This is a genomic window from Micromonospora sp. SCSIO 07396 (genome assembly GCF_053667945.1).
Genome location: NZ_CM132210.1, coordinates 6,669,989 through 6,727,387, shown reverse-complemented (window position 1 = coordinate 6,727,387; position 57,399 = coordinate 6,669,989). Strand labels below are relative to the sequence as shown.

The following is a 57,399-nucleotide window of genomic DNA, read 5'->3' as shown; positions in this document are numbered from 1 at the left end:
GGGCGACTCCCGCCAGGCTCGGGATGCGGAGCAGGTCGGTGTAGAAGTCGGCCCGCAGTCCCAGGACGACGACGGGGCCGGGCCGTATGGTCGGTTTCGTTGCTGTGGGTGGCTCGGTGGGCCGCTGCGTCGCGGTGACGAGAGCCGCGACGAAGGCGTCCGCTTCCGTGGGGTCGACCTCCGGTGCGAACACCTCCTCGAACTGGTCGACGACGATCACCGGCGCGGTCGCGGTGTTCTGGTCGGAGAGTTGTTCCTGCCATGCCCGCAACGGACGGGACCCGGGCGTCAGGACGGCGGTGTCGATCAGTGGGCTGTTGTCGTTGTGCTCGCGGATCGCCGCGAGCAGCCCGGCTCGGAGCAGGGACGATTTCCCGATCCCGGATGCTCCGGTGACCAGCAGGATGCCGCCGCCGGCCTGCCGTAGGGTGCGCACCCGCTCGACGAGCCGGGTGGTCAGCTGCTCCCGGCCGAAGAACCAGCCGGCGTGCTCGGTGTCGAACCGGTTCAAGCCGCGGTACGGCTCTTGGGTGGCGCGGGACGTCCGGGCCCGGCGGACCCGCCGTAGCGCGGCCAACCATCGTGCGACGTCGTCGTCGGTGGCCGCGCAGGCACGGAGCACTTGCTCGAAGAGGGCGTGGGAGGACGGCTGGGGCAGGCCGCGTCCGGCGAACCAGTCGCTGATCGTCCCGTGCCGTCGCGACTGCCGGGGGATGGCGGCCACGACATCGCGTACCGAGAGGCCGGCCCGCTCCCGCAGGTGGGTCAGCTCCCGGGCGAAGTCCTGGCGGGTGCGGATCTGATCAGCGACGGGCGGGGACGGTTCGGACACCGAGACCTCCCTGCTCAGACACGTCGCCGGTCGGCCACAGGTTCCGGCGGTCGGCACCAGACCTGAGCTGAGCAGGGTGTACGGCCTCGTACGGAATCCCACCCGGGGCTTCTCCGCCCTGGTCCGGCGGGCCAATTCTGGTGTCTGACCAACGGTTGTCCGGCTGAGAAGACGGGATCCGGACACGCGAATTCCCGACTGGGAAGGAAGTCCCCGAGATGAGAACACGCATCGTCCGAGGCGCTGTGGCGGCGGCCCTGAGTACCGCCGCCGTGGCCACCACCATCACCCTGTCCGCCGCTCCGGCCGTCGCCTACCCCGGCAACTGCGGCTCGGCCCTGCGGTCCGACGGGGTGGTGTCCGCCTGGTGCGCGACCGGCACCGGCAGTGTCAGCGCGGTGGCCGGCTGCGAGTGGTTCGGCTGGTGGACCACCGCTCAGGGCCCCTGGGTCAACGTCGCCACCGGGTCGTCCCACGTCAGTTGCCCTTGGCCGTACTCCCCCCGATGGACCGGGTTCTACCTGCGGGATTGACCACGGGAGTGACCCACCGACCGAGCGCCAAGCATCCACAACCAGAGATTCGGCAAGGGAGAGAACCATGCGGGCACTGAGCATCGCGGCGATCCTGGCACTCACCGTCGGGCTGGTATTGGTCACCGCCGGACCCACCCAGGCCGCGCCGCCCGGCGGCGGCTACGACTACACCGACCCGGCACAGACCGGCTGTTCCGCCACCGGGATCACGATCTGGTCCAAGGAGCTGCGCCACCCGGCCACCGGAACGGTCAACGGTGTCATGGAGCTGCGCTACTCCACCGCGTGCGAGACCAACTGGGTACGGGTGAACAACTACATCCCGGGCGCAGCCGCCACCAAGATCATCACGCGGCCACGGGTGCACGCACCGGCGGGCGGATCGTTGGAGTACGCCACGGACAGCACCACCGACGTCTACTACGGCTGGAGCTACGGACTGCAGTTCTACGCCCCCTCCTGGGTCTGCGTGGACGTCGGGGCCGTCCTCACCCTCAACAACGCCGTGATCGGATCCAACGGACAGGCGCTCGACCGGGTCTGCTGAACAACCCGTCAGGAAGACCGGACGTGGGGGCGGGGCGGCAGCCGCCCCCACGTCCTTATGTCCGCGCCACTCGACATCAGGGCCGAACCGGTGATGCTTGGTCGATCAGGCATCCGGGTGGACGGTCATGCACGCTGGCACCCTGCACCGGTTGGGGCACAGCAGCAGCCGTAACGCGGCGGCTGCCTGTTGCGGGACGACGCCGTTGCCGAGGACCCGCAGCGCGGCGGTGCGCGGCAGTGCGAGCGCCGGGTCGGTGACCCAGTGCTGGTCGAGTCCCATGAGCCATTCCACGAACGGCGGCGCCAGGACCGGTTTGCCGTGCCGCCCGGGTTGGGTCGGCTCCGGCACGGGCCGGCCGAGCAGCAGCTCCCACCGGGCTACCGCCTCGGCGTAGACGCCCCACCGGACGGCGTCCGGCTGGCCCAACCCGCCGATGGTGGTGCGCAGGTCCGCACCGCCGTCGCCGTGTCGCCCGGGTCCCCGCGCGTCGGAGGCGCGCGGGGTGGGCAGGGTCCGGGCCGGAAAGCGCACCGCCGCCGACGGCAGAGTGAGGTCCCCGTGCGAGCCGCGTTGTCCTGGGCAGCCCTTGGTGCCGTCGGTTGCCTTCGGGGTGGGTAGCAGCACCTGTGACAGGGGTGGTCGCCATCCGGCGCCGGCGCGCCGGCCTGGGGTGCCGGTGTCGCTGGCGCGCGGGGTGGGCAGCAACTGTCCGGCGATGCCGGAGAGTCCGGGTCGACGGGTCGCCCCGGCTGAGGGGGACTTGTTCGACCCGTATATCGCTGCGGTGGGGGTGGGCAGCAGGTGGTGGCGGGTTCCGGTGGGCTCGATCAGGTCGGGTAGTCCGTGCTGGTGGCCGGGGCCCTTGCCGTCACGGGCGCAGGGTGTCGGCAACGTCCGCACCGCCTCCCCGGCAATGGGTGGGGGTGGCGAGCAGGAACAGCCTGTCGCGTTGGTGGGCGGCGCCGATGTCGGATGCGCGTAGGCATAGCCAGCTCGTGTCGTACCCGATCGCGGCCAGGTCGGCGTGGACGACGTCGAGTCCTCTGCGTAGGAGGGCGGCGACGTTCTCCACGAAGAGCAGGTGCGGTCGTAGGACGCGAACGGCTGTGGCGATGTGGTTCCAGACGCTGGAGTGCGCGCCGGTGATGCCGGCGCGTTTGCCGGCGTTGCTGATGTCCTGGCAGGGGAAGCCGGCGGTGAGGATGTCGACGGGTTCGATGTGGGTCCAGTCGACGGCGGCGATGTCGCCGAGGTTGGGGATGCCGGGCCAGTGGTGGGCGAGGAGGGTGGCGGCGTGACGGTCGGTTTCGGCGTACCAGGCGAGTTGGCCGCCGAGCACCAGCTCGACGGCCAGGTCGAGGCCTCCGTAGCCGGTGCAGACCGACCCGACTCGTGGGGCGGCGGTGTGTGCACGGTTCACGCCACCTCCCCATGCCCGGCGGCGGGTGCCGTGTCGTGCGGGCAGGTCCACGGCCCGCAGGCGGGGGCGTCGGCCGGTCGTGGGCGTGGGCGCAGGACGACCTCGTCGAGCGGCACCCGGGCCCTGTGGAGGAAGAACTGCCCGCGTAGTGGGTGCCCGTCGGCGTTGGCCTTGGCGGAGCCGTTGCGGATCGCGTGGTCGAAGGCGACGGCGTCGGCCCACTCCGTCGGGCTGTTCGCTCGTAGGTCGGCCCAGAAGCCGTCGTCGTGGAACGGGCAGCCCACGCAGGACGACTTCGGGGTGTCGCCGAGTCCGTGGTCGGCCAGGTATCGGAGACAGTCGGTTCGCCGCCAGCCCAGGTCGAGCAAGGGAAAGATGTTGCGGGTGTAGGCGACGTCGGAGTCGCGGGCGCGGCCGATCTCGTCCAGGCTGATCCCGATCGCCATCTGCGCCCGCAGCCCGGCCGGGACCCGTGTCGGGTGCGGGTAGCCGAGGCGGCGCCGTACCTCCGCCTTGATGGGTTTGATCTTGTATTCGGACGTGCACTGCCGGCGGGCCATGCCCCGTTCACCGTTCGGGCCGAGCGTGAACAGGGGCATAGACGCGAAGCGGTGCTTCGGGTCGAGGGCGTCGGCCCGGATGTCTCCGGCGCCGACGCGCACCACGTCGATGCCGGCGGTCTGAGCGATGCCGGTCAGACGGTCCAGATGTCGGTAGACGGTCGCCGGTTCCCAGCCGGTGTCGGCGAAGATCGCCGCGTCGAACCTGGGGATCGTGCCCTGGGCGGCGAGCAGCAGCAGCGTGGTGCTCTGCACGCCCGCGCCCAGCGACAGGTAGCGGTGGGCCGGTGCGCTCACGCGACCACCCCCGTGTCGTCCCGCGATGGTTGCTTGGTGAAGATCAGGACGTCCTCGTGGGCGATGAGGTGCATGGGTGTGCCGGCGGCCCTGGCCTTGCGGACCTGTTGGAGTTGGAAGAACGACGGTCGGGCGACGAGGTGGTCGTCGCGGACGGCGGCGAGGAGCGCGACGCACCGTTCGGTCGGGACGAGGCCGGCACGCCGGCCGGCGGCGATGACCAGGCTGGGCAGGTCGATCAGCTCGCCCTGTTTGCGCCAGGGGCGGGCGGTGACCACGACGGCGCCGCCGGGGCGTAGCAGGGTGGCGCAGCCGGCCAGGATCTGGGCGAATCCGTCGGCGAGGCCGGTCAGGTCGCGGTAGGCGAGGTTGCCCTTGTCCTCGCCGTACCGGTCGTCGTGCTTGACGATCCCGCCCTCGCCGGGGCGGACGAGGCCGTGGACGGTGGGCCCGTACGGGGGTGAGGTGACCACGAGGGCCACCTGCCCGGTGAGGGCTGTCGGGACGAGGGACATGAGGCGGGTCGCGTCGCCGCGGATGACCGACGCGCGTCCGGTGGCACCGTGGTCGTGGGCGTGGCGGATGTTGGCGTCGGCGATGTTCGACCATTGCGGCTCGTACTCGATGCCGAAGGCGTCGCGGCCGGCGTGGACGGCCTCGACCAGGGTGGTGCCGATGCCGCACATCGGGTCCAGGACCAGGTCCCCGGGCCGGGTGTAGGCGGTGATGGCGTGGGCGGCGATCGCCGGGAGCATCCGGGCGGGATGCTTCACCGACTCGGGCATGTACCGGCCGCGTCGCTGGACGGGTCCGGTGGACTGCGCGGTGGCCCACACGGACAGGCCGTCGGGGTCCGCGCGGTGGCGGCCTTCGTACTCGTGGTGCCGCCCCTGGTAGTCCCCGTCGGCGGGGGTGGGGGTGTTCGGCTGTGCGGTGGCGGGGGTGGGTTCAGGCACGGCGGTCACCCCCGCCGCGGGTGCCGCGTCGCCGCGGTGCGGCATCGGGGGTGGGCTTTGTGCGTGGGGTGAAGACCAGCAGGTCGGCGTGCACCCGCAGGTGCGCGACCTTCCACTGCTCGGCGGTGGTGTGGGCGAGGGTGAGCAGTTCCTCGTCGGTGACGACGTGGTAGAGGAACTGGTCGCCGTCGGTGTCGGCCTCGACGGCGACGATGTGCTGCAGGTAGCCGAGTCCGACCCGGGAGGCGGCGGCCACGAGGGGACCGAAGTCCTCGGGCGTGGGCTGCGTGCCGGCGGGCACGCCGACGATGAGGACGAGGCAGCCGCCGGGGCGCAGCAGCCGCGCGCAGGCGGCGAGGAGCCAGGCGAGCCGGACCCGGGCGGTCGTGTCCGTGTCGTGCAGCGGCCAGGACGCGACCACCAGGCTGGTGTTCGTGTCCAGGGGTCCGTCGCCGGCTGGCCGGACGACAGGGGTGTCGGTGCCGGGGAGGTCGGGGTCGGTGAGGTCGTCGCCGAACCACTCGACCAGCTCGGGTGCGTCGTCTCCGCCGTCGTCCCGCGGGGTCGGGGGAAGCGGGCTGGTGTCGTCCGGCAGGGTCGTGGTGGCCGGGCCGATGATCAGGCCGGACCTGCTGTCGGTGAACCAGGCACGGTGGTGCCGCCGGTTACCTCTGGCGCAGGTCGCGGTCAGGGCGTGGTCGCGGGTGAGGTCGACGACCGCCTCCCCGGGCCGGCTGTAGGCGGCGACGAGGCGGTAGGCCAGACGGGCGGGCAGGCTGGTGTGGTGCTCGGCGTCGGTGCGGGCCGTGCGCCAGACCGTGATCGGGACCGGCGGGTCGCCGGCGATCAGGTCGATGAGTGCGGGGTCGGCCGGTGCGGTGTGGCCTGCCTGGGTGTTGTGGTGCGGCGTGTGCTCGCTCATGTGTTGTCGGCTCCGCGCCGCGCCGTGAAGCGCTGACACCCCCGAACCGGGGTTTGTGAGCCCTGACGAACACTTGCCGCGCTCACCCCCACTCACAGGCGCCGCACCGGTGGTCGCCCGCTTTCGTGCGGACGTCTCTCTCCGCCCCGCCCGTGCGGCGAGCAGAGACAGCCGCCGGTCGGCCACGAAGGACTCCGGATCCGACCCGTTCTGTCAGTTGCGGTGCGTCACTGACAGAACAGGGCGGGAGGGCCGCTTCCGGCGTGCCGGTGCGACTCGATGTGGGCGTGGATCGCGGCTTCGACCAGCACTGTGAGAGCCGGTGTGAGTGGTACCCCAGCGGCAACCCGGCACCGGCACGGTAGCCCTGTCACAGGTTGGTGTCTTCACGGTGGCGGTGCCTGCGCCGCTGTCAGAGGCGCTGCCGGCGAGCTGGCGCGGGTCTGTCGAGGGTGGCCGGTGACAGCGGCACGGGAGCGGGGTCGGACTGTCACAGGCTGTCGTGTGTGAGCGTGGCGGGTGCCGTCGACGTCGCGTCACGAGACTGCGGGTGAGCCGGGTGCCGCCGTCACCGCGAGGGTGTCCCGGGGGTTCTGTCAGCCTGTCACAGGGCAGGTCAACCGGCCTTCGCCGGAGCTTCTGTCAGCGGGTCACAGGCGATGCGGGCCGGTGGCGGTGCGGCGGTGACAGACGCCGAGAGACGGGCGCGGTCGGAGGTCTACGCAGCGCTGTCAGAGGCTTGTGAGGGTCGTGTGGCGGAATCGATGCCACCGTCCGCCGCGATGACACAGGCGGCCGGTCATCCGATCCCCCGCACTGTCACAGGAGTTTTGACATGAGCGTGTCCGACGCTACGACCTGGCCAACCTCCGCCCTCGACGCGGCGGCGACGGCCTTCACCGCGCTGACGTGCGAACCCGCACCGCTGGTGCTCGACTGCGCGGCGTTCGGCCCCGACACCGGTCTCCCGCAGCGGGTGATGCCGCTGCCGGCGCTGCGGGACTGGCTGCTGCGCCACCCCCACGCCTACACGGTCCGTGACGAGGTGTGGCGGGAGTTGATCCGCCGCGCCCGGCTCGACGGGCCGCACTGGGTCATCGCCGCGGTCGGCATGGCGCTGCCGGCGCTGCGGCAGTACGCGGCCCGGCTCTGCGAGGGCTACGACGGAGACCCGGCGGACGTGGACGCCGAGATCCTGACCGGCTTCCTGACCGCGCTGCGCGACCGGGCCGACCTGACCAGACCCGCGCCGTACGCGGGCCTGTGCCGAGCGGCGTGGCGGGCCGGACGGGACCTGCGCCTGCAACGGCAGGAGTACCTGCTGGTCGAGGATATCGAGCACGCCGCTGCGGGATCCCGGACCCCGAAGACGCCCTACGGTCACCCCGACCTGCTGGTCCGCCGTGCGGTGATCCTCGGGATTCTCGACCCCGAGGACGAGCAGGCCTACATCGACGTGCGGCTCGGGCACCGGGCGATCGAACCCATCGCCGCAGCGCTCGGCATCAGCGTTGACGCGCTGCGGATACGGCTGTCGCGCATCGACCGCCGCATCGCCGAGGCTCTCGCCGACGGGCTGCTGACCGGGGTCGCGTCGCCGCAGACCCGGGCACGCCTCCGCGTGCACGCGCAGCGGCGCGGCCAGCGGCGAGCCGGGCGGGCCGCGGGCATCCGCCGCGACATCACCACGTCGCCGGCTACGGCAGCTGCCTGACGGCGTACGAATTCACTGGTGGTGGCCCGACGCGTCGCGTCGGGCCACCACCATGTCGGTTCGTATCCCTGACGGTGCGCCGACGGGCAAGGATCGGAATCCCTCGGCAGCCCGCAGCGATGGCTGTCGAGCGGACCTCGCTGGTGGTGCGACCGGGCAGCCGGCGACAGCGGTGGTCAAGGGGCTCGTCCTGCCCTAGGCGGTGGGGGTGTCCGATGCCTACCCATGCCGGTACGGGTCGGCGGCGTTCCAGACGCTGGTGAACTGCTCGTAGAAGTAGTCGAACCACTCGCCGTCGCGTCTGCGGATCATCCGGAAGGTGGGCCGTAGTTCGTGGCGGCCACCGAAGGAGCCGAGGCGGAACTCCATCGAACCATCGACCAGACCGGGGTCATAGGCATAGAGCGTGTACGGGGGCAGGTAGTCGATCAGGCGAACCTCCAGGCCGTCGCCCTGCCCCATGCGTCGTTCGAGCAGCCCGAGGTTGATGGCCAGTCGTTCCTCCAGTCTCTGCCGGCCCCACGTGGGCCCGGCCCGGAAGGCCAGCATGGACATCGCGGCCCCGCCGGGACTGATCAGGAGGACCTTGACCCGGACGTCACGGGCCAGCGCCTGACCGAGGTAGGTATCGATGTAGGGGATGTGCATCGCCAGGGTCGTCCCCCACAGCCACACCTCGTCCTGAGCCTGCTGGATCAGATCGGAGATCTCGCTGACGTCGTCCAGTTCGGCGAAGAACCGGTAGGCGGACACGGGCTGGGTCAGGTCACGGAGAAGCCGTTGGCGGGTCTGGATCGACTTCGACTTGTGGACGCGGTCAAGCGCGTCAAGCCACGCGGAGACCTCCCGGTCGTCGTGCACCTCGCAGGCGGCGAGGAGGTTGAGCAGGAGCTGGCGGCTGGGCGGCCGGGCTCCGGAGCGCGCCTCACTGAGGGACGTCCGCGGCATCGGCCGGTTGTGCGCGATCCCCCACGACTCCAGTTCCCGCAGAGACAGGTTCCCGCAGTGCGACAGGAGGTGACGGATGCACCGCGCCAGCCCTTCCGCCGTCTGCACCGACGAGGGCTCCGGTGCCATGCTGTGGTCGGACATGTGTTCCTCCCCGATGAGATTCGATGCGGCGAGTATCGATGGCGACCGGGGCGTCCGGCACCTGACGGTGTGTCCGGTCGGACACACCCCGGACGGTCTGCCATCCGGGGGTGCACGGAGGATCGCCGGACGGCACCGTAGTCCTCCGACGCTCGATGATCTTGCTGGACGGGTGGTCGCAGGCGCCTGCTGGTGACATGCCCTCCGACATGCCTCCCTCGCCGCGTACCTGCCGACCCGACGCACACCCCGAGGCCGACAGCGACCACACCCGTAGCCTGCGGGCCAGGATCATCCCGATGGTGACCGCCGGTATCGCCTCCGGGATCGCCCGCGCAGTCACCGCATGGTTTCTCGACCACCTCAGCCTCTAGCCCGCCGTCGCCCACTGGTGAGCGTGCTGTGAGCGCGGCAAGTGTTCGCCACAGCTCACAAGACCCGGTTTGGGAGTGCGGGACTTCTCCGAGCGGCGCCGCTGCTCGCTGGTTCCGCCCGCCGCCGGGCGACAGGAGGAGCGCGATCCGCGTGCCTCGGGTGCCGCGCCACGTTGATGCGCTGACACCACATTGATGACCGCAACCCACCCCTGAGGGAGGACGAGCTCCTCCCGAGGCTCGCGGTTCGTTCCCCTCCCCTGTGCGCCCGGCGGCGGCCCCCATGGACCGCTTCGAGTCATCGCCGCGCCCCGGTCACGCCCCTCGGCACCCCCGGGAGTGCGGCGGGAGGTGAACCGCAATGTCCCGCACTCCCCTTCACACGCGTCGCAGCCGCTGTATCGGCAGGGTCGTGCTGCGCGCGGCCGTGTCGCTGGCCGCCGTCGTCCTGTCCCTGACCGTCCCGGCCGCCGCGTACGCCGATCCCGGCGGAGCCGTTCACGTGGCGGCGAACTCGTTGCCGGTGGTGATCGCTAACCTTCAGGCCTGGGTCATGGGTATCCTCGCCGCGATCGCCACCCTCTTCCTCGTCCTGGCCGGCGTGTACTGGGCCACCGCCGGTGGTGACCCGTCCCAGGTGGAGAAAGCCAAGCTCGCCCTGCGCAACGCCCTGCTCGGCTACGGCCTGGCCGTCCTCGCGCCGATCCTGCTGCAGGTCGTCCAGGGCATCGTCGGCGGCTGAGTCGTCATGGGATGGTTCCTCGATCAGGCACTCGACTGGCTCACCACGGCGGTCCTGGCCTGCCTCACCGCGATCTTCGACCTGATCACCGGCATCCTGCTTCACACCCCGAAGGTCACCGCGCTGCCGCAGGTGCAGGCCCTCACCGGCCGGTCGGTCTGGATCGTCGACACCGTCTTCGTTCTGGCGTTCGTCGCCGCTGGCGTGCTCGTCATGGTCGCCGGCGGCGGCGAACAGTCCCGGTACACGGTCAAGGACCTCCTCCCTCGGCTGGTCGTCGGCTTTACCGCCGCGCACTTCTCCCAACTTGCCTGCGCCCAGCTCATCGACGTGGCCAACGCCCTGACCGCAGCGATCAGCGAGGCAGGCCCCGACGACACGGGGGCGTTCACCGCGATCCGCACCCACCTCACGGCGGCACAGGACCACATGGTTCCGCTGTTGTTCCTGGTCTTGGTCCTGATCATCGCCGTGCTGGTCGTGACGACCGCGTTCCAGGTGATCGGCCGTTTCGTGGCGTTACTGGTGATGACGGCAGTCGCGCCGCTGGCGCTGGCCTGCCACGCCCTACCGCAGACTGACCCGTTCGCCCGGCTGTGGTGGCGCTCCTACACCGGATGCCTGGCGATCCCCGTCGCCCAGGCGTTCTTCCTCACCGCGGGCGAGCAGACCCTCCTCGACCCGGAGGCGATGCTGCCGGTGTTCGGCCTGCCCGTCGACCCCGGCGGCACCCTCAACCTCCTGGTCGTCGTGGTCCTGCTCTGGACCACCGTCAAGATCCCCACCCTGATGGCCCGCTGGGCGGGTCAGAGCGGACGCGGCACGACGAACATGCTCGGCGCGGTCGTCCGTGTCGTCGTGGTCCAGCAACTCTCCCGCGCCGTCCCGGGCCTGAACACGCTCCGGAGGACCCTCCGATGACCTCACCCGACTCCGACGGTGACCTGACCCGGGCGCGGATGCCCGCCGATGTCGACGCCCCCGACAAGGTCGCCTACGGCCTGACGTTCCATCAACTGGCGATCGTCGCCGCCGGCACCCTGCTCCTCTACGCCGCGTGGCGCACCCTGCACGCGGTCGTGCCCGCCCCGGTCCTCATCGGCGCGGGGGTGCTGCTCGGCGGGCTGGTCATCGGCCTGGCCCTCGGCCGCCGCGACGGCCTGGCCATGGACGTGTGGCTGCTGCACGCGATCCGCCACACTCGCGCCCCGCGCTCGCTGTCGAACACCAGCATCGCGGCGGACACCGGGGTGCCGGAGTGGGTCGAGACGCCCCGCAGCGGGCGGGTGCCGCTGCCGGCGCCGCTGCGGCTGCCTGCTGACGCGGTCGACGACGACGGGGAGATCACCCTCGGGGGTGCCCGGGCGGCGATCGTCGGCACCACCACGGTGAACCTCGCCCTACGCACCCCCACCGAGCAGGCGGCCCTGATCGAATGGTGGGGCAGGTGGCTCAACAGCCTGTCGACGCCCACGCAGATCGTCGTGTCCGCGCAACCGGTCGACCTGGCCTCCCACGGCCGTGCCCTCGCCGCCGCCGTGGACGCCCAACCGCACCCCCAGCTGCGGGCGGCGTGCGCCGACCACGCCGCGTTCCTCGCCGACCTCGCCACCCGGCGGGACCCGCTGCGCCGGCAGGTCCTGATCGTCCACCGCACGACCGTCGGCGACCGGACCTCGCATGCGGGCCTGCGCCGCGCCGACGACACGGCACGGACGCTGTCCGGCCTCGGCGTCAGCCCACAGGTCCTCAACGGCCCGGCGGTCACCGCCGCACTGGCATCCGCCGCCGATCCCTACCGGCCACCACGTCCAGGCGGCCTGGCTGCGCCCGACGCCGTCATCACCGCCACCACCCCCCGCACGAACAGGAAGACACCATGATCAGGAAGAGAGGAAGCACTGGCGGTGATGAGCAGCCGCAGCTGGCGGCGACGGTCGCGCCGGCCACGGTCGAGGTCACCCCACGGTGGCTGCGCGTCGGCGACGGGTACGCGGCCACCCTCGTGGTGACCGGATACCCGGCCGAGGTCGGCGGCGCGTGGCTGGAACCACTGCTGTCCTGGCCGGGCCGCCTCGACCTCGCCCTGCACATCGAGCCGCTGCCGGTGCCGATCGCCGCCGCCCGGCTGCGCACCCAACGGGCTCGCCTGGAGTCATCTCGTCGGGCGGACTCCGACCGGGGCAAGCTGGCCGACCCCTATGTCGACGCCGCCGCCGAGGACGCCGGTGACCTGGCCGAACGACTCGCCCGCGGCGCGGCGAAACTGTTCCGCGTCGGTCTGTACCTGACCGTCCACGCCCGTTCCGAGGCCGAACTGGCGCAGGCGTGCGCGCAGGTGCGGGCCGCCGCCGCGTCCACCCTCCTGGACGTGCAACCGGCGACCTGGCGGCAACTGGCCGGCTGGACCACCACTCTGCCGCTGGCCACCGACGGGCTGCGGATGCTGCGGACCATGGACACCCAGGCCCTGGCCGCCGCGTTCCCCCTGGCCAGCCCGGACCTGCCCGCACCACTGCCCGGCGACCCGCCCACCACGGGTGGTGTCCTGTACGGGGTCAACCCGGCCAGCGCCGGCATCGTCTGGTGGGACCGCTGGACGCAGGAGAACCACAACTCGATCGTCCTGGCCCGCTCCGGAGCCGGGAAGTCGTACTTCGTGAAACTGGAGATCCTCCGCAACCTCTACCACGGTGTGCAGATCGCGGTCGTGGACCCCGAGGACGAGTACCTGCGGCTGGCCGACGCGGTCGGCGGCAGCGTCGTCCGGTTGGGCCTGCCCGGCGTGAAGATCAACCCCCTCGACCTGCCCGCCGGCGACCGACGCCCCGACACCCTGACCCGCCGCGGGCTGTTCCTGCACACCCTGATCAGCGTCCTGCTCGGCCATCAACCGCCACCGGCGGAACGGGCCGCCCTGGACCGGGCCATCCTCGCCGTCTACCGGCAAGCCGGCATCACCGCCGACCCCGCCACCCACCACCGGCCGGCACCCCTGCTCCGCGACCTCGCGCAGACACTGCGCGCCGACGACGACCCGGCCGCCGCGACGTTGGCCGCCCGGCTCGCGCCGTGGGTGCAGGGCAGCTTCGCCGACCTGTTCAACGGGCCCACCACCCAAGCCCCGGCCGGGCACCTGGTCGTGTGGTCGCTGCGGCACCTACCCGATGAGCTGCGCACCGTCGGCACCCTCCTCGCGCTGGACTCGATCTGGCGCACCGTCGACGCACCACAACTTCCGTCGCGGCGGCGGCTCGTCGTGGTCGATGAGGCGTGGCTGTTGATGCGCGACGGCGAAGGCGCGAAGTTCCTGTTCCGCATGTCGAAGGCGGCACGCAAGCGCAACGCCGGGCTGACCGTGGTCACCCAGGACGCCGCCGACGTGCTCGGGACCGACCTTGGCCGGGCGGTGGTGTCCAACGCCGCCACCCAGGTGCTGCTGCGGCAGGCCCCGCAGGCCATCGACGCCGTCGGGGAAGCGTTCGGGCTCACCGGCGGCGAACGACGCCTGCTGCTGTCGGCCCGCCGCGGCCACGGCCTGTTGATCTCCGGCGTGAACAGGACAAGCTTCGAATCGATCTCCTCGACTGCGGAGCACGCGCTGTGCACCACGGACCCGGCCGAGCTCGCCGAGAGCGACGAGGAGGACGACCTGTGACACCACCCCTGGACGTTCGGGGATCTATGCTCCTGTCGCCGCCACCGGTGCCCAGCCCCACATTCGGGCCGGGCACCGGTGCCGTTCCGCCTCCTACCGGACCGGGAGCGGCCCTGGTCGACCTCGCCGTGTGGGCCACACAGCGGCCCTGGTTGGCGGCTGTCGCCGCCGGGCTGCTGATCGGCTGGGTCGCCGCCCGGAACCTGGTCGAGATCCGACGGCACCACCACCACGCCCAGGGTGCGCGGCTCGTGACGATCGCACCGCCGCCCGAGGTCGACCCGCGCAGCGCGGGCGCGTTGTGGGCCAACCTCGCCGGCGTGCTCACCCCGTCACGGCGACGGCGCCTGCTCTACGGCGCCCCGCACGTCGTCTGGCAGTACATCTGGTCGGGCCGCCAGCTGCTCATCTCGATCTGGGTACCCGGCACCGTCCCGCCCGGGGCGGTCGAGGCGGCGGTGCGGGCGGCGTGGCCCAGCTCGGCCACGACCACCGACACCAACCCGCCCCCGCCGATCCCCTTACTGGCGCACCCGGCCACCGGTGGACACCTGCTGCCGATGTTCGCGGAGTGGCTACCGTTTGCCGTCGATCACGACGCGGACCCGCTGCGTCCGCTGATGTCGGCCGGCGCGCAACTGAAACCCGGCGAGTACGCATGCGTGCAGATCCTCGCCCGCCCGGCCGCACCCGGTCGGGCGGCACGAGCCCGTCGCGCCGCCGGACGGCTACGCGCCGGCAAGGCCGCCCTACCGGCGATCAACCCGGCCGCGCCGCTGCTGTGGCTGCTCGACGCGTTCCTACCCGGCAACAGCGGTGGTGGCCGGGTCACCGCGCCCGCCGCCCGCCGGGATCCCACCGTGGAGCGGGACGTGCGGGCGATCCTGGACAAGACGGCGCATCCGCTGTGGCAGACCGGCATCCGGTACGCCGTCGCCACCACCAACCAACGGTCCGGCGCGGACCCCCGTGGTCGGCTGCGGGGTATCGCCGACACGCTCGCCTCGGCGTTCGCCATCCACACCGGCCGTAACCAGCTCACCCACCGGGCCCGGATGCCCGCCCCGGTGGCGGTCCTCGCTGCCCGCCGCCTCGGCCCCGGATTCCTCACCTCCACCCCTGAACTCGCCGCTCTCGCCGCACTGCCGCAGGATCTCGCCGTGCCCGGCCTGGACCGGGCCCGGGCGGCGTCCATGCCGGTGCCGGTCGCCGTCCCCGGCGGAGGGCGTGGTGTGAAGATGCTCGGTGACGCCGAGATCGGCGGCCACAGCGTCGGGTTGTCGGTGGCGGATGCGAGGTATCACCTGCATGTGATCGGTGCGACGGGCTCCGGGAAGACCACCCTGCTGGTCAACATGGCCCTCGACGACATCAAGGCCGGTCGCGGCACCGTCGTCATCGACCCCCACGGCGACCTCGTCCTGGACATCCTCGACCGGCTCCCCGCCAGCGTCGCCGACCGTGTCGTGCTCTTCGACCCCGACCAGGAGAATCCGCCGACGCTGAATCCCCTCGAAGGCGACGACCCGGACCTGGTGGTCGACAACCTCGTGTCGATCTTCGGGAACATCTTCGCCAAGGCGTGGGGGCCGCGGATGGACGACGTCATGCGGGTGGCGTGCCTGACCCTGCTACGCCACAACAACGTGACCCTGCAGCACATCCCGCCTCTGCTCAACAGTCCCCAGTTCCGGTCGGCGATGACGGTGGACCTGGATGACCCGGCCGGGCTGAGCGGCTTCTGGCAGTGGTACGACAGCCTCAACGACAGCCTCCGATCGCAGGTCATCGGACCCGTCCTGGCCCGGCTGCGGTCGTTTCTGCTGCGGGACTTCGTCAAACGCACCATGCGGTACCCGAAGTCGAGCTTCGACATGGGCAAGGTTCTCGACGGCGGGGTGCTGCTCGTCCGGATCCCCAAGGGTGTTCTCGGCGAGGACACCAGCCGGCTCCTCGGCTCCCTGATCCTCGCCCAGGTGTGGCAGGCCGCCACCGCCCGCGCCGCCACCTCATCCGAGCGGCGACGCGACGCGACGCTGATCATCGACGAGGCGCAGAACTTCCTCACCCTGGCCAACAGCCTGGACACGATGCTCGCCGAGGCCCGCAAGTACCGGCTGTCCCTTGTCCTCGCCCACCAGGACCTCGCGCAGTTCCCGCGGGACCTGCTCGCCGCCGCATCGGCGAACGCCCGCAACAAGGTGTACTTCACCGTGGCGCCGGAGGACGCGAAGGTGCTCGCCCGGCACACGATGCCCGAACTCGGCGAGCACGACCTCGCCCACCTCGACGCCTACACCGCCGCGGCCCGCCTCGTCGTCGACGGCCGCCAGACCCAGGCGTTCACGATGAAGACTCGCCCGCCGAAGCCGGTCGTCGGTGAGGCGACCGCGATCCGTCAGGCCGTCGCGGCGGCGGTACCCGTGCAGGACACCAGCGCCATCGACGACCTCGTCGAACGGCTCAGCCGCAAACCCGACGACCGGCGGACCCGCCCGAAGAGCGACCGCACCTGAACGTCCTCTGCCGGTCCGGTGGCGTCGACCGGGTCGCCTACCGGCTCGTCACCGGGATCGTCACCCGTGACCGCCCGCCACCCGCCGCATCGTCCTGACCTGGGCTGTCAGTGCCGCACACGCCCCCTGACAGAACCCCGATGCGGTCCCCTCCCGTGCCAGACACCCCTCCCGATCGGGAGGGAACCCTCATCCTGCCCAAGGAGCGATCCGTGTACTCCCGTGTCCCGCCCCTGTCCAGCAAACCCGACCCCCTCTCGGTGTTCGGTCGCATCGTCCCCCGCGACCACGCCCTCCTGCGTCTGCTCGCCGAGCACTACCTGCTGTCCACCGACCAGATCACCCACGCGTTCTTCGACAACCGGCGCACCGCCCAGCGGCGGCTGACGATCCTGCACCGCCTCGACGTGCTGCACCGCTTCGGCCGCAGCGGCGCCCACGGCCGCTACGGATCCCTGCTCTACACCCTCGGCCCCGTCGGCCTGCAACTGCACCCGACGAGGTACCACGACCCGAACGGCTCCGGCGGCAAGGCGCCGCGCAGTTCCCTGGAACGGGCCAAGCGCATCGCCGCCAGCGGCCAGGTCAACCACCTGCTCGGGGTCAACCAGTTCTTCATTGACCTCCTGGCCACCGCCCGCCGCGCCGACACCGTCCGGCTGTCCCGCTGGTGGTCCGAGCAGCACGCCACCACCGTCTACGCCCAGGCCGGCATCCGCCCCGACGGCCACGGCGTGTGGACCGTCGGCGACACCTCGACCGGGTTCTTCCTGGAACACGACAACGACACCGAGAACCTCGCCCGGGTCGTGGCCAAGCTGCGCGGCTACGAACGCCTCACCACCTTCGGACCCCGCTACCCCGTCCTGTTCTGGGTGCCCAGCCGCCGCCGCGAGACCAGCCTCCTGGGCGTGCTCGCCGGACTGCGCACCACCAGCCCCATCGCGACCGCCGTGCACAGTCCCGACCCGGCCGGCCGGGTGTGGACCCTCGTCTCGGACCCCACCCACCGCCGTTACCTGCACGAACTGCCCTGCGACCACGGCCCCGACACCGTCACCAACCCGCAGCGTTTCGACGACCTGTAGGACTCACACCGCAGGCCAGCGGCACCGCCCGCGCGTACCGAGGGCTTCCGGGCAGGTCGCCCACGCGCTGCGTCTGTCACCGACCACGATCGCCTGTGAGTGGTCCGAAGTCTCACAGCGTCGACGTCAACGACGGCTCACCGCAGGTCGGAACTTCTCACAGCGCAGGTCAACCCCACTCTTCGGCGGCTACGTCGCCGCAGCGGCCTGACAGAACAGGCCGCTACCTTTCACGGACCAACAGCACCCACATATTTCTCACCCGGTTCGGTCCCACCTCGGAACCACCGCCGCACCCACCGGTGCGCCACGCCCACCCGCCCCTTCCAAGGGCCGGTCGGCGCCGCGCCGCGCGGCGACCCCAGGTCGCACCGCACCACCCCGCACCACACCTCTCCCCTTGCGACCGACCCACGTACCCGGTGGGCCGGTCATCTCCGCGTGCCCTGACGCGCCCACACCCCAGGAGGACCCCATGGCCAAGGACCCGGCCCGCAAGGCCACCCCGCCGACGGCGACGGTCGGCACCATGATCGTCTGTGTTCCGGACGACCTGCCCCGCGAGGCCCTCACCGCGCACCAGCTCGACCGCACCTTCGGTGTGCGGGGCACCCTGTCGCCCCGGTTCTGGGCCACCGCCATGTTTCTGTGGCAGCGCGGCCAGATGTTCGGGCTGCGCAAGGGCCGCCCCGCCTACTGCGCGGGCGGGCCGGTACGGCTGCTCGACCTGCACGGCATGCGTCAGGCCGCCGGCATGGGAGCGGGCATCCGCCACCAACTGTTCAGCCAGATCGTGCATGGCACCAGGCCGGCCACCCCGTGGCACGTCTACCTGGCCCGCCACCTCGCCGACCCCACCAGGTACCCGTACGACACGGCAGCGGCGGACTTCCACCACCAGCCCCGGGTCAACGCGATCCGGATGCACAACGCCGCCACCTACGGTGCCGGGCGGATCGCCGTCGGGGAGCTGGAGATGTACCAGGCCGGCTCCAGGGCCTACCAGCACCACAGCGCGCTGACCGCGATCGTCGGCGACGCGCTGATCACCGCCGACGGCGAGAAGGTCGTCCCGGTCAGCGACGCCATGGCCGACCGGGTCACCTACCTCGAACAGGCCCACCGCCTGCTAAACACCATCGACCCGGACCAGCGGCTGCTCGCCGTCGCGCTCTGAACCCGGCCCCGACAGGAAGGACACCGCCATGGGTCGCGTCATGTTCCTGCTCGACGAGGTCGAGCAACTCGCCGACGCTTGCCTGCGAGCCCAGCGCCGAACCACCACCAACCCCGAGGCACTCCACCCGACGCCAGCGGCGCTGCGGGTCATGCACGACGAGTTCCACCGGGTCTACCTGACCGGCGACAACAGCTCCGTGGGTGAACACCACCGCCTGCGGCCCGTCACCTGCGGCCTCGTCGGCTGGCAGGAAACCCCGGTGCTCGCCGGGGAACTCACCGGCAGGCGCTACCGGCGGCTGCACCCCGGGTTTCTCGGTGACATGCCGCTGCACGGGCCCGACCGCGACCTGCTGCACCTCATCCAGTCCGGCATCGACGCCGGCTGGAGCATCCTCGTCGTCGACTACGTCGACGACGCTCTCATTGCCGGTGTCGGCCGTGGGCGCTTCCGCGCCCCGCGCTGACCCCCTCCGATCGGGCCGGCAGCGCCATCCCTGTACCCGAAGGATGCGCGCTGCCGTCCGGTCGGCCCGGCACCCCACCTCATGCCCCACGGGCTACCGCGACCGCAGTCAGGTTTCCGACCAGCAGCGATCCCTCGTGCGGTGTTCGCCGAGCACCTCGGCCGCGACCAGCCGGCCCGGGTGCGTTACCCCGGCCCCCAGCCCCAGTCCTCGTACCCGAGGCGGCGCCTGGCCGGTGATCCGCCGGTTGCCCCAGGCAGGGGCACCCATTGCACTACCGGCCGGCGACACGGCCCCCTTTCCCTCTTCCGCAGGCCACCAGCGGCAGCGACACCCGCGAGTGCCGATCACCGGCCGCCGTTCACCCCTCGCCGAAGCCGACAGCGATCGTGGCTCTCGACATCCCCGCACTACGCCCACTCCAACTGACTCCGGTCGGACAGGCGATCACCGGGCACGGCCGTGCGGTGGTGCCTGCTCGGTGGTGATGGGGCGTCAGGTCCCGACGGCATCGGCTATGTGCAGAGCGGCCTGGGAGGGCGTGAGGTGCGTAGTGTCGACGACCTCGGCCTCGGCATGTAGCCACGTGCGGGCCGCCTCGGCATAGGGCTCGAGATACCTGAGGCGGAACGGGGAGGGCACGGGATGTTCGCCCTCGATACGCCTGCGGAGGGTGTCTCGGTCAGCGTGGAGGACGAAGTGCCTCACGGGGATGGCGTGGTGGGCGAGGCCCTTGCTGATCTCGTGCCAGTACTGCTCGACCAGGACCGTCATGGGCATCACTAGCGTGCCGCCGGTGTAGTCGAGCACGCTGCGGGCGGTCTCGACGACGAGCTGCCGCCATGGCGGCCAGTGCTGGAAGTTGTCCGTCTCAGGTAGCCCTGGCGTGATCCCCATGAGCGTCTCACCGATTTTTTCGGCGTCGAGAACTCGTGAGTCCGGGATCAGCTGCTGCAGGAGTGCGCTGGTCGTCGTCTTGCCGGCCCCGTGGGTGCCGTTCAGCCACACGATCACGGAACCCAACGCTAGCGCGTCACCCAGGAGACGACGTTCGACCTGACGCCCGTCGGTTCCAAGGCCCGCGACTAGGTTCCCGCCCCCGTGCCCCCGGCTCAGCGTCGGATGCGTCGCGGGCGCGATCCCGCCGCCTATCGCTGGCTGCCATGCCTACCGCGTCGACGGTGTCCCGAGGTCCGGTCACCGCACTTGATCACAGGCGCCGTCGAAGCGTGTATCAGTACACGCCACACCACCACATATCACGCATCACAACCAATGAGGAGGACACGATGGACAGCGAACCGGAGCAGACCGCGACGCCCAGCGCGCTCGACAGGGTCGCCGCCGCTCTGACGGCACTCGGTCAGGACTCCGCCGCGGCGATCGCCGAGCGAGCCGGAGTGGGCTACTCCACGGCCACCAAACGCCTGCGCCTGCTGGAGGACGCCGGCCAGGCGGAGACGTTTCGCGCCGACGACGGGCGCACACTCTGGCGGCAGCCCACCAATCCGTCAAGACGCCACGACGACGGCGATCCGCCGGCCAGCGCGACTGCCACCGACCATCCCGAGCCCGACAATCCGCGCGAGCCCTCGGCACCGCAGGAGCAGTTCGCGAGCACCGTGGTCGAGGCGGGGCCGGGAGACGAGCCCACCGGCGGCCCGCCGAACGGTGTGCTGTCACCGACACCACGCGCCGAAGCGGACCAGCCGCCGTCGCGGGACGCACTGACCCGGTCTGACACCGGCGACAGCGAACACCCCTACACCCCAACCCACGACGACACACCGGCCGGCACCGGCGAGGGAACGGCCGTAAGCGCCGACGAAACGAAGTTCGGGCAGCCCATGGGCAGCGACGACTCCGGCGTGGCCAGTGGGCCAGGCGAGGCCGCGAGTCCGTCGGCCGGTGGGAAACCACGCCGACCCAAGGGCAGCCTGCGCGGAGCGATCCTCGACGTGTTGGAAGCCCACCCCGACCAGGCGATGCGGACCAGCCAACTGTGCAAGGCCATCGACGAGGCGAACGCGGGCAGCGGCGCGGCGAGGGCCAGCGCGGGCGCGGTCGTCAACGCCGTACACAAGCTCGTCGCCGCCGGTCTGGCGGTCCAGGTCGCCGAGAGACCGGCGGCCTTCCAACTCGCCACGCCAACCGACCGCTGATCCCACACCCGTGGTAGCCCGGGGTGGGCGTCGAACTTGGCGGAACCACGCCCACCCCGGTGCTCCTTCACCAACAAGGAGTGATGCCGAGTGTCTCACCTGTACCCCTACCTGACAGCGGCTGGCGGCGTGCTCGCCGGACTCGCCGCCTGCTTGTTGCCGCTGATGCGGCAGCGGCGGATCATCGCCCACCAGCGGCGGACGCTCGACGACCGTGAACAGGACCGGTCCCACTGGCGCCATCTGGCCACCCACAACGACACCAGTGACCTGCCGAACCGGCGGGCTCTGCGCACCGTCCTGGATGTCATGTTCTCGCTCGGGGAGCCGCTCGGGCTCGTCCTGATCGACCTCGACCGGTTCAAGCAGGTCAACGACACCCACGGCCACGAGGCGGGCAACGACCTGCTGTACGAGGTCGGCCAGCGTCTGGTCACCCTCGGACCGGCGGTGGTCCTGGCCGCGCATCTGTCCGGCGACGAGTTCGCCCTCATCGTCTACGGCGACGCCGCCGACGTCGAGGCCACCGCCCGGGCCGCTCACCGGAGTATCTCGGGCGACCCGTACGACATCGCGGGCCACCAGGTCGCGATCGGCGCCAGCGTCGGCTACGCCACCGCGGAGCCGCACATGCTGCCCCGCGACCTCCTACACGCCGCCGACCAGGCCATGTACCTCGCCAAACGCCTCCGCGGCATCCCGCACGCCCACGACCCGGGCCACACCCCGGCGGCGGGGGATGGCGTCCGCTACCGCGACCTGCGGTAACGCACCCACACCCGCCCGACAGGAAGCCCTTCTGCCACACGTGAGCCCCGCATGCCGGCCGGCATGCGGGGCTCACACGCGTCAAGGAGCCGATCACCGTGATGACCTTCAACGCCGTCCGCGCCCTCACCGGATGCCTGCTGGACGTCGAGGCCGACGCCGACCTCCAAGCCTGGGGCCAACCGCCCCTGCTGCTGCTCGCCCAGGACCGGCCCGCCCCCTCCGCAGCCAGCGGCACACGACGCCAGATGCGCGTCGCCCACCTCCCGCTCGACGACCACCGCCTCGGCCGCTACCGCGCCGGACTCGTGGACTTCCTGCCCGACCTCGCCGACGCGCTACGCGCCGACCGTCCGGTCAGCCGACCCACCCTGGCCGCCTGCGTCGACACCCGCCTCATCGTCGACCTGCTCACCGATCCCACTCCCGGAGTCCGGCTGCTGGCCTGGGGCATCCGCTACGAGGACGTGCGCGTCGCCTCCGACGACATCCACGAGGTCCGCCGGATCGACGCCGTCGACGTCGACCTCCGCAGCTACCAGATCACCCGGCAGCGCCACGAACCACGACCCGTCGTCCGCGTCGACGACCACGTCGGCCACGACGACGCCCCCGCCATCCGCACCGGGCTGACACGCCTCGTCCAGACCACCAGCCGACCCGTCCCGAAGCGAACGACTTGACCTTCACGCAGAGGTGAGCGTCGATCAGTGTCGCCATCGTCCGCGCCGCTCATCAGGCACGACACCGCCGACATCGGTCGGGCGATGGCCCCTGCCCGAACCTGAAGGAAGGCCGTCCGCCATGTCTGACCGGAGCCGCAACCGCCCCTCCCACCGGGCCCTGGTGCCCAGCGACGTCACCGACCGGCTGCTGTGGCGGCTGGCCGTCGACGTCCTCACCGCCCACCAACCCGGACCCGACAACCGATGCGTCAACCTGCGATGCGCCGACCAGGGCACCGGCCCATGCGTCGCCGCCAGGCAGGCACAACACGCGATGCGCGCCGCCCGCGCAGCCGCACCCCCGCCACCACCGCTGCCGCAGCCGGCCGTCACCGGCCGCCGACAGGCACCCCAACGGCGCGAGGCCAGCGGTTTCGTCGGCTGGTTCACCGCCGGACTCGCCGCCACCGCCACGCACCTGCGGTCCCGGATCCCGCAGCGGCTGCCGCGCCGTGTTCCCGGCGCGGCACTCGCCCCCTCCTACGCCGCGTGATCCCACAGCCTCACGAGCGCCCTACATCAACCAGGAGGACGTCATGAATCTGCGCACCGAATCCACTCTTCCCGGCTACGCACGCGCCGCTGTCGCGTTGAAGACCCGCATGCACGAGTACTGCACCAGCATCGCCGGCCACGAGTACCACAAGGCGTTCGTCGAAACCCGCTGGGCAACCCTGCCCCCGCCTGACAGCGCCAACGGGGCGGACCCGAACGACCAGCTCGTCCACATGCTGAACCGGGCAAACAGCGGCGTGTGGGCCCATGGTGAGGCCTACGTGATCGCCCCCGCCATGACCGCCGTCGTCGCCGCCGGAGCCGACGCCCTCGACCTCACCGGCGATCTGCTCACCGCCGACGCCGCCCCCACCGACGCCGGCGTGCTGTTCCTTCCTGAGCCCATCTACCACCGCACACTGGCAGGCCGGGTCAGCGGCATCGCCGCGATCACCTGGGCCACGATCACCTCCCCCCGTGGGCGATCCTGGCTGATCTGCGGCTGGGCACACCGTGACGACCCCGACGACCCCCACGCCACCCGCATCCGCGCCTACGCCCGGCATGACCCCACCCTGCTGTCACGACTCGGCCCGTACGTTCTCACCGACGTCAACGTGCTGCCCATCGCACAACCCGTGCCCGCCGTCGACCCGCAGGTTGTCGAGGAACCCGACCAGGACTGGGAAACCGCACCCGACGGCCGGTACGTCATCACCGACGCCACCGCCCGCACGCACGTGTGCGCCGCGATCGCCTACGCCTTCTGGCGTATCCAAGCCCAACCCATCGCCATCGCCACCCCGGCGCCGCTGGACCGGGCCGCCCGCCGCCGCGCCGCACGCGCCTCGATCGTCCACGACACCCGCGTGGTCATGCTGCGGCGCACCTCCGGCCTGACCGAACCCGCCGACGGACCCGCACGGTGGCGTTACCGGGTCCGGTTCGTCGTCCGCGGCCACTGGCGCCGCCTGACCGACCGGCACGGACAGGCCTACCGAATCTGGATCCACGCCCACATCAAGGGACCCGACGGCGCACCACTGCTGCACGGCGAGAAAGTCGCCGTGCTCGCCCGCTGAACCAGCACCGCACCCATCAGCGCGCCGGTGACCGCGCGACCCCGTATCGGGCCATCCGGTCACCGGCGCCCGCATTGCGCTGCCCCAACGCAAGGAGACAACGTGGGAGCCCTCTGTCACGCCAACACCGCCGACGTCGCCCCGCCGACGACCGCCCGCCACCTCCACCGCCCACCCCGATGGCCAGGTATCCCGCGCCGCGACGCAGGCCCGCAGAAACCTGTGACGCCCCGTCCCGTGCACTCTCCTGGCCTGTGGAGTCCCGGGCCTGCCCGGGTCGTCCGCTCGCGTCCGCGCCGGACCCGCCATCTCACCGCCGGCTGCCGGGGGCGCGGATGAGCCTTCGGTCCCTGGTGTCGCTGGCCGTGGCGCTCACCGCCGTGTTCATCGTCTGCGCCGGTGGCCTCGGTGGATTCCTCCTCGGCGGCAACGCCGCCGCCGGATGCGTCCCCGTGGCCGCGTCTGCCACCACTGTTCCGTCCACGTCGATGTCGCCATCCGTACCGCCGGGCGGGTGGCCGGCGATTGGTGACTGGGACAGCGACCAGGTCGGTAACGCCGCCGCGATCGTCACCACCGGCGCCCGCCTCGCCGTTCCCGTCCGAGGGTGGGTGATCGCGGTCGCCACCGCGATGCAGGAGAGTGCCCTGCGTGCCCTGCCCGGCGGTGACCGGGACTCGGTCGGGTTGTTCCAGCAGCGTCCCAGCCAAGGCTGGGGGACCCCGGCGCAGCTACGGGATCCCGTCTACGCGGCGGAGAGGTTCTTCGGCAAGCTGGTCACCATCAGCGGTTGGCAGGCGATGCCGCTCACCGACGCAGCGCAGGCCGTGCAGATCAGCGCCTACCCCGACGCCTACGCCAGGTGGGAGGGGCCGGCCACCGACCTCGTCGCCACGATCACCGACACCACCGGCATACCGTCTGCCAGGGTGGCCGGGTGCGCGGTGGCCGTCGGCCCGTGGACCCAGCCCGTGCTCGCCCCGGTCGGATCCGGGTTCCGCACTGCGGGCCGCCCCGGCCATCACGGCGTCGACCTGATCGCCCCACGAGGCACGGTCATCCGCGCGGCGTCCGCCGGCACGGTCCGCACCGTGCGTTGCAACGCCGTCCACGCCAGCACGGGCGCGCCGTGGGGCTGTGACCGCGACGGTGACCCCGACGTGACAAGAGGTTGCGGCTGGTACGTCGACATCGACCACGCCGCCGGCCTGCTCACCCGCTACTGCCACATGGACCAGCCGCCAATGGTGACGGTCGGGCAGCGGGTCGCCGTTGGCCAACCAATCGGCGTCGTCGGCTCCACCGGCCACAGTTCCGGCCCGCACCTGCACTACGAGGTGCACCACCACGGCGACGCCAGCGCCAACGGCGCGATCGACCCAGTGCCGTTCATGGACGCGCGGAACGCCGCGCTCGCCGCTGTGCGGTGAGACAGCACCGTTCAGGGGCGGTCGTGCAGGAACCAGGCGTCACTACGGGTGAGAGCGATCGCGAGTTGCCACTGTTGGCACTGCAGGCTGCCGCCGACAGCCATCAGCTGCCCGGCCAGTTCCCATGCCTGCGGACCGGGTGGCGGCTGGCGTTGCGCGGTGAACTGCAGCATGGTGCCCCAGGCGGCGATGAGGGCGGCACCCCACCGCTGCTCCCACTGCCGCATCGCCGCCGACCACGCCGCAACGCCGTTCCCGCAGGGCGTCCCGTGATACTGCACCCAGGCGGGAGCCAGCCACTGCGACGTCGTCGGCAGAAGCACCAACTGCACCTCGGAGAACGTGTGCCACTGCCGGGTGCCGATGAGGTGCTCGTAGCCGCGCACCACCCGGGCCACGAGATGCGGATTGGCGAGAAGGGTGTCGTAGGTCCACCGGGACAGCGCCGCCGCGGTGGTCGGCAGACCCAGCTGCTCCATCGCCGGGGCGACCATCTCGTCACCCAGGAACGCCCGCACGTAGCGCTCCACGTCCGCGTGGTGCTGTGGCTCGTCGACGCGGTACCGCGTGAACACCGGCCACGGATCCAGGGTCTGCGCCTCTCGGCGCAGCTCGGCGACCTCCGCGGCGGACGGGCCGTGGTGTAGCTCGCCCGGCAACGTGAAGACGGGCCATCGGCCGGTCACCGGCATGACCGCGTGAGCGGCCTGCCACGCCTCGAGCAGGCGCGCGGGATCAACTCCGTTCACCACGAACGTCTCGCCGATCTCCGGCCGAATCACGTGGCCCTGCAGGTAGGTCCCCCGCAGGGCCGCCGCGATGTGCTTCGCGCGCCTCATGGGTGCCGCCATGCCGCGCACGGTAGCGCCGACCACCGACAGCCTCGCCCGCACCGGGGCGGCTCTGCCTCCCCGGCGGAAGCGGTCGGCGCGGCAGAGCGCCGCGCGATGGCGAACACCACGTCTCCCCCGCAGGACCCCTATCGCGGCTACCGACACGGTGCCGCGGTCCACCCCCAGCTCGGTGATCGTCCCGCCCGGGGACCACCGCAACCCCATCCACATCCTGAGGAGGAAAAGGGCCCATGAGTACACCCACGTTGATCGGTGTCGCCGCGTTACGTGGCAGGTACACCGCCCGTCGTCTCCAGTTCGGAGAGGCTCCGGAAACCCTGGTGCCGCTGCTGCGCCGGATCTGGACCGACACGTTCGGCCGCGACACCGACGCCATGGCCGTCGCGCTGCTGGCCCACGACTGGTGGACCCTCGCCGTCAACCCCAAACGCCGGCGGTGGGACCGGCTGCCGCCCGTACCGGGACTGGGCTACCCGGCCGAGTACGGGGCGGTCCGGCAGGGATCGCTGCGCGAGGACCTCGACGGGGTCGTCGAGTGGATGTACCTGCTGCACCTCGACCAACAGCGGCTCGTGGCGTACGAGGCGACGGTCCACGGCCGCTGGCTGCGGCACAGCGCCCACCACCTCGACCCCGTCGAAGAACTGTTCGTCACCGACCTCGCCGACGGCGGCGGCCTGGGGATGACGGTGTGCATCGTGTGCGGGGCGGTCGACGAGATCGACCACGTCGAGGTGCCGTCCATGGCCGGCTACGGCTACGACACCGTCACCAGCTGCACCCGCTGCGGCTCGTCGATCGCCACCGACCCGATGTTCGGCGACCACCTCGTCCGCAAGCCCTGGCCCCCGGATGGACCCGCCACCGGGGACGTGACAGGCGGCACCCGATGAGCACTCCCACCCCGACGCCGCCGCCTTCCGGCGGCGGCCTGCCCATTCACCGATCGGAGAACACCATGTTCTACCAGCCTGGTCAGCGCGTCGCCCTGGTCCACACCAGCGACCCGCATACCCGGTTGCGGCCCGGCGAGACCGGCACCGTCCGCCGCCACGACCAGCGGCACCACACCGTCGAGGTCACCTGGGACAGCGGCTCGACGCTGTCGATGTGCCTCGATACCGGCGACCGGATCGCACCGGCCACCACCACCGGGCCGTCACCCGGTGGAGTGGTCCACGAGGCCACCGGATGGGCCACCGCGCTGCGGCGGATGCACGCCGCAGGCACCGAGGCCGGACGCACCGCCGCCGAATGGTGGGCGCAGGACACCATCGGCGCCCGGGCCAGCGGCGATACCCGCCTGGCCGCGGTTCGGATCCTGGCCGGTATCGAGGACGGCGACCCCGCCGTCCTGGCCACCCTGCCCCACTTCACCGTGGCCGGAGAGTCGGTGGACACCGTGGGGTGGGAGTTGTTCGCCGACGCCACCGGCGACGTCTCCGCCTGGTTCGGGCTACGCATCCCGCAGCGCGACGAGGCGATGACCGTCTACCGCGACGCCTACGACACGGCTGTCACCGACCGCGTGACCGAACGGTGTCGCCTCGCGGCCAGCCCCACCGGCGCTGACGTGTCCCACCTGCGTCCCGACCGGGTCCGCATCGGCGACGTCGGCGTGTTCGCAGGCGACTGGGCGCGCACCATCGGCCCAGACGGCGACGACCGGATCGCGGTCGGGTTCGTCGGCACCCTGATCGACTTCTGGAACGGGTGGGCGGTGTTCTCCTGCACCCGCCCGGTGGCCGAGGCGATCGTCGCCGACCAGCAGCGCCACCGCGACCAGCACCGCCACCACCTCCGCGAGCAGGGCGTGCCCGAGGAGGACCTGGGCCGGCGGGTCGACGAAGCGCTGGCCGACCTGTCCTTCGACGGTGACGTCATCATCGCCGACCAGCGCGCCCTGGCCGGCGACCCGGAGGCCATCGACCGCATCACCCCCGACGGCGACGGCCGGTACGTGGTGATGGGCCGCACGTGGTGCTGGGAGGTCGTCGACCCGTACGCCTGTGACCGGATCGTCGGCGACCTTCCCGACACCGACCAGGCGCAGGCCGCGCGCCGACCAAGCCCCGCCACGTCCCCCGAGGCCGAGCCGGCTCCGGGGACACCTGACACCACCACGGCAGAGAAGACCAACAGGAAGGAAACCCCAGTGACCACACGTACCCAGGAGGAGATCGTCACCCGGGTATGGGCGCTACGCGCCCACAGCCAGGACATCTTCGGCTTCCGGGAGGAGGTGCTCGTCGAGGCCCTCGACCTCGACCACGCCCGCCAGGTCCTCACCCCACGACACCCGGGCGAGTGGACCCAGCGGGTAGACCACGAGACCTACGCGCGGGACTACCTGCGATTCGCCATCGGGAAGATCCTCGACCACCGGGGCAACTCGGCGAGCCGGTCGGTGGACAAGCTCGCCGAGCTCGCCTGGCTCCTCGGCCGCGACGACATCGTGGCCGGGATGGACCACGCCGGCTACCCGATGTACGGGGCGCCCAAGGTGAAGGCGTTCGCCGACGGGTTCGGCTGGCCGTTCCTCGACGACTTTGACGGCGATACCAGGGTGGCCCTGGCCCGGATGGCCGAGGGGCAGCAGTGCGACCCCCAGGGCTGCGAACGGGGCTGCGCCGACTGACCACGACCAGGCCGACAGCGTCGCTCCCGGCCCTCACGGCGCGCGGTTAGTCAGCCGGCGCACCCATACCCCTGCAACGCTCACCCATTCGACTTGATCGATCGGGGTGGCGGGGGTTCCATCGTCGGCGTCGACACCGCCCGCGCGGCCATGACACCGACCAGTACGCATCAGCGGCGACCCGACGTGTCGCCGTGACCCTTCAGCACCACCCGGGGTGTGGTCGCCCACCTGCCCGGCCCGAATAGGGCGGAGTGGTTGGCCCCGCCCGTCTCCGCTGTGCGGAACCCGCCGCCCGCGCACCCGGAGACGGGTGCGCGGGCCCAACCCCTTGAATCGAGGCAACCCCATGACCACACCACACCCGCATGCCGGTTCACCGCAGAACGACCCGGCCCCGCCCGGCGGCGCCGGCAACTCCACCGTCGAAGCGGGCTCCGGCCGGTCCGGCTACCTCTACCGCAAGGTCGCCCTGTACCTGGCCGACAACCCTGACCAGATTCTCAAGGTCGGCGAGATCACCCAGGCGCTAGGCGCACCGTCGTCCGGGGCGGTCTTCGGGGCGCTGAAGAAGATGGCCGCCGCCGGGCACGCCACCCACCACCGCGACCCGCACCACCGCTTCCAGATCACCCCGGCCGGCATCGACGCCGCCGGCGCCCTCCCACCCGCCGCACCCCGCACCCGCTCCAACGGTGGTGGGCGGCAGTCGCGGCCCGCTCCGGTACCGCGACCGAACGGGACGCTGTACCACCCGCGTCGGCTCGGCAAGGGCTGGGACGTCGAGGAACTACGACGGCTACGCACCCAGCAGGTGCCCGTGCTGCTGTATGGGCCGCCCGGCACCGGCAAGACCGCCATGGTCGAGGCCGCGTTCCCTGACCTGCTGACCGTCGCCGGCACCGGCGACACCGTCGTCGACGACTTCCTCGGCTCCTACACCCCGATCCCCGGCGGCGGCTACGAGTTCGTCCACGGACCCCTCGTCACCGCGATGCGTCAGGGGCGGGTGCTGCTGGTCGACGACGCCACCCTCATCCCGCCCCGCGTCCTGGCCGTGCTGTACCCGGCCATGGACGGCCGCGGCGTCATCACCATCCCCGCCAACAGCAACGAGACCGTGGAAGCCGTCGACGGGTTCTACATCGTCGCCGGCCACAACCCGGGCGTACACGGCGCGGTCCTCACCGAGGCCTTGGCCTCCCGGTTCACCGTGCACCTGCACGTCACCACCGACTGGGACCTCGCCCGCCAACTCGGCGTCCCCAAACAGGTCGTGGCCGCCGCGATCGACCTCAACGCCGACCTCGCCGCCGGCAAGACGGTGTGGGCGCCGCAGCTACGCGAGCTGCTCGGCTTCGTGAAGGTCCGCGACCACCTGGGCATGACCGCCGCCCTGGCCAACCTGGCCGGCATCGCCCCCGAAGACGCCCGCGACGACGTCACCGCCGCCCTGTCCCGACACACCGGCACCCCGATCACCGCGCTCGCCCTCGGCAAGCGCTGACCCCGTTCTGGAAGGAGCCAACCCCGTGTCACATTCCAGCACCCACCTCCAGCAGGGCGCACCGCCGACGCCGGCTGGCGCCAGCGACTGGCATGCCTGGTCCGCGGCGTGGACCCAGCACGTCCCGCTGCTGACCGGTCGTACCGACCTCACCGTCCTGGTCGCCCCCGGCGCCGCCGGCGACGCGCCCGAGTGCTTCTACCCCGACCTGAACCGCATCGAGGTCGACGCCACCTACATCGCCGACAACCCCGGCATCACCGACCCGGCCAAGCCACGGCACAAGCGCCTCGTGCCCACCGGCTACGGGCTGCTCGTGCACGGCGCCGCGCACGCCGCGCACAGCCACTGGAACACCCCACCCGGCACCCCGCCGATCCTCGCCGCCGTCGCCGACATGCTGGAGGAATCCCGGGCCGAAGGACGCCAACGCGCCCGCCGCCGCGGCGACCGCCGATGGCTGCGCCACGTCGTGAAGACCCTCCTCGACCCCGACGACGCGGCCGTCGACGACGCGTGGCACGCCGGGCAACTCGCCGCCCTGCTCCTGGCCCGCGTCGACGCCCGCATCGTCACGAGCAAGGACGTCCGCCCCGTCCGGGCCGCCGTCACCGGCGTCCTCGGCCGCATACGCCTACGACAGCTACGAGACATATGGCGGGAGGCGCACACCTGCGACGACACCGACGCCGACACCATGATCACCCTGGCCCGGCGGTGGTGTCAGGTCCTCGGCATCGACCCCGACCAGCAGCACGACACCCCCGTACCGGACCCGGGCTTGTTCCCCGGCCGCCTCGCCGCGGCCCTCGTCGACTACCTCGCCGTCGCCGCCGGCGTCACCCCGGCCGCATACGTCGCGGCGATGCTGGCCCACCGGCACAGCCCACCAGCAGAGTGGGACCGGCGGGACCCGACCGAGCAGGAACACCGCGCTGCCCGCGACCTCGCCAACCGGCTACGACAGGCCCGCACCCGCCACCCTGAACCCGGCCGGCGGCCCTCGGCGATCCCACCCGGGCGGCTACGCACCCGCCACGCCATCACCGCCGACGCGCAAACCGCCGCCGGGCAACTACCCACGGCCGCCCCGTGGCAGCAACGCGCCCCACTGCCACCGGAGAAACCCCGCCTGCACCTGGCGATCCTGGTCGACCTGTCCGGATCGATGGGCCGCTACACGCAGGCGATGTCCTCCGCCGCGTGGATCTTCGCCCACGCCGCCCGCCGCGCCGACGCGACGGCCACCACCATCGGGTTCGGCGACCGCACCACGGTCCTGGTGCCCCCACGCACCTACCCCAGGCAGGTGCTGCACATGCGTACCGGCTACGCCACCGCCACCTTTCCGCAAGCGGTCAAGGTCGCTGACCAACTCCTCGACCTGCGCCACGGCCGCACCCTGCGGATGCTCGCCGTCGTCTCCGACGGCTACCTCGACGACATCCCCGCCGGCCAACAACTCGTCACCACCCTGCACCGCGCCGGCTGCGCCGTGCTGTGGCTCCACCCCGCCGACCCACCCACCGACGGCGAACCGGTCAACCCCGACGAGGTCTGGGGATACACCTTCACCCACGCCACCACGCTGACCGTCACCGACCCGGTCGAGGCCATCACAGCGATCGCCGACGCCGCCGTCACCGCCCTCACCCAGGCCTGAACCCTGCCGGCCCGGACCCGTCCGGCGACGAACCAGTCCCACCCCGCGCCGCGGCGCCGCGATGGCCGCGGCCGGGCATCCCCTCCCATCGAAGCGTGCATGCACCGCGTACCCGACCGGCCACCGCAGGCCGAGGTCCGGACGCGGTCCGACGCCGCCCATCACAAGGAGTTCCTCCCATGCGCTACGGCACCGACAACGAACACCCCTTCGACACCGACAACCGCGCCTGGCGACGCCTCGACGACGTCACCGGCGAACACTTCGACGCGATCACCTGGACCCGAGACCCGGACGGCCGGCCGGTCCTGCTCACCCTGACCGACATCCACAGCGGGGACACGGTCACCCTCGCCGTCCTCGACTCCCTGGAGATCCGCGACCCGCACACGCTGCTCACCGTCCACACCAGCGGTGAACTCGACGCGCACGGCCCCACCAGCGGCGCCACCGCCGCCGGCTCCCACGCGGCGACGCTCGCCCTCGACAGCACCACCCTCGCCGCGACCAGGCCCGTACCGCTGCATGCCCCCGCCGCCACGGCCCTGCCCGCCACCTGCTGGGTCGACCTGCCCACCGACCTCGCCGCCGCCCTACGGCCCGCCCTCGACGACGCCCGCGCGGCCGTTCTCGTGCTGCTCGACCGCACCAGTGGACGGCTCGCCGCCGTCGGCCCGTTCCCCACCCACGCCGCCGCCGACGTGTGGCAACCCGACACCGGCCCCGGGCGCACCGCAGACCGACTCATCGTGCCCCTGCGCCCGGTCACTTTGTCGGAGCCACGGCGGTGACCCCCCACCCGCAGGTACACCCGGCGCTCCCACCGGTGGTGGCCATCGACGTCGACGGGGTGCTCAACCCCGACGACCCGGCCCGCGCCGCGGCACTCGGCTACCAGCCGCACCGTTACAACGGGCCCGGACCCGACGGCCGGCGCATCACCGGCACCGTCTGGCTCCACCCCGATCACGGGCCGTGGCTGCGGGAACTGGCCGACCACGCCCAACCGGTGTGGTGCACCAGCTGGAACCATCTCGCCGCCGAGTGGATCGCGCCACGGCTGGGCCTCCCGCCCACCTGGCCTCACGTGCGCGTCCGAGCGGGAGGTGTCCGCTTCGGCCACCAGAGCAAACTCGCCGCCCTATACGCCTGGGCCGCACGGCGGCCACTCGCCGTCCTCGACGACGAGTTCGGAGGCAAGGACCCCACCGTCGCCGCCTGGCGCACCGCCGACGGCGCGCCCACCCTGCACCGCCCGGTCGACCCGCGCCACGGGCTGCGCCGCACCGACATCGACACGGTGCTGACCTGGCTGGGCCAGCTCTGAACCAGGCCCCACCGGCACCAAACCGCCCGTCCACCGCGTGGGGCCCGCGTCCACGGAGCGAGCCCCACGCCGCGACGACAAGGAGTCGACGATGGACAGCACGTCCGACCCCGCAGACGAACCAGACACCGGCCAGCCGGCCCAGCTCACCGTCGGCGACCCGAACCTAGGCAAAACCCGGCTACTCGCCCACGAGTGCGCCACCTGCATCTTCAAACCCGGCAACCCGATGCACCTCGCGCCGGGCCGATTGAGGCAGATGGTCGCCGAGGCGCGCGGCACCGCCGGCTACATCATCTGCCACTCGACCCTGCCGTACGCCGGCAGCCCGATCCCGCCTGCGGTCTGCCGCGGCTTCGCCGACCGCTACCGCACCTGGCAGCTGCAGGTCATGCAACGCCTCTGGGGATTCGTCGAAGTCGAACCCCCGCAGCCGGACTCCGCCCGCTCCCCCGAATGATCAGGAGACAAAAATGCCGAGCATCGACGACTTCCTCCGACGCCAGGAACACCTCATCGACACCACCGGCTGGGCCGTCACGCACGTGCTGCCCACCGACGACTCCGACACCACCCCGTTCACCTACACCGTCGGGCTCACCGCCCACGACCATCCGGAGCTGCTCACCGCCGGGCTGTCCCCCGAGATCGCCCACAGCCTGCTCAACGAACTCGCCCACCGGGTGCACGACAGAGCCGAACGGTTCACCCACGGCCAGCGCATCCACAACCTCATCACCAGCTACGACGCCATCATCATCGACGGCCCACCCACCGACGATCTGCTACCAGGGATGGCAATCGCCCGCTACGGCCGTGCCCGCGTCCGCCTGCAGCAGATGGTGTGGCCCGACCAGCAAGGCCTCTTCCCCTGGGAGACCGGGTACGACCTCGACCCCGAGGCACAGCCGCTGATCGCCCGCCTGTAGCTGGACAGCCACACCGGCCCCGCCGAAACCCGACCTCCTATGGGCATCCCCGGGAGGGCACAGCGGTGCGGTCACCTCACCTAAAAGGTGACCGCACCAAGGCCGGAGCGCGAGCACGTTTGCCACGACACACTGGTGGAGCGGAATGGTGTCCGCGAATCGTCGGTGTCCCGAGGGTGGGCTGAGCGGGCAACCGCCCAGCCCACCCCCGGGCTTCGAGTAGGAAGCCGGTCCTTCTTGCGTTGTACCGGCGGATGGATGTCACTCGCGCTGGCCGGCACGCCGCGCAGGACCGGGCTGTTGTCGCGTGCGCTCTCGTGCGATCCCCGGACGTCTTGGGTAGTCCGCCGGTAGGTAGCGGTAGACCGACCGCCGTGACCTACCGACCTTCTCGGCGAGCAGCTCGAGGTCCATGTCCGGTTCTCTGCGCAGCCAGTAGGCCACCGCCTCCGCGGTTCCCTGCGGAACCTCCGACTCCCGGCCCTCTTCAGCAGCATCTCTACCGCTTTCGCTGCGCCCCTGCGGGTACGCGCCCGCCGGTTCGTGCGGGGGCGGCGCGCATGACGGTAAAGCACCATCGTGGCACTCGGCAGGCGGTTGTTGCTCGTCGTCGGGGGTGGGCTCGGGTAGCCGCCCCGGTGGTGGCTCCCGGCCGCCGTCCTCCGACGTGTCCGCGGTAGTCGGGGCGGAGATGGTGGACGGGGACACGCTGGGCTCGGCAGCTCTCGTCGTGTCGGCGTGGCCGTGGCACCTGCGACGACGACGGCCGGCGGGGGTGGCGGCGGCGATGCGTGCGGGGGTGAGGTCGGTGGCGAGCAGTGCGGTCAGCCCGTGGTAGTCGGCGGCGGCGGTGAGGCGAGCGGCGATCTCGTCGAGGTCGTACACCCGTACGGCGATGTCGGCGCTGGTGGCGTCCAAGTTCGCACGGATCTTGCGGTGCAACAACCGGGCGATCGCGGAGTTGCGGTGTTCGCGGGTGATCGCGGTGCGGGCTTCCTTCAGGGATCCATAAAGGTCGAGGCCGTCGGTCTTGGCGATCGTCCGGGCTCGCAGGGTGATGGCGGGATGCCGGATCCAGTGTCCGACGATCTCGTAGGCCGGTGGTGTGGGTGGGAGGTTCCCGGTGGCGCGGAGCCGGTCGCGGCGTTGGTTGCCGGCGTGGATGAGCCAGACGAGGTATCCGAGGGCGGACATGCCGGCGTAGAAGCCGCCGAGGAGATGGTCGGGGTGGGCGGTCCAGTTGAACGTCACCGCCGCGGCCGCGATCGCCGCCGAGAGCAGCCGGGAGGCCAGCGCCCGCTCGCCGAGCCGGCGCCGTACGTCCGCGTCGGCCATCACCACCACGCCACCCAGTTCCAGGGTGGCGACGGCCGGGACGGCAACGGCCAGCGGGATGCCGAGGGCCTGGGCGGCGCCGGTCACCTGACCGACGAGGGCCACGGCCAGGACCAAGACGTAGAACGCCTGCCGGATCCGGGCGGCGCGCCTGACCGCATGAAGCACCTCGGCGTCGAGGTCATCGCGGGTCACCGGGACGGCGTGGGACCGCCGGACGTCCGCCCGGCCCTGACGGGTCTCCCCCATCGTGGCCTCTCCCGACGGAGGTGTCGCTCGCGGGCCGGGACGGCCACCGGTGGCTGGCGTCGCAGGGCCGGTCAAGGTGGTGGCGGGCTGACCGGCACGGTGCGGCGAGACGGAAGGCGATGTCATCGCTGGGGTCCGTTGCCTCGGGTCCAACGGTGGTCTGCGGGCCGGTGGGGTGGTGGGGCGGCGGCGAGGTGGTCGGCGAGGACGAGGGTGTCCGCGCTCGGTTCGGCGTCGATCTCGGCCAGACGGCGGGTGAGGCTTTGGCGTAGGGCGTGGACCTCGCCGAGGTGCCCCAGGGCGGCGTGGGCCCGCATCGCCTGCTGGTACAGCACTTCGGCGTAGGGGTCGTGTCTGATGGCGGCCTGCAGGACCGCGAGGGCCTCGTCCGGGTCTGGTGTCGTGGTGGCCAGGGTGAGGTGGGCGTCGAGCGCCTGACGGCGGATGCCTTCGCGGTGGGCTTCGATCCACTCGTAGTCGAAGCCGCCGGCGAGGGGGCCGCCGTAGGCGTCGACGGCGCGGCGCAACGCCGCGAGCCGGTCGGCGTCACTGGTGGCGTGGGTGGCATCGCGGAGCGCCGCGCGCATGCGCCACAGGTCCGGGTCGATGTACTGGCGGTTGAGGGCGTACCGGTGGGTGGGGTGGGTGAGGTAGGTGCCGGGGCCGCCGGTGCGGGTGAGGGTCTGGCGTAGGGCGGACACGTAGGTGTGCAGCCGGTGCGGGGCCTTCGCCGCGGGCGCGTCGGGGAGCAGGTCGTCGAGGATCGCATCCTGGGTCGCTTCGCCGTCGTGCACGATGAGGTAGACCAGCAGTTCGAGGGCCTTCGCCCGCAGCGGCATGCCGGTGTCTCTGCCCAGGATCTGAGCCCCGCCGAGGACCTGTACTCCCACCTGCCCGCCACGGAGATCCGGCCCGTCGGCGGCGGGCGATGGGGCCTGCGGGAGGTTGTCGTTCATCGGGGCCACAGGTGTCGCGACGGGCACCGGTGGGGCTTCGTCGCCGGTGGGCCGGTCGGCGTCCGCTTCCGACCGGCCCACCGGAAGAGTGGTTCGTGGTTCCCGGGTATCGGCATACTGGCTCCGCGCCGAGAGCTGGTGCGGACCGGGGTGGGTGTCGGTAAGCGCCGTGAGTACGTCGATGGTGTCCGCGGCGGTCAGAACTGTCAGCCGATCAAACTTCGCCAGATCTGCCTTCTGACTCGTGTCGCTGTCGGCGGCTGTGGTGGTTCCGTCGACGTCGACGGCGAGTGTGTCGCCGTGGGGCCAGGCGCCGAGCAGGATGCCCTGGATGTCGAGGTGTTGTCCCTGGGTGAGCAGCGCGGCGGCGCGGGCCCGCTCGTGCGCCTCGGTGGCGTCGGCGATGAGCAACAGCGGTGGCAGCGCCTCGGCCGACGGGTGGGCGTCCCGCAGGAGGGCGACGGTGTCGACCTCGTAGTCGAGACACATCCGGGTGCGGTGCAGGATCTGCTCCTCCACCACGGTCAGCGCGTCAGAGAGATCACCGGTGACGGTCAGATGCGGCATGTCCCCGAGGAGGTGGGTGTGGTCCTCCAGCAGGATGGCCAGGGTCGCGGCCGGGATGACCACATGGCTTGGGCGAGCTGGTGTGCCAGTGGCGAGCGCGGACACCAGGAAACCGCGTGCCGCCGCGTACGCAGCCGGTCCGGTCAGACCAAGTCCCGCCGCCGGCCACACCCCGGACGCCACCTGACCGGTAAAAGCGGGGCCGGTCGCGACCAGTCCAGGGGATCCGTGTCGATCGCTGCGAGACGCCCTGGTCGGGACAGGGCCGGTGTCGACGACGGACGGGTCGGTTGGGACCATCGGGGGAACGGTTGGTGGTGTGGTCGGGCGGGCGGCGTAGTCGAGGGCTCCGCTGCTGGGGGCAGGGGCAGACGTAGGTGTGAGGCGGGGCAGGGCGCGGCGGATGTGGGCCAGAAGGGGAGGCAGCGGTGGCCGCTGCGGATCGTGCCCGAGGGCTCTGGGTGACGGGTCGCGCGGCGGGGTGTGGCGGTGTCGTCGGTGGGCGTAGGCGAGAGTGCCGGCGGCCAGCAGGGTGGCGGCCAGCGCCGCGTCGATCCATCCCCGGTCGCCGAGGGACACTCCGGGCCGGTCACAGTCGGCGGGAGCCTCGTCGGGGCCGGTGGCGATCGGTGTTGCCTGGCTGGTGGTCGGCGCGGTCGAAGGGCTGTTCGTGTCCGGTTGGTTCGGTGCCTTGTCCTGCGTGGTGTCAGGTGCGGGCTGCGGGGGCCTGGAGGACGGGCGTGGGGCGGGAGCATTCGCTGGGGTGGGCAGGCGTAGTTTCCAGCCGGGTTGGATGAGGTTGGGGTCGGTAAGGCTGCCGGTGGTGAACCGTGCGCCACGGTTGAGTGAGTAGATGTCGCGCCACCGGTCGGCGTCATCGAGACGGCGTGCGGCGATTCCGGACAGGGTGTCGCCCCGGCGCACCGTGACGGTTCGCCGAGGCGAAGCATCAGCGTCCTGCGGCTTGGCTGAGGCATGAGCGGTCCGGGCGTCGCGATCGCTGCTGGCAGATGGTGAGGTGCTGTCCGGAAGGTCGGTGGCCGTGGCGGCGAGGACGGCGGGAGCCGTGCCACTGACACCGGCGGTCACTGCGGTGGCTCCGAGCAGGGCCGCGGTCAGCCCTTGCAGTGGTCCGGGAAGACGCAAGGGGGTGACGCGGCGCAGGCGGCGGCCTACGCGGTCAGACAGGTGGGTGAGGATGGTGGTGGCGAGTAGCGCCCAGATCGCCCATCCCACGGCGATCGCGAGGATGGCGAGGAGTTCCGGTGTCAGCGGCTGGGCGATCCACGCCCGCGCCTCGTCGCCGGTTGGCCATCGCATGTGGGAATGGCCGAGGCCGTACAGCAGGAGCGCGGGGGCGCTGATGACGGCTCCGCCGGTCAGTGCTCTGCCGACGCGCGCAGTGGTCCGGAGGCCCATGATGTCCCTTCCTGCCGCCCGGTGAGGTGTGCGGGGAACGCTAAGCGCGGCCGGGCCGGTGGGACGGTCTTCAGCGGTTAACAGAAGGTCACAGCACCTCACACGACCTTACAAACGCAGGTCAGTGGGCTGTTGGTCGTCGGTGGTCGACCGCCCGTATGGGCGGCGAGTGGGTGCCGAAGACGGACAGGGACAGTTTGTCGGGGATGTCGCGGCTTCACCGCGCCCGGCTCAGGTGGCCTGCTCTCGCGTCTTGGTGGTGCCGCGTCGGCTGGCGGGATTGACGCGGGCGCGGTTCATCGACACGCCAGGGTCGCGTCCGCGCATGGACCGCTCGATCTCCTGGGATGGTTGGGCTCGGAACCCGGGGCAGGCGAATCAGGGTTGCTTATCGCCCGGCGTTGACGAAGGCAACGAGCTCATCGAGGCCGGGGCGGTAGCCGTCGCTGGTGTCGACCTCGATCTCGGGCACGTCGAGGTGAACAGGCCGGAAGCCGTGGTGGCCGACAGCGTGGGTATCCCGGTCACTGAGATGCCCGTCGGCGTGCGCGCGCCGAGTGGCGTTCTCGTCGCGCCGTCGATCAACCCGGTCGAAGGCTGTCTGCGCGGTGACCTGGCAGTGCACCACCCGAATATCGGCGATCTCGGTCAATGGCCTCAGTCCCGGGCCCCACAGGCGATCCTGGAAGGCCGCCTCGGCGACTGTAGTGATACCTGCGGCCAACAGCAGCCGAAGCACCTCGAAGAACGTCGGCAGGGTCCGCAGGCTCAACGCGTCGCCCGGCGCGGCGACGACATCACCGGCCGCGTGGACCATGCCCTCCTTGATCTCGTCCCGGCAGATCGTCGGACAGCCGATTCGTCGGGCGAGCAGATGAGCGAGGGTCGTCTTGCCCGTCCCTGGCGGTCCGCTGATGACGACAAGGGCCGACACTGTTCCCACTACGCCTGTATAGCTCAGTGTCGGCTGTGCCGGTCGAGTGCAAAGGTCAGGTAGGGCTGCACGTGCACAACCGCGCCGAGCTGGGTCTGCGTCCGGCGACCGGCCCTCTGACCTGACGAAGATCGAAGTAGGTGACGTCGCGTCACGGTTGGGTGCCGGGCGGCGCGCCGCTCGGCGCGGGATCTAGCCGATGAGAGTGCGTATGCGAGTAACCGCCCACTTGTTCTCCAACGGCGCTGAAGCACGTCACTGCTTCTGGACACGCTGCAGATAGCGGTAGGCGGAAGGGTTTCCCGCATTGCCGCTGTAGTCGTGGCGGATCTGGTTGGTTGCCACATTCACGGCGATGCTGCCCAGCACGGTCAGCACCGACGCCGAAGGTGCCGTCTCGGGCAGACCGGCCGCGACCGCAACCGCCGTGGTGGCCACCGTTACCGCCAGCGACTGCTTGAGGAGAGTCAGTCTTCGGGCCCGCGCTGCCTCATGGAGGTCGCGAACAGCCTCCTCAATCTCATGCTTGACTCGCAGAAAAGCCTCGTCCGGGTGCCGATCTCGCAGAGTGTGAAGCAAGTCCTGCACCGCAAACATCAAGCGCGCCCGTTCGTCGGCGTACCTTTCGCGGAACGCGACGAGATCAACGATACTTACGTCGCCGGGGGGAACTGGTAGAAGTCCGCCGATGTCCACCTTCCAGCAGGCAGTGCTCCTCTGACCTGGCATCGGATCGACACCTACCCGATGGGCGGACGGCACGTCAGTATGCGGATGCAGCCCATGAGGCCCCTGCCCTCCGAAGCGAGCATTGCGGTCCGCAGCTATCTGGTTGGCGACGATGCTAACGACAAGATGCATCAGCGCAGGCGAGCCGACGAGTCGGCTAGGCGAGGCTGGATGGGGATAAACCAGCTCATGGCTGAGCAACCGCCGCACCAGGCTCTTGTGCAGCTTCTCGACGTGCAGGGTCTGGGTATCGGGTGCATTGCGCGGCGGAATCAGGTCGTCCAGCGGGATGCGCGCGAGCGCAAAGTCGAGCTCCGGCTCGATAAGCTCGAGCCGAACCGGCTCGTAGGCGGCACTCGGCTCGATGGGGCGGTACAGGTCGGTCGCGAGAAGTTCCCGCATGGCAGGACTCAGCCGCTGTTCCCACTCGGGAGCTACCACTGTGCTCAAGCTATCCCAGTACAGGACCGCCTGGCTGATGACCGGACCGGGTGCGACCGCGAACGGGTAGTAGAGCATGCCAGGCACGATTTCTCCCTTGCAGGCCGGCGTATCGAATCGGATGCGGATCCTATCTTCAGGATCGTGATCGCTTGGACCGCTTCAAGCGTGGATGCACCTGACCTTGGCCGACTGTCGCCGCCGAACGGGATCCGGCAAGCACAGCTGCGCTGGTCGGGATGGAACTCAGTCCGCTCCCCGTCCGCCGCCGGTGTCGAAGTTCGCAGCGTCTCCATACGCGGCGTTCTCCACGATGGCGGCGGAGTGGGGGTCGGAAACGCCTCGACCCTGCTTCGTGTTCCCCACTAGATGGGATGGGGTGTCACAGCGCACCGGACATCGGCCAGTTGGTCCAGTGTGTGTTTCCCGGGAGGACCGGCCGGTAGTGGGAGGGGTCGGCGGTGGCCAGCACCTCGCTGATCTGCTGGTAGGTCTCGATGTCGCTGGGGCGAACCTCGAACGGCACCTGCCTCTGCGGCGGTAGGTGGCGGGTGAGCCTCTCGTGCATCTGTCGTTGCCGATCTCGCTCGGGGCTCGATCGCCGGACCCGCAGGGTGGTGTGGTGCCAGTCGTCCAGGAACAGCACTCGAGGCAGGTCCGGCGGGACGAGTTGCCGTATCTCGGCGTTCTCGGCCAGCAGAAGATCACGGTGCTGAGGAGCGAGGAGTCTGAAGAGGTTCTCCGGGCGGATCGTCGCGGCAGCGGCCACCGGCACGGCCTGTCCCCTGATGACCAGCGGCACCTGCCGGTAGCGCACTGCCCCCGGATCGCCCTCGAACAGGTCCGCGAAGTTGTCGATGCGGTTGGCGAACCGCGTATGCCAGGCCTTGTCCGTGCCGGTGAGGCAGTTGCCGAGAGCGTGCAGGACGTCGACGACGTTGCCGGCCCGCGGGTTGTAGCCGACGATGTCCACGACCAACGCCCAGCGCTCTGCGTCACTGAACGCATGGAGCTGAGCAGCTATCAGATAGCTGTAGGGGTGTTCCGGCTCGGGAAACCGACGCTGCTCGGCAGCTCGATCGAACACATCGACGACAGCCTCCGCCTGCACCATGCTCCGGATCCTAGGCAATCGCTATCGTGCTCGATTCCACAGCGGTGACCCGGCCGTCGCGTCCAGGACCGCTCGCTCGAGCGTCGCTGCAGTTTGCCGATCCTGCGTCACAGCCCATCTGACGTGCAGGTCGGCCCAGTGCAAGGCGTCCTGCGCCCAAGCTGCCGCGCGCTTGGGCAGGCCGCCAACAAGTTGCTCAAGGTGCTCCTGCACGAATGTGACATCGGCAAGGGCCCGATCTAGGACAGCTTCCCCCAGTCCACTGACCGCGGCCTTCCCCCGGCGGTACACCGCGAGCCGTCCTCGAAGTCCTTGGCCACGACGCTCGCCGGCCATACCCACATAGACGAGAGCACCTGACGCCCCTTGCCGAGCGAGGTAAACACCTGGCAGACGCGGTGCCGAGACAGCAGCATCGTGGAAGGGCAGCCACGGCGACCACTCGGCAAGATCTGCGACTACATCGTCGGCAATCATCGGAGCAGCATGCCGCAGGGCAGACGGGGCGAGTCTTTGGAGGTACCGCACTCTCACGCCGCGATCCGCGCGAGCGCGACCACCCCAGCAGTGACGGGTTGTAGTCCGCAGGGCGGTCCGTCGGGCACGGGAGGTGCTCGACAACCCTCGTCGTTCCTTCTGGCACGTTGACTTCCGCACCGTCACCCGTACCTGCTTGTGCAGCTGGAACCGTACTCAGGAAACCACACCGCACACGGTAGGGACCAACGAGCGACAGCCATCCGCGACCGGGCGTCTCCTTCATGTGAGAGGCGGCCGCCGGAAGGACTATCTCCTGGCCACGGCGACCCGTTGCGTCAGGCTGGGGATATTCATGGGTGACGTGAGGATCTTATTCATGTTTGACTGATGTGCATGTCAGGGCAGGTGCGGCTGGCGATCGACTACGGGGCTACCAGCACCGTGGCGGTGCTGGCGTGGCCCGACGGTCGATGGGTTCCGGTGGCCGTCGACGGCAACCCGGTGATGCCCAGCGCCGCGTGGGTGGCCGAGGACTCGGGCGTGTGGACCGGGCAGCAGGCGTGGCAGGCCGCCGCGCGCCAGCCGCACCGGTTCGTCGCTGCGCCCCAGCGGTTCGCCGAGCAGACCCTCACCGTCGACGGGCAGCAGGTCGAGGCGACGACGCTGGTGGCGGCGACCCTGCGCCGGGTCGCCGAGCACGCCGGTCAGGTGGCCGGCGGGCCGGTGGAGGATGTGCGGCTGGTGGTGCCGGCCGGGTGGGGGCCACGACGACGCACATGGATGCGGCACGCGGCGCATCGCGCCGGGCTGGGGCAGCCCCATCTGGTGGAGGCCCCGGTCGCGGTGGCGGATCACCTGGTCGCCTCGGGTGAGCAGATGCCGGTGGGCGCGTATCTGGCGGTGGTGGACATCGGCGGTGGGGCGGAGGTGACGGTCCTGCGTCGTGGACCGTCCGGGTTCGAGGTCCTCGCGACCCTCGCCGACCCCGACGCCGGCGGGGACGCCATCGACCGTGCCCTCGCCACCGCCCTGGCCGGAAAGGCAGAGGGCGGGTGGGCGTGGGTGGCGAGCGTGCGGGCCGCGAAGGAAGCCCTCGCCCAGCACACGGCGATCACCGTGCCGCAGACCGACGGCACGGCGGTCGTGGCCACGACCGCGGCCCTGGAGCAGGCGGCACAGCCGGTCCTGGACCGGGTAGGGCAGCTGACCTGCGAGGCGGTCGCCGCCGCGGAACTCACCCCGGCGGACCTGACCGGCGTGTACCTGGTTGGTGGCACGGCCCGGCTGCCGCTGGCCGCCATGGTGATCGCCGAACGGACCGGCCTCATACCGCAGGTCGCCCTGGATCCGACGCTGGCCGCGGCCCACGGTGCCGTCGGCGCGAGTCCCGCCGCCGCTGGTGGTGGTGATGTCGGTGGGCAGGAGCCGGTGCCGCAGGTCCGGCGGGTGCTGGGTATTGCGGTGCCCGGCTTCGCATCGCTGGTCATGATCACGCAGATGCTGCTCACCGTCACCCGCGGCGGGGTATATCCCCTCGAGTGGGCGGAACCGGCGTGGGGACTGTTGGCGATGGCCGCCGTGTTCGCGCTAATCGCCTGTCTGTCCGCCGGCACGATCCTCGGATCGCTGGCCGCCGCCCACAACCCCGGACCCACGACCCAGTCTCCGGCAGGCACCGTCAGCATCGGCATCCTGTCCGCCGTCTCCCTGGGCGCGGCCACCGCGAGCCTCTACGCCGTGGTGGCCGCCCAGTACCTGAAGATGCCGGTTGGACCATTCCTGCGCTGGGCCCTGCTTCCCGTCGCCCCGATCGTCGTGCTCGCTCTCGTCGCCGCCGTCGTCGCCGCCCGCCAGCGGCGCACCCCAACCGGTGGATGGTCGGCCCTGTTGGCGTTCCCCACCAGCTCCGTCTTCACCGCCGCCATCGGCATCGGCCTGGTCCAGTACTCGAACACCGCGGCGCGGTGGCCCGACATGCTGGTCTGGATCGACCTCGCCGGCCGGGTCGGCGGACTGCTGCTCGGCGTCGGCACGGTCCTGGCCCTGGTCCGCCCATGGACGCTCCGGCTCGTCCTGGGCGCGCCGCTGGCGGTCATCACCGCCGCGATCACCGCACCCCGTATCACCGGCACCCTCGCCGGCATCTACGCCACCGCCGTGGCCGGATGGTGGGTGTACCGGCTGTGGACCCGCCTCGTCCGCGCCCCGGCCACCCCATGAGCGGCCACCACCCCACCACGCGCGGCCCCCACCGGTGCCGGCGCGTGGGCCGGCACGACCATGGTGGACGGACGCGGTGAGGTGGCCCCGTCAGATCGCCTCCACGGCTGCGGTCACCGCCGTCCTGGCCGGCCCACCGATCGTGCTCACCTACACCGCCGGTTGGCCCCTGCCCACCCACCCCACCCAGGAACACCTCCGACAGTGGCTCAGCGACCCCCTCACCGAGGACACCCTCATCGCCGGGCTGATACTTCTGGCCTGGATGCTGTGGCTCCTCATCGCTGCCCTCACCCTCCGTACCACCGTCACCCGCGCGGCGGCGACGATCCGGCGACTACGACGCCTGCCGCTACCCACCCCGATGCAGGCCACCGCGACCGGCATGGCCGGCGCCGCCGCCCTGTGGGCACCCACCACCGCCACCACGACCGACACCCCACCAGCCCCCACACCCACCAGCACCGGCGAACACCTTCCGCAGACAGCCGACGCGGGAGTGGACGTGCCCGGCGGATGGATTCCCGCCGACACCGCACACCAGATCGCCGCCGCCGGCACCCTGGTCTGGCTCCGCCGTCGCCGCCTCTACCGGCCCTCACCACCCGGACAACTCCGCGACGACAGCGACCTGGCCGCCCTGCCACCCACCGTCACCGCCGTCCAAGCCGCCCTCGCCGACACCCCAACCGCGCCCGCCACCCCGCTGAGAATCCCGACCGGGGGCATCGGTCTGACCGGCCCCGCGGCCATCGACGCCGCCCGCGGCATCCTCCTCACCACCCTGCTTCAAGCCCTCCGCGACAGCGCACACGCCACCGCGGTCGTGACCAGCCGCACCGACCTGCGCGCCCTCCTCGGAGGCCACACCCTGCCCCTGCACGACCTGCCGGGCCTGACCGTCACCGACACCCCCGCCGACGCCATCACCAGCATCACCCATTCGCACCACCCGGACGCGGCATCCCCGATGCTGCTCACCCACGTACCCGCCGATGCCGACACCGCCGTCCGCCTCGCCACCGCCCTGACCCACACCCAAGGCGTGCTGATCGGTACCTGGCCCCATGGCCCCACCTGGCACGTCACACCCGACGGATACGCCGCACGCGGCACCGGCGACGACCGGACCCGTCTGTGCGTACTCACCGCCACCGCCGCCCGCGACCTCCTTGCCGTCCTCACCCCCACCCCGTCCACACCACCGGCGGTAGCGGTACCCCGACAACGACCACCCGCGCCCGCCCCACCGCCCGAGCCGTCCCCACCGAAGCTGTTCACCCTGCGCGTCCTCGGCAACCCCACCCTGCGGGCGTCCGGCAGACCCGTCACGATCCGCCGCACCGCGGCCCTGCAGGTCCTCGTCGCCCTCGCCGTTTATCCCGACGGCGCCACCACCCACGAACTCGCCACCACGATCTGGCCCGGCCTACCCCGACACACCGTCGCCCGACGCCTCTACACCACCCTCAGCGATCTCCGTAAAGACATCACCGCCACCGGGCACCCTCACCCCATCGTGCACACCGATGACCGATACCACCTCGACCACCAACACATCGACGTCGACCTCTGGGACTTGAATGCCGCCATCGACCACGCCACCACCGCCGTCGCTAACCACCCCCACGCCCACCAAGCGGTCATCGACCACTACACCGGCGACATCGCCGCCAACCACACCTGGCCGTGGCTCGACCCCATCCGCGAGAGCACCCGCCGCCACGTCATCGACGCCCACAGCACCCTCGCCACCAGCGCACCCGACCCACACGCCCGGCTCCACCACCTCCAGAACGCCCTCCGCCTCGACCCCTACAACGAACACCTCCACCACCACGCCGCCGACACCCTGACCACACTCGGCAGACCCCACGACGCCGATGCGCTTCTCACCCGCCACCACCAAAGACTCCTCGATACTGGCATCACCTCACCACGTCCCGTCACACGATGAGAGCCGCCTTCGCGCGACCCTTGGCGATGATCAGCGCATTACGCGTCCAGGGGCGGCACGGCGTTCTGACGGCGGATCGGACGGACAGCCGCCGCCGGGCCGGCGCCACCCACTACAGCAAGTCAACTACCGGACAGCAGCCCGTCCGATCGGCTAGTGCCCGCCATCAGGCACCGCGACCACACTCCACCGGGTGACTTACCAACCGCCCGACGACAACACCTCGTGGCAGGCACCACCACCAGCCACGCCGCAATCCGCCTACGGACCGCCACCGGCAGCACCGCCCCGCCGGAAAATCGGCACCGGGGCCATCATCGGCATCGCCGCCGGGGTAGTCGTTCTCGCCTGCTGTGGCATCACAGGGATAGCCGCCATCATGGGTGGTAGCAGTCAGCCGGAGGCGAAGACCTCCCCGACAGCAGCGGCTGCCATCGCCGAGCGGGTTTCACCAACTGCGGAACCCACCCTGATACCGACGGCAGCATCACCCCCCACCGACGCTCCGGCCGCGACAACCGCCCCGGCGCCGACGACACCCCCCGCAACGACCGCTCCTGCCGCGCCGCCCGCGCCAGCGAAGCTGACCATGCCGAACGTGAAGGGCATGAACGCCGCCGTCGCCGACGACAAGCTCCGCAAGCTCGGATTCACCAACATCCAGTACGGCAGCCAGGACGAGAACGACACCGTGGTGCTGATGCTGCCCAACTGGACGGTGACCAAGCAGTCGGCGAAGGCCGGCAGCAAGATGCTGCCGGACGACCTGATCGTGCTGACCTGCACCAAGCAGGGCTGACGCCTCCCTTCGAAGGCTCCGGCGACAAAATGGGCAGTCAACTGGGGCCTGATCTTCCTCAGTGAGGTGGCACCTCGGCTCCGCCGTTCATGGGCTCACTACGCCATGAACGGCGAGCGGAAGGTCAGCATCGCCGCCGCATGACCAGCAGCTCCAGGCGTCGTCATTGAACAGTGCCGCCGTGTCATGGGTCACCGCCCGAAGCACGCCTACCCACTGGTGCCCTCACCCAACCGTGGCCCGAACACTCGCACAACACCGCTGTGTTGATCATGTCCTTCCCGAACGGCCGGTCTGCCGGCGGGCTCAGGAGGAGCAGGTGTTGAGCATGCTTTGCAGTGCGGACTTCTCCGATGACTGCAGCCGCAGGCCCCAGGTGTACTTCACGGTGATCCACATCTTGCTGTAAGTGCACCGGTACGACGACAGCGACGGCTGCCATGTCGAGGGGTCCTGGTCGCCCTTGGACTGGTTGACGTTGTCGGTCACCGCGATCAACTGCGGGCCGGACAGGTCGTTGGCGAAGCTCTGCCGCCGGCTGGTCGTCCATGAACTCGCCCCGGAACGCCACGCCTCCGCCAAGGGGACCACGTGGTCAATGTCGACATCCGACGCGGCGGTCCAGGTCGCCCCGTCGTACGGGCTGTACCAGCGCCCCGACGTGGCCTGACACGAGGAGTTGACCACGACCGAGGTGCCGTCGCGTTTGAGGACCTGTTCACGGGTGTCGCAGCTGCCGGTGATGGTGATCCAGTGCGGGAACAGATCGCGGGAGTAGCCGCTGGTGGAACCCTCGGTGGCGACGGTGAGGGCGTTGAGCTGCGACTGCGCGGTCGCCTTCGAGGGGATCCCTGGAGGCGTCGCGGACGCGGTCCCCGCGGTTGTGGTCGAGAGGGTTGCGCCGATAAGTGTGGCGAGTGCCAGCGTCACGGCACGCACACGGGGTCGCGCGAGCCCGGGCGTCTTCGTGGTCGGCCATGCCATGCCATGCCTCCAGGTCACCATCGACAGCAGCTGTACTCACCATCGTCGATGAATATGGCGGCGGGATGGCATTGCTGTGAAGAGCTGGAAAGATCGGAAACACACCACGTGACATGTAGTGGCGCCGTGTCTCATCAACGCGGCCATTCTTCCCTGGTTGCGCACGCCTTGAGCGTCTTGCGGCGCGCACGGGCTGGTCTGAGCTGCGGAGTTCTAGCTAAGGGACGTGTTAACGAGCCTCCGTCGCGGTGGTCGTCTGGTCGGCTTTGCTGGCGCAGTGCGGGCATCGTCGGGGGCAGGGTGTCTGCGGTACGGCGGTGGTGAGGCCGCTGGCGCGCAGGATGGTGGTGACCGTCTGGGCGAAGGTGCTGCTCTCGCCGATGACGGTCTCCCCGGGGATGTCGAGCAGGTCGCGGTGGGTGTACCAGGTGCGCATCTCGTCAGGGGTGACGGGGATCGGCTCGTCGCGGCCGAGGTGGCGGCGGACGGTCTCGTCGAAGGACACGTCCAGATAGAACACCGCGACCGGGCCGGGATGGTCGTCGATAAGCTGGTGCAGCACGGCCGCGTAGCGTTCGGTGTGCATGATGCCTTCGAGGATGACGTGGTAGCCCAGGTCAAGGGCGGTGCGGGCGGTCGCGGTGATGAACGCCGGGGCGACCGGGTCGATGCGGGCGCTGTCGTGTTCCCTGAGCACGATTCTGCGCAGGTAGTCCTGCTCGATCAGGGCTGCACCGCGCCCGAAGCGGCGGCGTACCTCACCGGCGGTCGTGGTCTTCCCGCTGCCGGAGTTCCCGCGAATGATCACCAACGTGGGCGGCGAGGGCTTCGTGGGGTTTGGCGTCGTCATGGTGTGCTCCGTCGGGCGGTGGCGGTCTGCCGGGGCACCATCGCGGCGAACCCGGTGGTGTCGTAGCCGGCGGCTTGCAGGGTGAACAGCTCCGCGTACCGTCCGCGGCGTCCATCAGGTGGCCGTGGGTGCCGCACTCTACGAGACGGCCGTAACGCAGGCCGGAAATGCGGTCGGCGTCCGCGCCGCCCGCCGCTCACACGAAATCACCACCATCGTGACCAGCAGTTACCCAGAATGCAATGACCATGACAGCGGCCCTTCCGTTTGTGCGGCCCACACTTCACGCTCGGTAGGCCGCCCATTCGTAGGTCCAGCGTGCGAGGTCATGCACCCAACGGTCCGTGGTCTGCTGTGACTTGTTGGCCCACTTCGAGGCGTTCCTCGCTGCGAAGTCGTCCAGAACCCGGGGGGCAGTCCCGGCCCAGGCAGGGAACTGGCTGAGCCAGTCTTCCGCCTGGGCCGGGGGGTGGCCGTTGCCGATCAGCCACTGGGTGAGTAACGCCAGCTCGACCCACGGTGCCGCTTTGGTTGCGTACGCCCAATCGACGATCCGGAGTCCCTGCGGTGTCAGGATCAGGTTGGCGGGGTTGAGGTCGGAGTGCACGAGCGCATCGCCGTCCATCGCCGGGTGGGCGAAGCTGAGCCGCCCGGCCGGGCCGTACAGCCGCAGGTCCGGCGCGGTGGTCGCTTGAAGTCGTGTGAGGGTCGCGGCGAGTGTGTCGAGGTCGGGACTGCCGGGTGTCAGGTCGGGGTGGGGGCCGTCCAGGTGCTCGGCCCCCACCACCAACCAGCCATCGGATTCGAAATCCCACAGAACCTTGGGCGGGTACCTATCGATGGCTCTGGTTACCGCCACCTCGTGGCGCAGTGACCGGACGCCCGGGCCCGACGAGGCGGCCTTGACGAAGACGGTGCCGGTGGAACCGATGACGGTCGACGCGATCTCCGCGTGGTCACCACATGGAGCCGGGTACACGCCGACGATGCCGCCGACTCGATCGGTGACCGCCATCCGGACAGGCTCGGGTAGGGCGGCCCAGTCGCTGCGCATGGTCACCTCTCGTTGTCACTTGCCGGTGAAGTCCGGTTCCCCGGGCGGGCAGCACGACTCGGCTTCACCGTGCCAGAACTCCATGTCGACCCGGTGCCCGGTGGCGTGCAGCGCCGCGAGCGTGAACGTGACGGCGGTGCGGTCCATCATCCCCTCGGTCAGGATGGGGATGTGGTGGACGAAGCTCCCGGCGACCTGCTCGCAGGCCGCGGCGTAGGGCACGGTGTGCTGCAACACGCAGTGCCACACGGCGTCGACCGGGAGGGTCGGCACGACACGGCCGATCGACCCGTCGGGCAACAGCATCCCGAAATCCTCGCTCGTCACGGTGTCGACGTGCGCCTTGAGGAAGACCAGGAACTGCTCCACGGCCCGCTCGGCGTACGCGCGAGTGACGTGCCGGTCAGCAGCGAAGTAGTCGACCAGCTTTTTGAACACCTCGGACGTCACGAGGGTCCGAGGCTCAAGGGCGGTCATGCTCGCGGTCGTGGTCGGTTCGTGTGCGGTGACAGTCACGACTTCTCTCCTTACCTGGTGCCATCAGCGGCGCTGGTTGACGCCGCGTGCGGAGTTGGGGGTCCGCATGCCTGTTCTCCGGTGAAGCGGTCATGAGGCACAGGTGACTCGCGGCGGGGTCGAGGCCGGGGGCCCTCTCACCCATGGCATGTCCCTCATCAGCGGGCCCTGGCCCAGGACATGAACCGGTCCGTCAGGTCAAGCCTGCGGTCCGGGTGGAGCTGGTGAAGCTGACCGCTCGCCTCAGTCATCAACGCCCCGAGGAACAGCAGCAACGCGGTCCGGTCGTTTCGGTACTCCGCCAACAGCGCCACCCGTGCCGGCTGACAGGGCCACTCGGCACCACAGTTGCGACACCGCCAGAGAGGACGCATAGCGACGTGGGGAATCGGCGGCCGGGCCATCAGCGCAGCCCTTGGGCGGTACGGCCGCCCAACGCCTCGACGACATGACCGCCAGCGGTTGTCTTGCCAGCCTCGTTAGTTCCCTCCAGGCAGATGAGCATCCCACGGTGCCGGATGATCTCTCCCCTGGCAGACACGTGACCCAAGCCCATAGCCACCGCTTCCCTTCCATCAACGGCTCCCGTCCCAGATCTCGACGCGATCTGGACGCGCCCGCTGCGGCCTCCCCTCTACAAGTGCCGCAGGATCCGGAGTGCCTCCCGACGCCTGACACCTACCGTCGCTGGCGGCCGGCCAACCGCCGAATCCCTCGATGCCAATAACAAGTAGAAGCTGTTCAACACATGTCGAACACCCTCGACACGAACCTTCAACCTGCCCCGGCGCGTCAGGTCAAACTGGAACGGCAGCTGTTCCCTTCCACGCCGATACCGCGACCAGGCGGCGGCCGGCGGACATCATGTCGCCGGCGCCCATCGCAAGCCTCCGCGATCAAGGTGTTGCGACGAGGCGGCGAGAGTAGGCGCCACGACCTGGGTCGACGCCGGATTCAATTTGTGGTGTTCCCCGAGTTTGGCATTTCGGGCATCGCCTCTCGGGCGGCTCTGGCAACGGAATCGACGATCATAAATGTTGACGAGGTGGGCGCCGTGCTGGCTACCGCCGCAACCGACCAGAAGGAGAAGACGATGGAGGCAAGAATGATCGTCGCGACCGGCGCCGCGCTCGGTGTGCTGGGCCCGCTCGGAGCACCCGGCTCGCCGGCCGTCGCCAAGGAGCAGCCGCGCAACTGCGCGGTCAACCTGGACATCCGCGTACTGCACTGTGCCGACACCGAGGCGCAAGCGCTGCGCGCGGTGGGGACTACGCAGGCCAGCGTTGTCATCGCCCGCACCTACGACGGTACGGGCTTCAGCGGCGCGCAGCTGGCCTGGGCCCAGAGCGGCAACTGCACCCCGGAGTACGACGCCGAGTTGCAGTGGGATGACCTGCGGACGACAAGCGGGGGCAACTGGATCAACCGAATCACATCGGTGCGCACCTACAACCAGTGCGACGTCAAGTTCTTCGACGGGATCAACTTCACCGGCGCCCAGTCAGTCTGGATCGATGAAGCCTCCAACCTCGCGACCATCGGCGACGGCTGGAACAATGGGGCCGGCTCGATCAAGTTCTCCTGATCGTTCGTACGGCGGTGCTCACTGTGTGGCAACCCTCGCGAGATGCACATCGAGAGCTTGCCGGACCTGGAGGAAAGTCCTGCGGAGGTGACGGTCACCGGCATCATCTGGCAGCCGACGGTGAAGGGTGAAGGGCCCCACCGATTCGGTCCGCCACGAGGTCACCGCTACGGCTTGCCACCGACCGAACCGAGCACGCGCAAGGCCCGCACCAAGTACCGCCAATGAGCAGCCGTAGACCGTGCTCGTCAACCAGCGGCGGCCCCGGGAGCACCACGGCCCCCGGGGCCGCCGCTGTGGCCGGTACCGCAGGAACCTGGCGATCACGCAGTCCGCCCTCGACCGGGCCTACACCGGGGCCCGCGCCCGGGACGGTCCGGACCCCACGTTCGCGCGGCTACGCCCGGCCACCGGTCGCCGGCGTTGTCTAGGGTGCGAGGACTCCGGCGGGCGGGACCGGCGGTCCGACAACGCGTATCGGTCAGCGGGAACCACCGCGCGGGGTGAATTTTCGTGTCGGCCGCATTGGGGAGCCTGCGGACGGCAGTGCCGCACTCCACCGTCGGGCTCGTGTGCGGCCTCCGCGCCATGTGGACACTCAGCCGAGCGGGGCGTAACTGCGGGACAGAGTCGTGAAGTCGACACTCATCCGACATCACGCACCGGTAGTTTGGGCATCCGTTCCAACCGCTCCCGATGGGATCGTCCATGAGTGAACTGATGCGTTTCCAGACCGACTCCGGCTCTGTGGTCGTCGAGGTCGCCGAGGGTGAGATCGGCTTCGAGCTCGTGGACCGTGACAGCGTCATCGCCGACACTCGGAGGAAGCTGGAGGGTGCGTTCGCCGAGGTGCGCGACGGCGCCGAGGCGGCGCTGCGGGTCTTCCGTGACAGTTCCCTGAACCCGGACGAGGTTGAGGTCGAGTTCGGCGTCAAGCTCAACGCCGAGGCCGGTGCAATCATCGCGAAGACCTCCGTAGAAGGTCACTTTCAGATCAAGCTGGCGTGGAAGTCGATGCAGGCAAGGGATGCCGGAGAATGACTGGCCGGTCCGCGTCTTCGACGAAAAGCGGCCGAACGGCGGCGGATCCGGGCTACTGATCGATACTCGACGGGTGCTGACCTGCGCGCACGTCGTCGAAGGCATGGCTAGACCGACGGTAGCCTTTCCGGCGCGGCCAGACCTGGATGATCTCCCAGCGACCGCGGAGATCGCCAAGCGGTGGGAGCGCGGCGACGACACCGGGGATTTGGCCGTGCTCACCCTCCCGTCCGAGGTGCCCATTCGGCCGGCCCGGTTCGCCCCGCACCACATGCTGGATTTGGGGCTGCGTGACCTGGTAGCGATCGGGTTCCCGGCCACCGCTGACGGTCGCGGTCGGGTCGCATCGGTGACCGCCACCACTTCCCAGTATCTGCTGCAAGGCGAATGGATGCAGCTGGAGAGTGCCAGGGAATTCGGCCCCAACGTCGGCAAGGGTTACAGCGGCGGGGCTGTCGCGCTACGGTCCACGCTGGAAGTGGTCGGCATGATCACAGCGGCGGACCGGGCGGACCGGTTGGGGTTGATGTTGCCGCTGCCGAAGCTGGTGGAGTACCACGAAGGTCTGGCGGATCTGATGCCGCTCGGGCCGATCAGCGCGGATGGTCACCGGGCGCTGCGCGCGCTGCTGTCCGGACGGCTGTTGGCGAATCCGGATGCGGCGTACCGGCACGCCGTCGACGACGTCCTAATCCCGCTTCCGCCCGACTCGCCGAACCGCGACTTGGCGTACGCGGTGGCCCGATACATTGCCGAAGAGCTTTTCCTGGATGACAGCGGCGAGACCGTCAGGGCGGCGTTGGCGCGACTGTGCCTGCGGGTCGCGGACGAGGTGAGCGACCGCCACACGGTCGTTGGGTTGCGTTCCTGGGTCGCCCAGCACTGTGGCCAGCAGGCGGCTGACCGTCGGCCGCAGGATCGCCTCCTGTCCCCGCAGCGGGTTTCCGTGCGGCTCAGCCGCAGTGGTGCCGGCGCGAACAGTCGCTTGTTAGAGGTCGCCGTGCGGCGGGACGGGGAGCAGCCCGACTGCGTGGTGAGTGAACGAGTCCCATCGGGCCGGGTGCAGAATCGGGTGCAGGACTTGTTGCCTACAGTCATTGACGAGCACGTGCCACCAGAAAGTGCGCTTATTGTCGAGTTCGTGCTGCCGCGGATGTGGCTGTCCAAGCCAGTTGACGAGTGGACCTTGGGCCGGCGCGGTACGGTGCGGATCGGCTGGCGACATCCCGTCGTCGTTCGGGATTTGGCCCGGGTACGGGATCGTGAGTTGAGTCTGCGCTGGGCGCGCATGGCCGCCTCTGCCAGTGCCGCTGCGGTGCACTGGGTGAGCTGTCGCGACGCGACAACCGACCAGCAAATCGCGGCCGCGCTCGCCGAGCACTCGGATCGTGTGGTGCTGGCCCTGGCCAGCCCGCCCACGCCGATTGGCACCAGTCCCGTCCTGCGGGCCGGCTTCGACAGCGGGATGCCCGCCATTCTCTGGCCACGCGTCGCCTGTCAGCAGCACGACGAGTCGGCTCCTTGCCATGGTCAACGCTTCGAGGCTGCCGTGAGCGAGAGACTCACCACCTTTCTCGCTCACGCGGCGATTCGCGACCTTCCCGAGTTGGTCCGTCGCCTGCGCGCGGCGGCTGGCCAGGTTCCCGACGCCGAGCTGCATTGCGGTCGGGCGCTCACTCTTCTGTGGGACCCGCCGGAGCAGGTAGTTCCGCCTTTTCGCCTCGCGATGGCCGATTGAGAAAGGCGCCATGATGACCGACTGGCACATCTACACCGGCACGGGCGAACCGCACGATGGCATCGAGCGCCTCCCCGCACCGCCACCGTGGCGGGTCTTCGACGGTGGGCCGGCGCTGGCGGCCCCACCAGCCGACATCTCCCCTGCTGATCTGGTGCGGGCCACTACGTACCGTCCGGACGAACGCACGGTGCAGCAGGTCAATGCCGCTTTGTATCTGCGCCGGCCGCTGCTGGTCACCGGTCCTCCCGGCACTGGCAAGACCACTCTGGCGTACGCCGTCGCCCACGAGCTGAGACTCGGTCCGGTGCTGCGGTGGTCGATCAGCAGCCGCACCACTCTGCGGGACGGCCTCTACCAGTACGACCCGTTGAGTCGCCTGTACGCCGCAAGCCGGCGGGAAGCGGAGTCGGATGCGCGCGTGGAGGACATCGGCGCGCACATGCGGCTGGGACCGCTGGGGACCGCACTTGCACCACGCGACCATCCCCGCGTCCTGCTCATCGACGAGATCGACAAAAGCGATCTCGACCTGCCTAATGATCTGCTCGGCATCTTCGAGGACGGCGAGTACGAGATTCCCGAGCTCGTCCGGGCCACCCTGGACAGCGCCGACATCCTCGACGTGGCGGGCACCACCCAGATCACGATCACCCGAGGCCGCGTTCGGTGCCGCAGCTTCCCGTTGGTGGTAATGACCAGCAACGGCGAACGCGAGTTTCCGCCCGCCTTCCTGCGCCGCTGCATTCGCGTCGAGCTGCCGCAGCCGGACGAGGACAAACTGAAGGAAATCGTCCAGGCGCACCTGGCAGGCCAAGCAGCCGACAGCGCCGACATCATCGAGCAGTTCCTGACCCGCCAAGCCAGCGGAGAACTCGCCACCGACCAGTTACTCAATGCCATCTACCTCACCAGCGTAGCCTCCGCGCCAGACCGAGCCTCGCTGGCGCAGGACATGATGCCGTACCTATCCGCGCCGGTATCGATCCTCGATGAAGATTGACCAGCTCAGCGCCGCGCTCACGGCGCTGAGGGGGACAACCGCCAGTCCCCGAGAGCTGGCGGAGATTCTGTGGCTGGCGCATCAACTCAAGGGGTCAGCGCCGGCCCCGCTTCCCAAGTCACCGGACGGTCTGGCGGCGGGCCAGGTCACCATGAGCTCGCCCGCACCTGTCCCCCCGGAGGTCCCACCCGCGTTGCCGCCCCGCTCTGACCTACTGGTGGAGCTGCCAGGCGAGGATCCGTCGTTGCACGCGCTTCACATCCGTACCAGTACGGCAGGCGATGGCGACGGTCCCGGGACGACCGATCTGCTGGCGCCGGCCGCGCCGGCCCTCGGCGAGCGGCTGTCGCTGCAACGAGCGCTGCGGCCCTTGAAACGCCAGGTCCCCTCACCGTACGGGGTGACCATCGACGAGCAGGCTACCGCCGACCGCATCGCCGACCAAGCCCTCGGCCACCGAGTGTGGCTACCGGTAGTCCGACCAGCTCACGAGCGGTGGCTTGATCTTTCCCTGGTCGTTGACGCCGGCGCCTCCATGACGCTGTGGCAACAACTCGCCGAGGAGCTACGGGACACACTCGTCGAGTCCGGCATCTTCCGGAACGTGACCGTCTGGAGCATCACCACCGACAGACCTTCGCGGGTCACCGTGGCACCGATTGGCAGCACCAACGATCAGTCACCCCGGGCGGTGCTGCGGTCCGGCAGCCGTCATCTGATCATGGTGCTCAGCGACTGCGCGGGGCCCGCTTGGCACGGCGGTGCCGCCGGCGATGCTCTGGCAACCTGGGGACGTCGGGGGCCGGTGGTCATCCTGCAGCCGCTACCTGAGCGGTTGTGGCACCGCACCGGGGCGCCGGCAACGCTCGGGCGCGCTGTCGCGCTGTCGGCCGCATGCCCAAATGTCCAGCTGAGCTTCGCACCCTACGACGGCCTGCCGGGACC

Annotated in this window: 52 protein-coding genes and 2 pseudogenes (2 of these 54 only partly in view); 34 read left to right on the top strand and 20 right to left on the bottom strand. The window is 70.6% G+C overall.

Annotated features, from left to right (window positions below; translation table 11 throughout):
• Positions 1–832 carry the 5' portion of an nSTAND1 domain-containing NTPase gene (locus tag ACWCHM_RS29790; protein ID WP_454220713.1) on the bottom strand. 3,005 nt of this gene lie to the left of the window's left edge, so only the first 832 of its 3,837 coding nucleotides appear in the window; the start codon lies at positions 830–832; its stop codon lies beyond the left edge, outside the window.
• A gap of 218 nt (positions 833–1,050) precedes the next feature.
• On the opposite strand from ACWCHM_RS29790, the gene ACWCHM_RS29785 reads away from it, so the two are divergent.
• Positions 1,051–1,365, top strand: coding sequence for a hypothetical protein (locus tag ACWCHM_RS29785; protein ID WP_194820913.1), 315 nt, complete (start codon positions 1,051–1,053; stop codon positions 1,363–1,365).
• A gap of 67 nt (positions 1,366–1,432) precedes the next feature.
• Positions 1,433–1,915, top strand: a complete 483-nt coding sequence (locus ACWCHM_RS29780) for a DUF2690 domain-containing protein (RefSeq protein ID WP_454220711.1) — start codon at positions 1,433–1,435, stop codon at positions 1,913–1,915.
• 105 nt (positions 1,916–2,020) lie between these two features.
• Here ACWCHM_RS29780 and ACWCHM_RS29775 read toward each other — a convergent pair whose 3' ends face one another.
• The 5 genes from ACWCHM_RS29775 to ACWCHM_RS29755 are packed head-to-tail and all read right to left on the bottom strand — an operon-like array spanning position 2,021 to position 6,073.
• Complete coding sequence (locus tag ACWCHM_RS29775) at positions 2,021–2,818, bottom strand: hypothetical protein (protein WP_454220710.1); 798 nt, start codon at positions 2,816–2,818, stop codon at positions 2,021–2,023.
• Entirely contained in the window at positions 2,787–3,338 is a 552-nt protein-coding gene (locus ACWCHM_RS29770) for a DNA cytosine methyltransferase (RefSeq protein WP_454220709.1), read from the bottom strand. Before ACWCHM_RS29770 ends, ACWCHM_RS29775 begins: the two co-directional genes overlap by 32 nt.
• On the bottom strand, positions 3,335–4,195 hold the full coding sequence (locus tag ACWCHM_RS29765; protein ID WP_454220708.1) for a hypothetical protein: 861 nt from the start codon (positions 4,193–4,195) through the stop codon (positions 3,335–3,337). The genes ACWCHM_RS29770 and ACWCHM_RS29765 overlap by 4 nt, the downstream gene beginning before the upstream one ends.
• On the bottom strand, positions 4,192–5,160 hold the full coding sequence (locus ACWCHM_RS29760; protein WP_454220707.1) for a TRM11 family SAM-dependent methyltransferase: 969 nt from the start codon (positions 5,158–5,160) through the stop codon (positions 4,192–4,194). Before ACWCHM_RS29760 ends, ACWCHM_RS29765 begins: the two co-directional genes overlap by 4 nt.
• Positions 5,144–6,073 carry a hypothetical protein gene (locus ACWCHM_RS29755; protein WP_454220706.1) on the bottom strand — a complete coding sequence of 310 codons (930 nt, stop codon included), beginning with the start codon at positions 6,071–6,073 and terminating at the stop codon, positions 5,144–5,146. The genes ACWCHM_RS29760 and ACWCHM_RS29755 overlap by 17 nt, the downstream gene beginning before the upstream one ends.
• An 835-nt stretch (positions 6,074–6,908) precedes the next feature.
• Here ACWCHM_RS29755 and ACWCHM_RS29750 point away from each other — a divergent pair.
• Positions 6,909–7,787: an RNA polymerase sigma factor gene (locus ACWCHM_RS29750; protein WP_454220704.1), complete on the top strand. Its 879-nt coding sequence runs from the start codon at positions 6,909–6,911 to the stop codon at positions 7,785–7,787.
• Between the two features lie 219 nt (positions 7,788–8,006).
• Here the strand turns inward: ACWCHM_RS29750 and ACWCHM_RS29745 are convergent, their stop codons facing one another.
• Positions 8,007–8,879 carry a hypothetical protein gene (locus tag ACWCHM_RS29745; RefSeq protein WP_454220703.1) on the bottom strand — a complete coding sequence of 291 codons (873 nt, stop codon included), beginning with the start codon at positions 8,877–8,879 and terminating at the stop codon, positions 8,007–8,009.
• Positions 8,880–9,614: 735 nt separating this feature from the next.
• Here ACWCHM_RS29745 and ACWCHM_RS29740 point away from each other — a divergent pair.
• The 8 genes from ACWCHM_RS29740 (at position 9,615) to ACWCHM_RS29705 (ending at position 18,903) form a co-directional block, all read left to right on the top strand.
• Entirely contained in the window at positions 9,615–9,995 is a 381-nt protein-coding gene (locus tag ACWCHM_RS29740) for a pilin (protein ID WP_454220702.1), read from the top strand.
• Between the two features lie 6 nt (positions 9,996–10,001).
• The gene (locus ACWCHM_RS29735; protein WP_454220701.1) at positions 10,002–10,916 is read left to right on the top strand and encodes a conjugal transfer protein TrbL family protein; all 915 of its coding nucleotides are present in this window, start codon (positions 10,002–10,004) and stop codon (positions 10,914–10,916) included.
• A 38-nt stretch (positions 10,917–10,954) separates the two neighbouring features.
• On the top strand, positions 10,955–11,878 hold the full coding sequence (locus ACWCHM_RS29730; protein WP_454223213.1) for a PrgI family protein: 924 nt from the start codon (positions 10,955–10,957) through the stop codon (positions 11,876–11,878).
• Positions 11,875–13,653 (top strand): VirB4 family type IV secretion system protein, encoded by a 1,779-nt coding sequence (locus tag ACWCHM_RS29725; RefSeq protein ID WP_454220700.1) that lies wholly within the window; start codon positions 11,875–11,877, stop codon positions 13,651–13,653. The genes ACWCHM_RS29730 and ACWCHM_RS29725 overlap by 4 nt, the downstream gene beginning before the upstream one ends.
• 26 nt (positions 13,654–13,679) lie before the next feature.
• Positions 13,680–16,169: a helicase HerA domain-containing protein gene (locus tag ACWCHM_RS29720; protein ID WP_454220699.1), complete on the top strand. Its 2,490-nt coding sequence runs from the start codon at positions 13,680–13,682 to the stop codon at positions 16,167–16,169.
• 212 nt (positions 16,170–16,381) lie between these two features.
• Positions 16,382–17,257 carry a replication-relaxation family protein gene (locus ACWCHM_RS29715; RefSeq protein WP_454220698.1) on the top strand — a complete coding sequence of 292 codons (876 nt, stop codon included), beginning with the start codon at positions 16,382–16,384 and terminating at the stop codon, positions 17,255–17,257.
• A gap of 475 nt (positions 17,258–17,732) precedes the next feature.
• The gene (locus ACWCHM_RS29710) at positions 17,733–18,434 is read left to right on the top strand and encodes a hypothetical protein (protein ID WP_454220697.1); all 702 of its coding nucleotides are present in this window, start codon (positions 17,733–17,735) and stop codon (positions 18,432–18,434) included.
• Positions 18,435–18,462: 28 nt separating this feature from the next.
• Entirely contained in the window at positions 18,463–18,903 is a 441-nt protein-coding gene (locus tag ACWCHM_RS29705) for a hypothetical protein (RefSeq protein ID WP_454220695.1), read from the top strand.
• A gap of 495 nt (positions 18,904–19,398) precedes the next feature.
• Here ACWCHM_RS29705 and ACWCHM_RS29700 read toward each other — a convergent pair whose 3' ends face one another.
• The gene (locus tag ACWCHM_RS29700) at positions 19,399–19,917 is read right to left on the bottom strand and encodes an AAA family ATPase (protein ID WP_454220694.1); all 519 of its coding nucleotides are present in this window, start codon (positions 19,915–19,917) and stop codon (positions 19,399–19,401) included.
• 275 nt (positions 19,918–20,192) lie between these two features.
• Between ACWCHM_RS29700 and ACWCHM_RS29695 the strand changes: the two genes are divergently transcribed.
• The 6 genes from ACWCHM_RS29695 to ACWCHM_RS29670 all read left to right on the top strand — a co-directional run bounded on the left by ACWCHM_RS29695 (position 20,193) and on the right by ACWCHM_RS29670 (position 25,565).
• Positions 20,193–21,065: a hypothetical protein gene (locus ACWCHM_RS29695; protein ID WP_454220693.1), complete on the top strand. Its 873-nt coding sequence runs from the start codon at positions 20,193–20,195 to the stop codon at positions 21,063–21,065.
• A gap of 90 nt (positions 21,066–21,155) precedes the next feature.
• Positions 21,156–21,833 carry a GGDEF domain-containing protein gene (locus tag ACWCHM_RS29690; RefSeq protein ID WP_454220692.1) on the top strand — a complete coding sequence of 226 codons (678 nt, stop codon included), beginning with the start codon at positions 21,156–21,158 and terminating at the stop codon, positions 21,831–21,833.
• A 101-nt stretch (positions 21,834–21,934) separates the two neighbouring features.
• Positions 21,935–22,516: a hypothetical protein gene (locus ACWCHM_RS29685; RefSeq protein ID WP_454220691.1), complete on the top strand. Its 582-nt coding sequence runs from the start codon at positions 21,935–21,937 to the stop codon at positions 22,514–22,516.
• Between the two features lie 121 nt (positions 22,517–22,637).
• A complete protein-coding gene (locus ACWCHM_RS29680; RefSeq protein ID WP_454220689.1) occupies positions 22,638–23,051 on the top strand; it encodes a hypothetical protein in 414 nt (137 codons plus the stop codon).
• A 43-nt stretch (positions 23,052–23,094) separates the two neighbouring features.
• Positions 23,095–24,135: a hypothetical protein gene (locus tag ACWCHM_RS29675; protein ID WP_454220688.1), complete on the top strand. Its 1,041-nt coding sequence runs from the start codon at positions 23,095–23,097 to the stop codon at positions 24,133–24,135.
• Positions 24,136–24,470: 335 nt separating this feature from the next.
• Positions 24,471–25,565: a M23 family metallopeptidase gene (locus tag ACWCHM_RS29670; protein WP_454220687.1), complete on the top strand. Its 1,095-nt coding sequence runs from the start codon at positions 24,471–24,473 to the stop codon at positions 25,563–25,565.
• An 11-nt stretch (positions 25,566–25,576) separates the two neighbouring features.
• Here the strand turns inward: ACWCHM_RS29670 and ACWCHM_RS29665 are convergent, their stop codons facing one another.
• Complete coding sequence (locus tag ACWCHM_RS29665) at positions 25,577–26,416, bottom strand: DUF4253 domain-containing protein (RefSeq protein WP_454220686.1); 840 nt, start codon at positions 26,414–26,416, stop codon at positions 25,577–25,579.
• A gap of 233 nt (positions 26,417–26,649) precedes the next feature.
• Between ACWCHM_RS29665 and ACWCHM_RS29660 the strand changes: the two genes are divergently transcribed.
• The 8 genes from ACWCHM_RS29660 (at position 26,650) to ACWCHM_RS29625 (ending at position 34,483) form a co-directional block, all read left to right on the top strand.
• Positions 26,650–27,312 (top strand): hypothetical protein, encoded by a 663-nt coding sequence (locus tag ACWCHM_RS29660; protein ID WP_454220684.1) that lies wholly within the window; start codon positions 26,650–26,652, stop codon positions 27,310–27,312.
• Positions 27,309–29,057, top strand: coding sequence for a DUF4314 domain-containing protein (locus tag ACWCHM_RS29655; RefSeq protein ID WP_454220683.1), 1,749 nt, complete (start codon positions 27,309–27,311; stop codon positions 29,055–29,057). The genes ACWCHM_RS29660 and ACWCHM_RS29655 overlap by 4 nt, the downstream gene beginning before the upstream one ends.
• Positions 29,058–29,406: 349 nt before the next feature.
• Positions 29,407–30,564, top strand: a complete 1,158-nt coding sequence (locus tag ACWCHM_RS29650; protein ID WP_454220681.1) for an AAA family ATPase — start codon at positions 29,407–29,409, stop codon at positions 30,562–30,564.
• Positions 30,565–30,589: 25 nt separating this feature from the next.
• Positions 30,590–32,227 (top strand): VWA domain-containing protein, encoded by a 1,638-nt coding sequence (locus ACWCHM_RS29645; protein WP_454220680.1) that lies wholly within the window; start codon positions 30,590–30,592, stop codon positions 32,225–32,227.
• A gap of 179 nt (positions 32,228–32,406) precedes the next feature.
• Positions 32,407–33,018: a hypothetical protein gene (locus tag ACWCHM_RS29640; protein WP_454220678.1), complete on the top strand. Its 612-nt coding sequence runs from the start codon at positions 32,407–32,409 to the stop codon at positions 33,016–33,018.
• A complete protein-coding gene (locus ACWCHM_RS29635; protein ID WP_454220677.1) occupies positions 33,015–33,554 on the top strand; it encodes a hypothetical protein in 540 nt (179 codons plus the stop codon). Before ACWCHM_RS29640 ends, ACWCHM_RS29635 begins: the two co-directional genes overlap by 4 nt.
• Before the next feature lie 91 nt (positions 33,555–33,645).
• On the top strand, positions 33,646–34,014 hold the full coding sequence (locus ACWCHM_RS29630; protein ID WP_454220676.1) for a hypothetical protein: 369 nt from the start codon (positions 33,646–33,648) through the stop codon (positions 34,012–34,014).
• A 13-nt stretch (positions 34,015–34,027) separates the two neighbouring features.
• A complete protein-coding gene (locus ACWCHM_RS29625) occupies positions 34,028–34,483 on the top strand; it encodes a DUF4262 domain-containing protein (RefSeq protein ID WP_454220675.1) in 456 nt (151 codons plus the stop codon).
• Positions 34,484–34,744: 261 nt separating this feature from the next.
• On the opposite strand, the gene ACWCHM_RS29620 is transcribed toward ACWCHM_RS29625, so the two are convergent.
• The 5 genes from ACWCHM_RS29620 to ACWCHM_RS29600 form a co-directional block, all read right to left on the bottom strand.
• Positions 34,745–36,067, bottom strand: coding sequence for a hypothetical protein (locus ACWCHM_RS29620; protein ID WP_454220674.1), 1,323 nt, complete (start codon positions 36,065–36,067; stop codon positions 34,745–34,747).
• Between the two features lie 122 nt (positions 36,068–36,189).
• Positions 36,190–39,009: a BTAD domain-containing putative transcriptional regulator gene (locus ACWCHM_RS29615; protein WP_454220672.1), complete on the bottom strand. Its 2,820-nt coding sequence runs from the start codon at positions 39,007–39,009 to the stop codon at positions 36,190–36,192.
• 388 nt (positions 39,010–39,397) lie between these two features.
• Positions 39,398–39,943: an AAA family ATPase gene (locus ACWCHM_RS29610; RefSeq protein ID WP_454220671.1), complete on the bottom strand. Its 546-nt coding sequence runs from the start codon at positions 39,941–39,943 to the stop codon at positions 39,398–39,400.
• Positions 39,944–40,198: 255 nt separating this feature from the next.
• Positions 40,199–41,191: a DUF6236 family protein gene (locus ACWCHM_RS29605; RefSeq protein WP_454223211.1), complete on the bottom strand. Its 993-nt coding sequence runs from the start codon at positions 41,189–41,191 to the stop codon at positions 40,199–40,201.
• A gap of 304 nt (positions 41,192–41,495) precedes the next feature.
• Positions 41,496–42,227, bottom strand: coding sequence for a DUF7003 family protein (locus tag ACWCHM_RS29600; RefSeq protein WP_454220669.1), 732 nt, complete (start codon positions 42,225–42,227; stop codon positions 41,496–41,498).
• An 873-nt stretch (positions 42,228–43,100) separates the two neighbouring features.
• On the opposite strand from ACWCHM_RS29600, the gene ACWCHM_RS29595 reads away from it, so the two are divergent.
• The 3 genes from ACWCHM_RS29595 to ACWCHM_RS29585 all read left to right on the top strand — a co-directional run bounded on the left by ACWCHM_RS29595 (position 43,101) and on the right by ACWCHM_RS29585 (position 47,683).
• Positions 43,101–44,927: an Hsp70 family protein gene (locus tag ACWCHM_RS29595; protein ID WP_454220667.1), complete on the top strand. Its 1,827-nt coding sequence runs from the start codon at positions 43,101–43,103 to the stop codon at positions 44,925–44,927.
• Positions 44,928–45,003: 76 nt separating this feature from the next.
• On the top strand, positions 45,004–46,884 hold the full coding sequence (locus ACWCHM_RS29590) for an AfsR/SARP family transcriptional regulator (protein WP_454220666.1): 1,881 nt from the start codon (positions 45,004–45,006) through the stop codon (positions 46,882–46,884).
• A gap of 589 nt (positions 46,885–47,473) precedes the next feature.
• Complete coding sequence (locus tag ACWCHM_RS29585) at positions 47,474–47,683, top strand: PASTA domain-containing protein (RefSeq protein ID WP_454220665.1); 210 nt, start codon at positions 47,474–47,476, stop codon at positions 47,681–47,683.
• 306 nt (positions 47,684–47,989) lie between these two features.
• Here the strand turns inward: ACWCHM_RS29585 and ACWCHM_RS29580 are convergent, their stop codons facing one another.
• The 6 genes and pseudogenes from ACWCHM_RS29580 to ACWCHM_RS29555 form a co-directional block, all read right to left on the bottom strand.
• Positions 47,990–48,667 (bottom strand): HNH endonuclease family protein, encoded by a 678-nt coding sequence (locus ACWCHM_RS29580; RefSeq protein ID WP_454220664.1) that lies wholly within the window; start codon positions 48,665–48,667, stop codon positions 47,990–47,992.
• Between the two features lie 229 nt (positions 48,668–48,896).
• Positions 48,897–49,517, bottom strand: coding sequence for an AAA family ATPase (locus ACWCHM_RS29575; RefSeq protein WP_454220662.1), 621 nt, complete (start codon positions 49,515–49,517; stop codon positions 48,897–48,899).
• Positions 49,514–49,695, bottom strand: a pseudogene (locus ACWCHM_RS29570) (hypothetical protein); the annotation flags it as partial. The gene ACWCHM_RS29575 and the pseudogene ACWCHM_RS29570, both read right to left, overlap by 4 nt.
• Before the next feature lie 105 nt (positions 49,696–49,800).
• Positions 49,801–50,532: a phosphotransferase gene (locus tag ACWCHM_RS29565; protein ID WP_454220661.1), complete on the bottom strand. Its 732-nt coding sequence runs from the start codon at positions 50,530–50,532 to the stop codon at positions 49,801–49,803.
• Between the two features lie 54 nt (positions 50,533–50,586).
• A complete protein-coding gene (locus tag ACWCHM_RS29560) occupies positions 50,587–51,087 on the bottom strand; it encodes a hypothetical protein (RefSeq protein ID WP_454220660.1) in 501 nt (166 codons plus the stop codon).
• Positions 51,088–51,245: 158 nt separating this feature from the next.
• Positions 51,246–51,392, bottom strand: a complete 147-nt coding sequence (locus ACWCHM_RS29555; protein ID WP_454220659.1) for a hypothetical protein — start codon at positions 51,390–51,392, stop codon at positions 51,246–51,248.
• A 656-nt stretch (positions 51,393–52,048) separates the two neighbouring features.
• Between ACWCHM_RS29555 and ACWCHM_RS29550 the strand changes: the two genes are divergently transcribed.
• From ACWCHM_RS29550 to ACWCHM_RS29525, 6 genes and pseudogenes are all read left to right on the top strand, one after another.
• Entirely contained in the window at positions 52,049–52,672 is a 624-nt protein-coding gene (locus ACWCHM_RS29550) for a hypothetical protein (RefSeq protein WP_454220658.1), read from the top strand.
• Positions 52,673–52,714: 42 nt separating this feature from the next.
• Positions 52,715–52,900 carry a hypothetical protein gene (locus tag ACWCHM_RS29545; RefSeq protein ID WP_454220656.1) on the top strand — a complete coding sequence of 62 codons (186 nt, stop codon included), beginning with the start codon at positions 52,715–52,717 and terminating at the stop codon, positions 52,898–52,900.
• A 480-nt stretch (positions 52,901–53,380) separates the two neighbouring features.
• Positions 53,381–53,713 (top strand): CU044_2847 family protein, encoded by a 333-nt coding sequence (locus ACWCHM_RS29540; RefSeq protein ID WP_454220655.1) that lies wholly within the window; start codon positions 53,381–53,383, stop codon positions 53,711–53,713.
• Entirely contained in the window at positions 53,700–55,451 is a 1,752-nt protein-coding gene (locus ACWCHM_RS29535; RefSeq protein ID WP_454220654.1) for a VMAP-C domain-containing protein, read from the top strand. The genes ACWCHM_RS29540 and ACWCHM_RS29535 overlap by 14 nt, the downstream gene beginning before the upstream one ends.
• 13 nt (positions 55,452–55,464) lie before the next feature.
• Complete coding sequence (locus tag ACWCHM_RS29530) at positions 55,465–56,454, top strand: AAA family ATPase (protein WP_454220652.1); 990 nt, start codon at positions 55,465–55,467, stop codon at positions 56,452–56,454.
• A pseudogene (locus ACWCHM_RS29525) lies at positions 56,444–57,399 on the top strand (SAV_2336 N-terminal domain-related protein) (its annotated part continues 469 nt past the right edge of the window); the annotation flags it as partial. The gene ACWCHM_RS29530 and the pseudogene ACWCHM_RS29525, both read left to right, overlap by 11 nt.

Bases quoted from the DNA above. Each gene is read 5' to 3' on its own strand.
- ACWCHM_RS29785 (WP_194820913.1), top strand. From the start codon at position 1,051: ATGAGAACACGCATCGTCCGAGGCGCTGTGGCGGCGGCCCTGAGTACC.
- ACWCHM_RS29780 (WP_454220711.1), top strand. From the start codon at position 1,433: ATGCGGGCACTGAGCATCGCGGCGATCCTGGCACTCACCGTCGGGCTG.
- ACWCHM_RS29755 (WP_454220706.1), bottom strand. From the start codon at position 6,073: ATGAGCGAGCACACGCCGCACCACAACACCCAGGCAGGCCACACCGCA.
- ACWCHM_RS29750 (WP_454220704.1), top strand. From the start codon at position 6,909: ATGAGCGTGTCCGACGCTACGACCTGGCCAACCTCCGCCCTCGACGCG.
- ACWCHM_RS29745 (WP_454220703.1), bottom strand. From the start codon at position 8,879: ATGTCCGACCACAGCATGGCACCGGAGCCCTCGTCGGTGCAGACGGCG.
- ACWCHM_RS29740 (WP_454220702.1), top strand. From the start codon at position 9,615: ATGTCCCGCACTCCCCTTCACACGCGTCGCAGCCGCTGTATCGGCAGG.
- ACWCHM_RS29735 (WP_454220701.1), top strand. From the start codon at position 10,002: ATGGGATGGTTCCTCGATCAGGCACTCGACTGGCTCACCACGGCGGTC.
- ACWCHM_RS29730 (WP_454223213.1), top strand. From the start codon at position 10,955: ATGCCCGCCGATGTCGACGCCCCCGACAAGGTCGCCTACGGCCTGACG.
- ACWCHM_RS29725 (WP_454220700.1), top strand. From the start codon at position 11,875: ATGATCAGGAAGAGAGGAAGCACTGGCGGTGATGAGCAGCCGCAGCTG.
- ACWCHM_RS29720 (WP_454220699.1), top strand. From the start codon at position 13,680: ATGCTCCTGTCGCCGCCACCGGTGCCCAGCCCCACATTCGGGCCGGGC.
- ACWCHM_RS29710 (WP_454220697.1), top strand. From the start codon at position 17,733: ATGGCCAAGGACCCGGCCCGCAAGGCCACCCCGCCGACGGCGACGGTC.
- ACWCHM_RS29705 (WP_454220695.1), top strand. From the start codon at position 18,463: ATGGGTCGCGTCATGTTCCTGCTCGACGAGGTCGAGCAACTCGCCGAC.
- ACWCHM_RS29695 (WP_454220693.1), top strand. From the start codon at position 20,193: ATGGACAGCGAACCGGAGCAGACCGCGACGCCCAGCGCGCTCGACAGG.
- ACWCHM_RS29685 (WP_454220691.1), top strand. From the start codon at position 21,935: ATGACCTTCAACGCCGTCCGCGCCCTCACCGGATGCCTGCTGGACGTC.
- ACWCHM_RS29680 (WP_454220689.1), top strand. From the start codon at position 22,638: ATGTCTGACCGGAGCCGCAACCGCCCCTCCCACCGGGCCCTGGTGCCC.
- ACWCHM_RS29675 (WP_454220688.1), top strand. From the start codon at position 23,095: ATGAATCTGCGCACCGAATCCACTCTTCCCGGCTACGCACGCGCCGCT.
- ACWCHM_RS29670 (WP_454220687.1), top strand. From the start codon at position 24,471: ATGAGCCTTCGGTCCCTGGTGTCGCTGGCCGTGGCGCTCACCGCCGTG.
- ACWCHM_RS29665 (WP_454220686.1), bottom strand. From the start codon at position 26,416: ATGGCGGCACCCATGAGGCGCGCGAAGCACATCGCGGCGGCCCTGCGG.
- ACWCHM_RS29660 (WP_454220684.1), top strand. From the start codon at position 26,650: ATGAGTACACCCACGTTGATCGGTGTCGCCGCGTTACGTGGCAGGTAC.
- ACWCHM_RS29655 (WP_454220683.1), top strand. From the start codon at position 27,309: ATGAGCACTCCCACCCCGACGCCGCCGCCTTCCGGCGGCGGCCTGCCC.
- ACWCHM_RS29650 (WP_454220681.1), top strand. From the start codon at position 29,407: ATGACCACACCACACCCGCATGCCGGTTCACCGCAGAACGACCCGGCC.
- ACWCHM_RS29640 (WP_454220678.1), top strand. From the start codon at position 32,407: ATGCGCTACGGCACCGACAACGAACACCCCTTCGACACCGACAACCGC.
- ACWCHM_RS29630 (WP_454220676.1), top strand. From the start codon at position 33,646: ATGGACAGCACGTCCGACCCCGCAGACGAACCAGACACCGGCCAGCCG.
- ACWCHM_RS29625 (WP_454220675.1), top strand. From the start codon at position 34,028: ATGCCGAGCATCGACGACTTCCTCCGACGCCAGGAACACCTCATCGAC.
- ACWCHM_RS29620 (WP_454220674.1), bottom strand. From the start codon at position 36,067: ATGGGGGAGACCCGTCAGGGCCGGGCGGACGTCCGGCGGTCCCACGCC.
- ACWCHM_RS29615 (WP_454220672.1), bottom strand. From the start codon at position 39,009: ATGGGCCTCCGGACCACTGCGCGCGTCGGCAGAGCACTGACCGGCGGA.
- ACWCHM_RS29605 (WP_454223211.1), bottom strand. From the start codon at position 41,191: ATGCTCTACTACCCGTTCGCGGTCGCACCCGGTCCGGTCATCAGCCAG.
- ACWCHM_RS29600 (WP_454220669.1), bottom strand. From the start codon at position 42,227: ATGGTGCAGGCGGAGGCTGTCGTCGATGTGTTCGATCGAGCTGCCGAG.
- ACWCHM_RS29595 (WP_454220667.1), top strand. From the start codon at position 43,101: ATGTCAGGGCAGGTGCGGCTGGCGATCGACTACGGGGCTACCAGCACC.
- ACWCHM_RS29585 (WP_454220665.1), top strand. From the start codon at position 47,474: ATGCCGAACGTGAAGGGCATGAACGCCGCCGTCGCCGACGACAAGCTC.
- ACWCHM_RS29580 (WP_454220664.1), bottom strand. From the start codon at position 48,667: ATGGCATGGCCGACCACGAAGACGCCCGGGCTCGCGCGACCCCGTGTG.
- ACWCHM_RS29575 (WP_454220662.1), bottom strand. From the start codon at position 49,517: ATGACGACGCCAAACCCCACGAAGCCCTCGCCGCCCACGTTGGTGATC.
- ACWCHM_RS29565 (WP_454220661.1), bottom strand. From the start codon at position 50,532: ATGGCGGTCACCGATCGAGTCGGCGGCATCGTCGGCGTGTACCCGGCT.
- ACWCHM_RS29545 (WP_454220656.1), top strand. From the start codon at position 52,715: ATGCACATCGAGAGCTTGCCGGACCTGGAGGAAAGTCCTGCGGAGGTG.
- ACWCHM_RS29540 (WP_454220655.1), top strand. From the start codon at position 53,381: ATGAGTGAACTGATGCGTTTCCAGACCGACTCCGGCTCTGTGGTCGTC.
- ACWCHM_RS29535 (WP_454220654.1), top strand. From the start codon at position 53,700: ATGCCGGAGAATGACTGGCCGGTCCGCGTCTTCGACGAAAAGCGGCCG.
- ACWCHM_RS29530 (WP_454220652.1), top strand. From the start codon at position 55,465: ATGACCGACTGGCACATCTACACCGGCACGGGCGAACCGCACGATGGC.